Source organism: Nitrosospira sp. Nsp13 (genome assembly GCF_900101945.1).
Lineage (GTDB): Bacteria > Pseudomonadota > Gammaproteobacteria > Burkholderiales > Nitrosomonadaceae > Nitrosospira > Nitrosospira multiformis_D.
Map to the genome: position 1 here is coordinate 1 of NZ_FMVD01000005.1, position 57,336 is coordinate 57,336.

Annotated in this window: 58 protein-coding genes, 1 other RNA gene, 3 pseudogenes and 1 riboswitch (1 of these 63 only partly in view); of the genes and pseudogenes, 28 read left to right on the top strand and 34 right to left on the bottom strand. The window is 51.8% G+C overall.

Features of this window, described 5'->3' with window-relative positions; all coding sequences use genetic code 11:
- Together BLO43_RS17055 and BLO43_RS07405 are read right to left on the bottom strand one after the other, a co-directional pair.
- Window positions 1-137 (bottom strand): annotated as a pseudogene (locus BLO43_RS17055) (serine protein kinase RIO); the annotation flags it as partial.
- A gap of 454 nt (window positions 138-591) precedes the next feature.
- On the bottom strand, window positions 592-1,848 hold the full coding sequence (locus BLO43_RS07405) for a dicarboxylate/amino acid:cation symporter (RefSeq protein ID WP_090906704.1): 1,257 nt from the start codon (window positions 1,846-1,848) through the stop codon (window positions 592-594).
- 342 nt (window positions 1,849-2,190) lie between these two features.
- On the opposite strand from BLO43_RS07405, the gene BLO43_RS07410 reads away from it, so the two are divergent.
- Together BLO43_RS07410 and BLO43_RS07415 are read left to right on the top strand one after the other, a co-directional pair.
- On the top strand, window positions 2,191-3,180 hold the full coding sequence (locus tag BLO43_RS07410) for an MraY family glycosyltransferase (RefSeq protein WP_090906540.1): 990 nt from the start codon (window positions 2,191-2,193) through the stop codon (window positions 3,178-3,180).
- A 4-nt stretch (window positions 3,181-3,184) separates the two neighbouring features.
- Window positions 3,185-5,137, top strand: a complete 1,953-nt coding sequence (locus BLO43_RS07415; RefSeq protein WP_090906541.1) for a polysaccharide biosynthesis protein — start codon at window positions 3,185-3,187, stop codon at window positions 5,135-5,137.
- A gap of 250 nt (window positions 5,138-5,387) precedes the next feature.
- Here the strand turns inward: BLO43_RS07415 and msbA are convergent, their stop codons facing one another.
- Together msbA and BLO43_RS07425 are read right to left on the bottom strand one after the other, a co-directional pair.
- Window positions 5,388-7,142 carry a lipid A export permease/ATP-binding protein MsbA gene (msbA, locus tag BLO43_RS07420; RefSeq protein ID WP_090906542.1) on the bottom strand — a complete coding sequence of 585 codons (1,755 nt, stop codon included), beginning with the start codon at window positions 7,140-7,142 and terminating at the stop codon, window positions 5,388-5,390.
- Window positions 7,143-7,316: 174 nt separating this feature from the next.
- Window positions 7,317-9,110, bottom strand: a complete 1,794-nt coding sequence (locus tag BLO43_RS07425) for a TonB-dependent receptor domain-containing protein (RefSeq protein ID WP_090906543.1) — start codon at window positions 9,108-9,110, stop codon at window positions 7,317-7,319.
- Window positions 9,111-9,408: 298 nt separating this feature from the next.
- Window positions 9,409-9,649, bottom strand: a riboswitch (cobalamin riboswitch).
- Window positions 9,650-9,803: 154 nt separating this feature from the next.
- On the opposite strand from BLO43_RS07425, the gene BLO43_RS07430 reads away from it, so the two are divergent.
- From BLO43_RS07430 to BLO43_RS07445, 4 genes are all read left to right on the top strand, one after another.
- A complete protein-coding gene (locus tag BLO43_RS07430; protein WP_074631295.1) occupies window positions 9,804-10,004 on the top strand; it encodes a hypothetical protein in 201 nt (66 codons plus the stop codon).
- Window positions 10,001-10,309, top strand: a complete 309-nt coding sequence (locus BLO43_RS07435; protein WP_090906544.1) for a cell division protein ZapA — start codon at window positions 10,001-10,003, stop codon at window positions 10,307-10,309. The genes BLO43_RS07430 and BLO43_RS07435 overlap by 4 nt, the downstream gene beginning before the upstream one ends.
- A 107-nt stretch (window positions 10,310-10,416) precedes the next feature.
- Window positions 10,417-10,596, top strand: a non-coding RNA gene (ssrS, locus tag BLO43_RS07440) — 6S RNA.
- A 161-nt stretch (window positions 10,597-10,757) separates the two neighbouring features.
- Window positions 10,758-12,242, top strand: coding sequence for an amidohydrolase family protein (locus tag BLO43_RS07445; protein WP_090906545.1), 1,485 nt, complete (start codon window positions 10,758-10,760; stop codon window positions 12,240-12,242).
- Between the two features lie 107 nt (window positions 12,243-12,349).
- Here the strand turns inward: BLO43_RS07445 and BLO43_RS07450 are convergent, their stop codons facing one another.
- On the bottom strand, window positions 12,350-12,640 hold the full coding sequence (locus tag BLO43_RS07450; RefSeq protein ID WP_090906546.1) for a GIY-YIG nuclease family protein: 291 nt from the start codon (window positions 12,638-12,640) through the stop codon (window positions 12,350-12,352).
- Window positions 12,641-12,843: 203 nt separating this feature from the next.
- Complete coding sequence (locus tag BLO43_RS07455; RefSeq protein WP_254773380.1) at window positions 12,844-14,175, bottom strand: CapA family protein; 1,332 nt, start codon at window positions 14,173-14,175, stop codon at window positions 12,844-12,846.
- A gap of 216 nt (window positions 14,176-14,391) precedes the next feature.
- On the opposite strand from BLO43_RS07455, the gene BLO43_RS07460 reads away from it, so the two are divergent.
- From BLO43_RS07460 to BLO43_RS07470, 3 genes are all read left to right on the top strand, one after another.
- Window positions 14,392-15,846, top strand: coding sequence for a catalase KatE2 (locus BLO43_RS07460; protein ID WP_090906547.1), 1,455 nt, complete (start codon window positions 14,392-14,394; stop codon window positions 15,844-15,846).
- Between the two features lie 168 nt (window positions 15,847-16,014).
- Complete coding sequence (locus BLO43_RS07465; protein WP_090906548.1) at window positions 16,015-16,470, top strand: EVE domain-containing protein; 456 nt, start codon at window positions 16,015-16,017, stop codon at window positions 16,468-16,470.
- A gap of 42 nt (window positions 16,471-16,512) precedes the next feature.
- Entirely contained in the window at window positions 16,513-17,313 is an 801-nt protein-coding gene (locus BLO43_RS07470) for a sulfite exporter TauE/SafE family protein (RefSeq protein WP_090906549.1), read from the top strand.
- A gap of 33 nt (window positions 17,314-17,346) precedes the next feature.
- Here BLO43_RS07470 and BLO43_RS07475 read toward each other — a convergent pair whose 3' ends face one another.
- The 12 genes from BLO43_RS07475 to BLO43_RS07530 all read right to left on the bottom strand — a co-directional run bounded on the left by BLO43_RS07475 (window position 17,347) and on the right by BLO43_RS07530 (window position 27,998).
- Window positions 17,347-18,237: a phosphoribosylaminoimidazolesuccinocarboxamide synthase gene (locus tag BLO43_RS07475; RefSeq protein ID WP_090906550.1), complete on the bottom strand. Its 891-nt coding sequence runs from the start codon at window positions 18,235-18,237 to the stop codon at window positions 17,347-17,349.
- Complete coding sequence (locus tag BLO43_RS07480; RefSeq protein WP_175443891.1) at window positions 18,234-19,400, bottom strand: 5-(carboxyamino)imidazole ribonucleotide synthase; 1,167 nt, start codon at window positions 19,398-19,400, stop codon at window positions 18,234-18,236. Before BLO43_RS07480 ends, BLO43_RS07475 begins: the two co-directional genes overlap by 4 nt.
- Window positions 19,397-19,888 carry a 5-(carboxyamino)imidazole ribonucleotide mutase gene (gene purE / locus BLO43_RS07485; protein WP_090906551.1) on the bottom strand — a complete coding sequence of 164 codons (492 nt, stop codon included), beginning with the start codon at window positions 19,886-19,888 and terminating at the stop codon, window positions 19,397-19,399. Before purE ends, BLO43_RS07480 begins: the two co-directional genes overlap by 4 nt.
- 135 nt (window positions 19,889-20,023) lie before the next feature.
- Entirely contained in the window at window positions 20,024-20,467 is a 444-nt protein-coding gene (locus tag BLO43_RS07490) for a phosphate-starvation-inducible protein PsiE (protein ID WP_090906552.1), read from the bottom strand.
- A gap of 101 nt (window positions 20,468-20,568) precedes the next feature.
- Entirely contained in the window at window positions 20,569-21,369 is an 801-nt protein-coding gene (locus tag BLO43_RS07495) for an HAD family hydrolase (RefSeq protein ID WP_090906553.1), read from the bottom strand.
- Window positions 21,356-22,414, bottom strand: coding sequence for an L-threonylcarbamoyladenylate synthase (locus tag BLO43_RS07500; protein WP_090906554.1), 1,059 nt, complete (start codon window positions 22,412-22,414; stop codon window positions 21,356-21,358). The genes BLO43_RS07495 and BLO43_RS07500 overlap by 14 nt, the downstream gene beginning before the upstream one ends.
- Entirely contained in the window at window positions 22,411-23,163 is a 753-nt protein-coding gene (locus BLO43_RS07505) for an endonuclease/exonuclease/phosphatase family protein (RefSeq protein ID WP_090906555.1), read from the bottom strand. Before BLO43_RS07505 ends, BLO43_RS07500 begins: the two co-directional genes overlap by 4 nt.
- Before the next feature lie 279 nt (window positions 23,164-23,442).
- Window positions 23,443-24,540 carry a quinolinate synthase NadA gene (gene nadA, locus BLO43_RS07510; protein ID WP_074631265.1) on the bottom strand — a complete coding sequence of 366 codons (1,098 nt, stop codon included), beginning with the start codon at window positions 24,538-24,540 and terminating at the stop codon, window positions 23,443-23,445.
- Between the two features lie 106 nt (window positions 24,541-24,646).
- Window positions 24,647-25,096, bottom strand: coding sequence for a dihydroneopterin triphosphate diphosphatase (gene nudB, locus BLO43_RS07515; protein WP_090906556.1), 450 nt, complete (start codon window positions 25,094-25,096; stop codon window positions 24,647-24,649).
- An 88-nt stretch (window positions 25,097-25,184) separates the two neighbouring features.
- Entirely contained in the window at window positions 25,185-26,966 is a 1,782-nt protein-coding gene (gene aspS / locus BLO43_RS07520; RefSeq protein WP_090906557.1) for an aspartate--tRNA ligase, read from the bottom strand.
- Between the two features lie 31 nt (window positions 26,967-26,997).
- Window positions 26,998-27,675 (bottom strand): DUF502 domain-containing protein, encoded by a 678-nt coding sequence (locus BLO43_RS07525; protein WP_074631257.1) that lies wholly within the window; start codon window positions 27,673-27,675, stop codon window positions 26,998-27,000.
- A gap of 26 nt (window positions 27,676-27,701) precedes the next feature.
- Window positions 27,702-27,998 carry an FmdB family zinc ribbon protein gene (locus BLO43_RS07530; RefSeq protein ID WP_090906558.1) on the bottom strand — a complete coding sequence of 99 codons (297 nt, stop codon included), beginning with the start codon at window positions 27,996-27,998 and terminating at the stop codon, window positions 27,702-27,704.
- A gap of 248 nt (window positions 27,999-28,246) precedes the next feature.
- Here BLO43_RS07530 and BLO43_RS07535 point away from each other — a divergent pair.
- Window positions 28,247-28,444, top strand: a pseudogene (locus BLO43_RS07535) (transposase); the annotation flags it as partial.
- A 243-nt stretch (window positions 28,445-28,687) separates the two neighbouring features.
- On the opposite strand, the gene BLO43_RS07545 reads toward BLO43_RS07535, so the two are convergent.
- A complete protein-coding gene (locus BLO43_RS07545; protein ID WP_090906560.1) occupies window positions 28,688-29,725 on the bottom strand; it encodes a lipocalin-like domain-containing protein in 1,038 nt (345 codons plus the stop codon).
- A 145-nt stretch (window positions 29,726-29,870) separates the two neighbouring features.
- Here BLO43_RS07545 and BLO43_RS17240 point away from each other — a divergent pair, with 145 nt between their 5' ends.
- From BLO43_RS17240 to BLO43_RS07555, 3 genes are all read left to right on the top strand, one after another.
- On the top strand, window positions 29,871-29,969 hold the full coding sequence (locus BLO43_RS17240) for a multicopper oxidase domain-containing protein (RefSeq protein WP_139149256.1): 99 nt from the start codon (window positions 29,871-29,873) through the stop codon (window positions 29,967-29,969).
- Between the two features lie 126 nt (window positions 29,970-30,095).
- The gene (locus BLO43_RS07550; RefSeq protein WP_139149253.1) at window positions 30,096-31,859 is read left to right on the top strand and encodes a hypothetical protein; all 1,764 of its coding nucleotides are present in this window, start codon (window positions 30,096-30,098) and stop codon (window positions 31,857-31,859) included.
- A gap of 161 nt (window positions 31,860-32,020) precedes the next feature.
- Window positions 32,021-32,923, top strand: coding sequence for a glycosyl hydrolase family 18 protein (locus BLO43_RS07555; protein WP_090906562.1), 903 nt, complete (start codon window positions 32,021-32,023; stop codon window positions 32,921-32,923).
- A 672-nt stretch (window positions 32,924-33,595) separates the two neighbouring features.
- Here the strand turns inward: BLO43_RS07555 and BLO43_RS07565 are convergent.
- The 3 genes from BLO43_RS07565 to BLO43_RS07575 are packed head-to-tail and all read right to left on the bottom strand — an operon-like array spanning window position 33,596 to window position 35,358.
- Window positions 33,596-34,240, bottom strand: a complete 645-nt coding sequence (locus BLO43_RS07565; protein WP_090906563.1) for a DUF799 domain-containing protein — start codon at window positions 34,238-34,240, stop codon at window positions 33,596-33,598.
- Window positions 34,237-34,677 (bottom strand): DUF4810 domain-containing protein, encoded by a 441-nt coding sequence (locus BLO43_RS07570; RefSeq protein WP_217628043.1) that lies wholly within the window; start codon window positions 34,675-34,677, stop codon window positions 34,237-34,239. Before BLO43_RS07570 ends, BLO43_RS07565 begins: the two co-directional genes overlap by 4 nt.
- Complete coding sequence (locus BLO43_RS07575) at window positions 34,678-35,358, bottom strand: CsgG/HfaB family protein (RefSeq protein ID WP_090906564.1); 681 nt, start codon at window positions 35,356-35,358, stop codon at window positions 34,678-34,680.
- Window positions 35,359-36,012: 654 nt separating this feature from the next.
- Here BLO43_RS07575 and BLO43_RS07580 point away from each other — a divergent pair.
- Entirely contained in the window at window positions 36,013-36,585 is a 573-nt protein-coding gene (locus BLO43_RS07580; RefSeq protein ID WP_254773381.1) for an SRPBCC family protein, read from the top strand.
- 279 nt (window positions 36,586-36,864) lie between these two features.
- On the opposite strand, the gene BLO43_RS07585 is transcribed toward BLO43_RS07580, so the two are convergent.
- The 3 genes from BLO43_RS07585 to BLO43_RS07595 form a co-directional block, all read right to left on the bottom strand.
- Window positions 36,865-37,023: a YciI family protein gene (locus BLO43_RS07585; protein ID WP_217628044.1), complete on the bottom strand. Its 159-nt coding sequence runs from the start codon at window positions 37,021-37,023 to the stop codon at window positions 36,865-36,867.
- A gap of 24 nt (window positions 37,024-37,047) precedes the next feature.
- Entirely contained in the window at window positions 37,048-37,344 is a 297-nt protein-coding gene (locus tag BLO43_RS17245) for a TrbC/VirB2 family protein (RefSeq protein WP_090906566.1), read from the bottom strand.
- 420 nt (window positions 37,345-37,764) lie between these two features.
- Window positions 37,765-38,103, bottom strand: a complete 339-nt coding sequence (locus BLO43_RS07595; RefSeq protein ID WP_090906567.1) for a DNA polymerase Y subunit UmuC family protein — start codon at window positions 38,101-38,103, stop codon at window positions 37,765-37,767.
- A gap of 1,041 nt (window positions 38,104-39,144) precedes the next feature.
- On the opposite strand from BLO43_RS07595, the gene BLO43_RS07600 reads away from it, so the two are divergent.
- The gene (locus BLO43_RS07600; protein ID WP_090878060.1) at window positions 39,145-39,348 is read left to right on the top strand and encodes a cold-shock protein; all 204 of its coding nucleotides are present in this window, start codon (window positions 39,145-39,147) and stop codon (window positions 39,346-39,348) included.
- 174 nt (window positions 39,349-39,522) lie between these two features.
- Here BLO43_RS07600 and BLO43_RS07605 read toward each other — a convergent pair whose 3' ends face one another.
- From BLO43_RS07605 to BLO43_RS07630, 8 genes and pseudogenes are all read right to left on the bottom strand, one after another.
- Window positions 39,523-39,846 carry a hypothetical protein gene (locus tag BLO43_RS07605; protein ID WP_090906709.1) on the bottom strand — a complete coding sequence of 108 codons (324 nt, stop codon included), beginning with the start codon at window positions 39,844-39,846 and terminating at the stop codon, window positions 39,523-39,525.
- A gap of 474 nt (window positions 39,847-40,320) precedes the next feature.
- Window positions 40,321-40,674 (bottom strand): annotated as a pseudogene (locus BLO43_RS07610) (Tn3 family transposase); the annotation flags it as partial.
- A gap of 24 nt (window positions 40,675-40,698) precedes the next feature.
- Window positions 40,699-40,989, bottom strand: a complete 291-nt coding sequence (locus BLO43_RS07615) for a hypothetical protein (protein WP_175443892.1) — start codon at window positions 40,987-40,989, stop codon at window positions 40,699-40,701.
- A 732-nt stretch (window positions 40,990-41,721) separates the two neighbouring features.
- Entirely contained in the window at window positions 41,722-42,813 is a 1,092-nt protein-coding gene (locus BLO43_RS07620) for a sensor histidine kinase (protein WP_254773397.1), read from the bottom strand.
- 319 nt (window positions 42,814-43,132) lie between these two features.
- Complete coding sequence (locus BLO43_RS16750; RefSeq protein WP_175443893.1) at window positions 43,133-43,279, bottom strand: hypothetical protein; 147 nt, start codon at window positions 43,277-43,279, stop codon at window positions 43,133-43,135.
- 11 nt (window positions 43,280-43,290) lie between these two features.
- Entirely contained in the window at window positions 43,291-43,416 is a 126-nt protein-coding gene (locus tag BLO43_RS17160; protein ID WP_302847684.1) for a hypothetical protein, read from the bottom strand.
- 29 nt (window positions 43,417-43,445) lie between these two features.
- Window positions 43,446-43,742: a thermonuclease family protein gene (locus BLO43_RS17060; protein WP_368086136.1), complete on the bottom strand. Its 297-nt coding sequence runs from the start codon at window positions 43,740-43,742 to the stop codon at window positions 43,446-43,448.
- A 143-nt stretch (window positions 43,743-43,885) separates the two neighbouring features.
- A complete protein-coding gene (locus tag BLO43_RS07630; protein WP_090906569.1) occupies window positions 43,886-44,176 on the bottom strand; it encodes a hypothetical protein in 291 nt (96 codons plus the stop codon).
- Window positions 44,177-45,194: 1,018 nt separating this feature from the next.
- On the opposite strand from BLO43_RS07630, the gene BLO43_RS07635 reads away from it, so the two are divergent.
- The 5 genes from BLO43_RS07635 to nhaA all read left to right on the top strand — a co-directional run bounded on the left by BLO43_RS07635 (window position 45,195) and on the right by nhaA (window position 50,334).
- Complete coding sequence (locus BLO43_RS07635) at window positions 45,195-45,620, top strand: hypothetical protein (protein WP_139149254.1); 426 nt, start codon at window positions 45,195-45,197, stop codon at window positions 45,618-45,620.
- A 35-nt stretch (window positions 45,621-45,655) separates the two neighbouring features.
- Window positions 45,656-46,249 (top strand): cytochrome P460 family protein, encoded by a 594-nt coding sequence (locus tag BLO43_RS07640; RefSeq protein ID WP_090906571.1) that lies wholly within the window; start codon window positions 45,656-45,658, stop codon window positions 46,247-46,249.
- Window positions 46,230-46,856 carry a cytochrome P460 family protein gene (locus BLO43_RS07645; RefSeq protein WP_254773382.1) on the top strand — a complete coding sequence of 209 codons (627 nt, stop codon included), beginning with the start codon at window positions 46,230-46,232 and terminating at the stop codon, window positions 46,854-46,856. Before BLO43_RS07640 ends, BLO43_RS07645 begins: the two co-directional genes overlap by 20 nt.
- A 708-nt stretch (window positions 46,857-47,564) precedes the next feature.
- Window positions 47,565-48,521 carry a TonB-dependent receptor gene (locus tag BLO43_RS07650; protein WP_139149255.1) on the top strand — a complete coding sequence of 319 codons (957 nt, stop codon included), beginning with the start codon at window positions 47,565-47,567 and terminating at the stop codon, window positions 48,519-48,521.
- Window positions 48,522-49,068: 547 nt separating this feature from the next.
- A complete protein-coding gene (nhaA, locus tag BLO43_RS07655; protein WP_302847685.1) occupies window positions 49,069-50,334 on the top strand; it encodes a Na+/H+ antiporter NhaA in 1,266 nt (421 codons plus the stop codon).
- Between the two features lie 142 nt (window positions 50,335-50,476).
- Here the strand turns inward: nhaA and BLO43_RS07660 are convergent, their stop codons facing one another.
- Complete coding sequence (locus tag BLO43_RS07660) at window positions 50,477-51,454, bottom strand: helix-turn-helix domain-containing protein (RefSeq protein ID WP_217628046.1); 978 nt, start codon at window positions 51,452-51,454, stop codon at window positions 50,477-50,479.
- A gap of 456 nt (window positions 51,455-51,910) precedes the next feature.
- On the opposite strand from BLO43_RS07660, the gene BLO43_RS07665 reads away from it, so the two are divergent.
- The 8 genes from BLO43_RS07665 to BLO43_RS07700 all read left to right on the top strand — a co-directional run.
- Window positions 51,911-52,369, top strand: coding sequence for a RidA family protein (locus BLO43_RS07665; RefSeq protein ID WP_090906575.1), 459 nt, complete (start codon window positions 51,911-51,913; stop codon window positions 52,367-52,369).
- Between the two features lie 78 nt (window positions 52,370-52,447).
- A complete protein-coding gene (locus tag BLO43_RS07670; protein WP_090906712.1) occupies window positions 52,448-53,365 on the top strand; it encodes an NADP-dependent oxidoreductase in 918 nt (305 codons plus the stop codon).
- The gene (locus BLO43_RS07675) at window positions 53,362-54,048 is read left to right on the top strand and encodes a nitroreductase family protein (RefSeq protein WP_217628047.1); all 687 of its coding nucleotides are present in this window, start codon (window positions 53,362-53,364) and stop codon (window positions 54,046-54,048) included. Before BLO43_RS07670 ends, BLO43_RS07675 begins: the two co-directional genes overlap by 4 nt.
- A 31-nt stretch (window positions 54,049-54,079) precedes the next feature.
- Window positions 54,080-54,628, top strand: a complete 549-nt coding sequence (locus BLO43_RS07680) for a carboxymuconolactone decarboxylase family protein (protein ID WP_217628048.1) — start codon at window positions 54,080-54,082, stop codon at window positions 54,626-54,628.
- An 89-nt stretch (window positions 54,629-54,717) separates the two neighbouring features.
- A complete protein-coding gene (locus BLO43_RS07685; protein ID WP_090906578.1) occupies window positions 54,718-55,494 on the top strand; it encodes a DJ-1/PfpI family protein in 777 nt (258 codons plus the stop codon).
- Window positions 55,495-55,675: 181 nt separating this feature from the next.
- A complete protein-coding gene (locus BLO43_RS07690) occupies window positions 55,676-56,140 on the top strand; it encodes a glutathione S-transferase N-terminal domain-containing protein (RefSeq protein ID WP_254773384.1) in 465 nt (154 codons plus the stop codon).
- Window positions 56,141-56,288: 148 nt separating this feature from the next.
- The gene (locus tag BLO43_RS07695; RefSeq protein ID WP_090906579.1) at window positions 56,289-57,002 is read left to right on the top strand and encodes a hypothetical protein; all 714 of its coding nucleotides are present in this window, start codon (window positions 56,289-56,291) and stop codon (window positions 57,000-57,002) included.
- A gap of 212 nt (window positions 57,003-57,214) precedes the next feature.
- On the top strand, window positions 57,215-57,336 hold the start of the coding sequence (locus BLO43_RS07700; RefSeq protein ID WP_090906580.1) for a hypothetical protein. The gene runs 508 nt beyond the window's last position; only the first 122 of its 630 coding nucleotides appear in the window; its start codon is at window positions 57,215-57,217; its stop codon lies beyond the right edge, outside the window.

Consider the following 57,336-nt stretch of genomic DNA (forward strand, 5'->3'; position numbering starts at 1 on the left):
TATACCTTGGCGCAACAAATCGCTTCTCCGCAGCGAACCACGTAGACCATGGCTTCCTTGCCGCTCATGAGCTGGCAGATGACTTCATCGACGAGACCCTCCTCGACGAGCGGTTCAATTCTTTTCGGAATTTTCATGGGCATTTCCGAGCGTGCAGTACTTGCCGCAAGCCGCTCGTCTCCTTGTCAAATCAAATTAAATCCAAACCCAGCAGTTGATCGCTCGCCTTTCACTCATTTTTCAGTTGGGCGTCATGATCCACCGCGAGTTCTCGCACTACGATTCAAGTTAAATTGTAAGGAGGGAAGATCAGCTTGGGAATGTGACATATTGCCGCGCGACAACATGTCACACCACTTTGCACATTTCGGCGAAAACAGCCATCCAGAAATAGACTCTTGCCGAATGAGCCATCAGCGGATGCCCTGGCCGGCACTCACGTGCGGATAGCAGAAGCGCTTTCATTTCATTACGATGCAATGTAAAACACCCGCGGGTGTGCAATCTCAAAGTTGATGAGACCCTATGTTCAACTGATTTTCGTATCCGCGTGAATCAATGGCGGCAATCCATTGTCCGTGGGCGTTATGGCTAAACGACACTCTCATCATGATGCGTACTCTTGACCCACTCTTGTACCACCAGACTGCCCACCATATCTCCTTCAACGTTAACCGCCGTGCGGAATGCATCCAGTAAGCGATCAATGGGAAGGAGAATAGCGATAGCCTCCGCGGGCAGGCCAACTGATTGCAACACCAGCACCATGGTTACCATGCCGGCACTGGGAATGCCAGGCGCGCCCATCGCGCCGAGCATAGCGGTGAAAAACACGATCATCTGCTGCATGAGATTGAGTTCTATACCCACCAGATTGGCGACAAACAGCGCCGCAGCGGCCTCGTATAATGCGGTCCCATCCATGTTAAGTGTGGCACCGAGCGGTACGACGAAGCCCGCAATATCGCGTTTGACATGCAGATGCTGCTCCACACAGCGCAAGGTGACAGGCAAAGTGGCCGAACTGGAACTGGTGGCAAAAGCCGTTACCAGCGCCTCGCGCGCACCGCGCCAGAATTTGAGCGGCGCCATGCCGGTCACCAGATAAAGTATCAGCGGCAGCACCACCACACCATGCAATAGCGTGGTGCCCACCACCACCACAATAAATTTTATCAGCGTCGCAAGCAAGGCAGTATCCTGGGTGGCGACCAGTTGTAGCAACAGCGCCATGATGCCTAATGGTGCCAGCCGCATGATCCAGCCCACCAGCATCAGTATCAATTCCAGAAATTCCTGCAACAAAACGATAATATTGGCGTAGCGCTCGCCACCCACTACCAGAGCTATCCCCAGCAAAAGTGCGAAAACCACTACCGCGAGCACATCGCCCTGAGCTAATGCCGTTATGGGATTCTGAAACAGTGAATGCAGAAAATGGGCAAAGAACTCGGGTAGAGACATCTGCTTGGCCTCAAAACCCCGCATGGCATCCTGAAACATCGCAAGCTGAAGTCCCTCGCCAGGGCGAAAAAGATTGGCAGCGGTCAATCCCAGTATCACCGCAAGCGCCATGGAAAATATAAAGAAACCCAGTGTGGCTTTCCATACCTTGTGAATCTGCCGGTGCGCACGCAAGTTGGCAACCCCAACCGCGATAGAGGTGAATACCAGCGGAATCAGCACCATTTTCAACAAATCAATAAACAATGTGCCGATCAGCCTAGCGACATAGAGCCCGTTTTGCGCGACGGCTGATTCTTGTCCAAGCCCGGAAAACCCCATACCCAGCAAGATGCCAGCCAGCACACCGAATAGAATCTGCGTGTTAAGCGATATTTTCTTCAACGGTTGATTCTGTTTATGAAATACAATTTTCGGGCGAATAACTCGAAAGATACCTGTTCGCAGTAGGATCAACTAAAGGATATCAATACGAAATGTTCGAAGACCTCGCAGACTCTTGCAGGCCGCGAGACAACAATACCAGATTTCTTGATCAAAAAAAGCCGGGTGATATCAGGCCTGGTAGATAATCGAATTAATGAGGATAGATCCGCGGTTCTATTTATATACGACAACCAGTCCGCTTCTTGCTGCGTATAGCATCCAGCTTGCAAGTAAACGCATGCTGTTAACATTAACCTTGCGGAAACCGGCGCGGAATATTTTGGACAGTTATAATCCCGTATGATTGACGGTCTTTCTTTCTCGCTTGTCACCCCCCCGTTAATAGCGTTTACGGTAACGCTTATCCTGATTGGGTGGTTGATAAAGAGCAGCGTCCTTAATGTCCTGGATCATCCTAACCCCCGCTCCCTCCATACCCGGGCCGTTCGCCGCACCGGTGGGCTCGGTATGATGTTGGGTGTAGCGGCTTCGTGGGGGTCTATCCCTGCGACCCTGCCAATTTCCGTATCGCTAGGCATCGCCCTTCTGGTGCTGGTATCTTTTGCCGACGATATTTTTGGTCTGCCTGTACTGGGGCGGTTGCTGATGCATGGCGCGGTGGCCATCTGGTTCTCGGTCGCACTGCTACTCGAAGCGCACGGGTGGATGATCGTTACAATAATCACCATTTTGGTCATCTGGATGATCAATCTTTATAATTTCATGGACGGCTCGGATGGATTGGCGGGTGGTATGACGCTAATTGGTTTCACGTGCTACGGCCTGACCGCTTGGCTTGCCGGAGACGAATCATTTGCCGTGATAAACTTCTGTGTTGCCGCAGCCGCTGCCGCTTTTTTGATATTTAATTTTTATCCCGCACGTATTTTCATGGGAGACGCCGGCGCGATTCCACTGGGATTTCTAGCCGCATCACTGGGTGTGATAGGCTGGGTGAATAACTCGTGGCCACTGTGGCTACCGGTACTGGTTTTTTCTCCATTTATTGCCGATGCTTCTGTTACGCTCGTAAGACGTTGCCTGAGCGGTGAACGATTCTGGCAGGCACATCGCGCTCATTATTACCAGCGTATGGTGCGTAGCGGTCTTGGTCACCGCAATACGGCACTGCTGGGTTATATTCTGATGCTGGGCTCGGGTGTCAGCGCAATGTGGGCCATGCACCAGGATATTACCGTTCAGCTTGGCGTCGGCGTGATTTGGGGCGGAATTTATTTGAGTATGATGATTGTGTCCGAACGGTATTTGGAGCCCTCTCCCGGCGACTGACAGAATGCCTTTACCCAAGCCCAACATACGCACAGCAATCGCTTTCGTTCATGATATCGCCGCAACGGTCGTAGCGTGGGGACTCGCTTATTCGTTCCGTTTCAATTTCGAAATACCCTCTTCATACCTGAAATCTTTTTGGGAAATCCTGCCTTGGGTCATCCCGATTCATGCGGCGGCATTCCTATGGTTTGGCCTATATCGCGGGCTCTGGCACTACGCGAGCTTGCCGGACTTGCGACGTATTCTGCTTGCGGTGTTGATATCGGCGGCGGCAGTGCCGCTGGTGTTATTCATGCTGCAGATACTGGCCGGCACACCACGTACCGTGCTGCTGCTGGCTCCCATTCTGCTTCTGCTGATCATGGGAGGCAGCCGCCTGGCTTACCGCTTATGGAAGGAGCATCGACTCTATGGATTAAAAAAGATCGAGGGTAATCTCGTCCTGGTGTTGGGGGCGGGCGACGGTGCAATCGGTCTGGTAAAAGAGCTCGCCCGCAGCGTGCAATGGCGAGTAGCAGGATTGCTGGATGACGATCCCGCAAAACACGGAATGATGCTGCATGGTTTCAAGGTACTGGGTCGCATCAATGAGCTGCCTGCCGTAGCGGAAAAACTGGGTGTGGCCCACGCCATTATTGCAATGACGCCTACCGCGATCGATCGCCGAAAGATTCGCCGCTCTCAACTCGACCGCCGTCATTCCGATCGCCTTCACCGCGATCGCCGGCATGCGCTGGAAATGTGTTCAACCGCTGGAGTCAAGGCCTTAATCGTACCTTCTTATGACGATCTGATCAGCGGCAAAATCACCGTGTCGCAAATCCGAAATGTTGAGCTGGATGATTTGCTGGGACGAGATCCGGTGGTGCTGGATAACGACAGGCTGCATGACTTGCTGGCGGGAAAAACGATACTGGTTACCGGAGCCGGCGGTTCAATCGGATCGGAGTTATGCCGGCAGATTGCCAAGTTTGAGCCGTGCCGCCTGGTATTGTTTGAATTGAATGAATTCGTGCTCTATAACATCGAACAGGAGCTCAGAATCAGTTTTCCAGAAATACCGATGGCATTCATGATAGGTGATATCAAGGACCCGGCCCGGCTATCTCAGGTGTTTACGCAGTTCCAGCCCGCCGTTGTTTTTCATGCGGCTGCTTACAAGCATGTCCCGCTGATGGAGCAGGAGAATGCCTGGCAAGCCGTCCTGAACAATGTATGGGGAACTTATGTCCTGGCGCGGACGGCAATCCAGCATGGAGCGGAAAAATTCGTACTGATCTCAACCGATAAAGCCGTCAATCCCACGAACGTCATGGGTGCCAGCAAGCGGCTGGCCGAGATGATTTGCCAGGCATTGCAGCAATCCGTTTGCCTGTCGGCGGGGGAAGATCCGGGTGATGCTGTCCAAAAAACATGTTTTGTCATGGTACGTTTTGGTAACGTGCTGGGTAGCACAGGCAGTGTGATTCCAAAATTCCGCGAACAGATTGCAAAAGGGGGGCCGATTACCGTCACCCATTCCGAGGTTACACGCTACTTCATGTCCATACCTGAAGCCGCGCAGCTGGTGCTGCAAGCCGGCTTAATGGGAGGAAAAGAAGGTGGTGGAGAAATTTTCGTGCTGGATATGGGTGAGCCCATCAAGATTGCAGACCTGGCAAAGGATATGATTCGTCTATCAGGCCTCACCGAGGGAGATATCAAGATCGTCTACAATGGATTACGCCCTGGGGAAAAGCTCTACGAAGAATTATTGGCCGACGATGAAAACACTTTGCCTACACCGCATTCCAAACTGCGCATCGCCCAGGCTCGCCAGGTAGACGCACAATGGCTGGCAGATCTCGTGGCATGGCTGAATGAACACCCGGTACTCAGCGATGAGGAAGTCAAACAAGGGTTGACAAGATGGGTGCCAGAGTACAAACAGGGAATCGAGCTAGGCAATCAGTAAATAACGGGTTCAACCTAAATCCGGTAGTTGGACGGGGTGAGGTGTGCGGTTTTTGGGGTGCAGGGCAAGGCGCAACGACGCGGAATGGTCGTTCCATTCCAAGAAGTTGCAACGCGGTCTTGTGCCGCAAAAAATGTACAATTCACCCCGTAGCAGCCTCACCCGGAAGGTGAGAGTCAAATAATAAGAAATATTGTTATTAATCAGAACACTGATCTATTAAATGAGCGGTCAACTACCGGATTTAGGTTCAAACAAAAGTTCGAGCAAGCCTGGCATAAGTACCTTCTTTGGTAAGTAATTCCCGGTGATCGCCGATTTCGGCGATGCGTCCTTTTTGCAGCACTACGATACGATCCGCTCTCTCCACGGTGGATAAACGATGCGCTATGACGAGCGTGGTACGTCCGTGCATCAGGGCTTCCAATGCTGCCTGCACATGATGACTGGTTTCGAAGTCCGGCATCTGAAGCGTCTCATCCATAATCAGGACAGGCGAATCTCTCAGCAATGCCCGGGCAATGGCGACACGCAGCCGTTGTCCGCTGGAAAGTTTTACGCCTCGCTCCCCTACTAAGGTTTGCAATCCCTGCGGCATTTCCCGAATGAATTCCATTGCGTGAGCGGCCTGTGCCGCGGCAGTGATCCTGGATTCCGTTTCACGTCCCATGGCGCCATAAGCGATGTTGGCTGCTACGGTATCGTTGAATAGTGTTGCACCTTCGGAAACCAGCGCGATATTGGCGCGTAGACTGGCTAATGTGAGGCTTGCCAGATCATGGCCATCAAGCAGAACTCTCCCCGCCGTGGGACGAATGAAACGTGGCACCATATTCACGAGGGTGGCCTTATCGCACTCGGAGAGACCCACCAGCGCCAATGTCTCCCCCGGTTGTATGGTCAGCGTGATATCCAGTATTTCGCCTGCACCCGAGCTTATTCCGGAACTTACGGAGTCACGGCAAAAACTGACCTGTTCGAATCGCAGTTCCCCACGCGCACGGTCGATGGTAATTGTTCCTGTATCCGCCCCTGTATCCGGTTCAGCCGCCTGATCCAGTAACGAGAATACGCTCTCGGCAGCGGCAAACTCCTGCTGCTGGAACTCTTTTACACCGGCAATACGCTTCAACGGCGCACTCAGCATCAGCATGGCCACGACGATGGATACTAAACTGCCCACCGTGGTTTCATTGGCGAAGGCTTGCTGCGTCGCAAGATATAATATGACCACCAGCGCAACGGAGGTTGCAAGTTGCACCAGCGGGACGCTTAAAGCTGAAATGGCGATCTGCCTCATGGTAAAGTCGCGCACCCGGCTTGCTTCCTCTCCCATGCGATGGGTTTCGTATCGCCGGCCTCCGTAAAGTCTGACCACCCTATGGTTTTCAATGGACTCCTTTAATACCTGAGTGATGCTATCCGCTGTTTGCCGCGCCTCCCTCTCCACACTTTGCAGCCGCTCGCCGACGGACCGCATGATCAGCAGGATCACGGATACCATCAATAAAGCCAGTACCGAAAGCTTCCAATTAAGATAGAGCATCCACGCCAATAACCCGATAACAGTCAACGTATCGCGCACCATTACGGTTATTACGCCGATGACGGCAGAAGTGAGCTGGGTGATATCGGACGTGAGTCTGGCAACGAGACTGCCACCGGGCTGGCTGGAATAATAACAATCAGGCAGGATCAATAGCTTATTGAACATTTCCGCCCGCAAATCCACCACCAGTTTGCTGCTTACCCAGTTGATCGCATAGGTGCTGATATAGCCTGCCACACCGCGCGCCGCAAACAACACAATGATTGCCAGCAGAACCAGCTGCATCGATTCCGTGTCCTTATTGACAAAAGCGCCGTCCAGCAGCGGCACTGTCAATGCAGCTATCATTGGCGCGGTAGCCGCCATCGCAATCATACCCATCAGCGAGAATACGAACACTTCCCAATAGGGCACGATATATTTCATCAGGCGCGAGTACAACCGGCGGCTGTTCATGGCTTATGGATCTTGCGTGAATGAAAAGATAAAACCGGTAACCAGCGGACTTTAGCAGCGTGAGCGTGACTAGGCAATGTGTGGAGTTGCCGGATAATGCGATTTGGGGCTCATTTGTTTCCGTCAGTCACGGCTCCAATTGAGCTCCCTGATCACCTATGACAGCCACGACGATCAGAAAGTGTATGTGATACTTCCCCAGACCGTTCGGGGAATTCCATTAAACCCGATTGCCGGCTGGTATTTTTTATCGAGAAGATTATCAATCTGGACTCGCAAGGTTGGTCCTTGCTGAAGCTTGTAGGATGCGCTAAAGCCTACTATGACCATTGCCGGCAATTTGTGCAGATTTTCAATGTCGTCATACCTCGCACCCTCGCCTCTCGCTATGCCCTCCACCATGAAATTTTCTGTCGCGTATCTCATCGCCACGGTGCCGAACATCCTGGATCTGCGTGGAAGAATGGTATTGAGCTGCTGGTTGCGCGGATCCTGGAAGGTCATATTTGTCCGTATCGTCCAGTTCTTGCCAATGGGTTGAGTTCCACTCACTTCAAATCCGTCAATGCGGGCCTCGGAGATATTCTCCACCTGCGAGAATATGTTGTTAATCACGATGGCATCTTTGATGGTATTCATAAAATAGCCAAACCGATAACTTGCACCAGCCCCGTTATATGACACAAATGCTTCATGCATCCTGCCGCGTTCCGGCTTGAGATTAGGATTGCCGCCGAATCCGAACATCGTGGGAAAATAGAGATCATTGAATGTCGGCGCCTTGAACGACGACGAAGTCAGCCCTCCCACCCGCCAGGAATCGCCCAATTTCCGCGCCAGGGAAACTGAATAGGTGTTGTAGTCTCCGAACTGGCTATTATCATCGTGGCGAAACATGCCCTCCACCACATGCCGGCCGGTATCCAGTTGCGTTCCCGCAAATCCTGCTACATTGCTCCGGCTTGTGGAAGTAAAATTCGTTGTGCCGTCCACGCCCTGCTTTTCATGATCCATGCCGGTAAAGATCCGGCCGATATTGAGTTTCTTTTCCAGCTGCACCGACGCCTGCAGGGAATGGCTATTGAATACGGCGGGAAAAGCGCCACGCACCGTTGAATTGTCGGTGGATGCGCCATACGTGGCCATCACGTTGAAATCACGGGGAAGCGAATAGATACCTCTGACGTTGGCCATGGCGATCGATTGTATGTTCATATCGGCCGTTGTCGGCGAAGCGTCAAATGAAGTCTTGACCTGGGAGCCCAGGGCGGTGGCTTCCACCTGGAAATCCGGTGTTATCCAGCCCCCTGCCTTGGCTACAACCCCTATCCGTTTCCGGGGATCGTTATCCGGATTGTAGGCGAAAGGATTATTGCTGTTCGTTGCGGACCCTTGCCGGATAATATCCTGCACCATGCGTACCCCTGCATAATAGGAATCTCCCCGTACTCCGAAACTACCGGCAGCTCTCTCTGAGAATCTCGACCCACCCCCGCCTGAGAACATGATTCCTTTCGGTATATCGATATTTCCCCTGATCACCCCTCCCACCGCGTTAGACCCAAACGCGGCTGACGTTCCCCCCTGAATAACGTCAACAGATGATAATAAACCTGGCGCAATGGCGGCAAAGTTTGGCGCTCCGTTGGTTGCTGAATACATCTTGACGCCATCGATCATAAACAATGTTTGATTCGAGTTGGAGCCGCGCATAAATAGGGACACCGGACCGCCTGGACCGAGCTCATTGATTTGTACCTGTTCCTGCAATACCGTCTTCCAGTCGTTATCCTCAACCTTCAATTTCACCGTGTTAATCCGTAGATTGGTCAGTTCTTGATTCATGGGAATCCGATTCCCACCATAAATAGTCAGTTCCGGCAGGATCGTCTTAGGAACGTCGTTTGCCAGTGCCAATCCAGCCTGATTCACTATCAACCCAAGGATTAACATGCGACCTGATTTCATTCATTACTCCTCACGGGTATTGGTATTAACATGCCCTTCACTTCAGATCAGGACACGTGTTTCGATATTGGGTGTCGCCAAAGAGTGCTTTCGCATATTGGCACGCTCGCGTTTATCTATGCGTAGACCCAACCGGGTATATACGCACCACAAAAAGCAGCCGTTTATCTGAAATGAAATGCACGAACTCGGTGTTAAGCAGACGCCCCGTCCACTGTTTTAATAAACGGAGAATTACCGCGCAGATGTCGTGAACGAAAAAGGATCGATCAGGATACCGCCCCACGCGATAGTTCCCCATGCCGTATGCGTTTGAGGCCGGTATCCGGGCTCGCAAGTCTTGACGTATCGCCTTCCCATGAACCGGAGAATTCACAGTGGCATCAGAGAGCCTCTGAACACACAAAAAACTTGTTCAGAGTTCCCTGGTTGATACGTCCGCACTTGCTTACCGTTGCGGGGGCAGCCCAGGCATGTCACCTGGTTCCCGTTTAACTCGGCCGCACAGCGGCCAAAGCACCTTAAACGTGGCGGGAATTCTACCAGAATCAGACTGCCTGACTGAATCATTCGGATAGGTATTTTCGTCATACGGGACCCGCAAATGAAATTGGCGCGACAGACCTGGAAACAACATTTGAACAACTCCCTTATCAGTTGACTCAACAAGGATTTCCGAACTATAGTGAGCCGATGGAATCCGAACTCAGCTCCCTGGAAGAGAAAATTAATCAATTCGTGCGATTGTGCCAGCAGCTGCGATCGGAAAATATTCAGTTGCGCCAGCAATTGGCGAGCGCCGCTAGCGAAAATAAACATCTGGCGGAAAAAATAAGCGCCGCAGCTGGCCGTCTGGACGCCCTTCTGACGCAACTTCCCGAAAGCGAAGAATGAAAACCACCGCTACCATGGACGTCACGATTATGGGACGCGAATTCCGGGTCACCTGCCCTGACGAGGAACGCGAGGAATTGCTGCAAGCGGTTGCTTATCTTGATAAAAAAATGCGTGAAATCAGGGACAGCGGGAAGGTGGTGGGTTCCGAGCGCGTCGCCATCATGGCGGCGCTCAACATCGCTCATGAATTGCTCACGACAAGAAAAAGAGGAGGCTTTGACATGGAAGAATTTAAGCGTAGAATCGTTCACATGCAGGTGGCGCTTGATGCCGTAATGCCGGAACAAGACAAGCTGTTTTAATCCGTATTACGAAGCTTTCAGGTCAGCCCGGTTAGGTTTCCAGCTTGCGCTCAAGGCGGAATGTAGTAAGCGGATTATTCTGTCTGAGGGTGAGAATGGGTAAAAGTTGTTCCCTGCGGTGTTCGTTTAGACCTATATTCTTTGAACCAACTTTTTTAAGAATCGGTTACGAACCAAAGTGACGCTGTTGTGCGCATCCTATTGGAAGCGCCTGATGCGTCCGGCTAGTGACCACCTTGGACCTTAAGGTTCAAGATAAATGGTCTGACGGCATCTGCGGGGACTTTATTGCAGAAGACAAAAAAAGCGGCCATGCCGCTTTTTTTGTCTTCAATCTGTTTCGCTGCTCCAGGCATGCGGCCATATGCGATGAAACGCATGACTCGCTCGTGAAGTGAAGAGAAATTTTTTCGTCCTGTCTGTTCCATATAGAAGAGGATCTGCCTATATGAACCCATCCAGCTCCCGCATTGATCCCGATGGCACCCGCCTCCCCATCAAACTCGACACAACCTCGAACGGAGAATTCGAGCCGGTGCCGTTATCGCCCGCGAATAACGCCGCAAACCGCCTCGCTCACGAAGCTGCGACCTCCAATGCGAAGTGTTTAGCTGTTTCACGAAGAGATTTTCTCATTTCCGCGTGCGGCGCGGCCTCCACGCTTCTTGCTTTTAATGCGGCAAATGCCGCGGCTGGCAAATTAGGCGGATTTTTCGATCTACCGGCTGAAGCCGCGCTTGAGCCGTCGCTCGCGCAAGCTGCTATCGGCGGTGGCAAGGAAGAATTCATCTTCGATGTGCAAGGCCACTTCGTGGACCCGAATGGCGCCTGGCTGGGGAAACTTCCCGCCGGCAACACCCCGTTAAGCCAGATGCCCAAGGCAGGCTGTGCGCTTGCAGCAGAGCCCGGCTCGCGCAGCTACTTGCGCTGCCTCGGGCCCGAGGAATTCATCAAGGACGTATTCCTCGATTCCGATACTGACATGATGGTACTCTCTTTTGTCCCCTCGACACCCGATGCCGAGCCGCTTACCATCCAGACTGCGGATGCGATACGGAGGATCGTCGACCGGATGGAAGGCATGCATCGTCTGCTGCTCCATGGACGCGTCAATCCCAACCAGACGGGCGATCTCGACGCAATGGATGAGTTGAAAGAGCGCTGGGGTGTGTCCGCGTGGAAAACTTATACCCAGTTCGGTCCGGGCGGTAAGGGTTATTTCCTGTCGGATGATATTGGCATCCAGTTCATCGAAAAGGCACGCAAACTCGGCGTTAAGGTCATCTGTATTCACAAGGGGCTGCCCTTCGGCAAACAATCCTATGAACATAGCCAATGCAGTGACATCGGTGTTGTCGCCAAACGCTTCCCCGACGTTGCTTTCCTGATCTATCATTCGGGTTTCGTCACCAGCGTCCCCGAGCGTGCCTTCGAGGGCAGGGGCGCGGATGATGGCATCGATACCCTGATCCGCTCACTCATCGAAAATGGCGTCGCACCCAATAGTAATGTTTACGCCGAGCTCGGCAGCACCTGGCGTTACCTGATGCGCGACCCGGAGGCCGCGGCGCATGCGCTAGGCAAGCTTCTGAAGTACTGCGGCGAGAATAATGTCCTTTGGGGTACGGACTCCATATGGTACGGCTCCCCGCAGGACCAGATCCAGGCATTCCGCGCATTCCAGATCTCTGCCGAAATGCGCGCGAAGTATAATTATCCTGAAATTACGCCACAGCTACGCGCTAAAATCTTTGGACTCAACGCAGCGAGGGTATATTCGATCAGCCCGGAGGAAGTGAAACGATATACCCAGCGCGACCGAATCGCGCGCGAGCGGTTTGCCTACCTTGAGCACCCTGAGCCGCACTTTCTTACCTATGGACCGAAAACACGGCGCGAGTTTCTTAGGTTACCCGGAGCCGGGCAACCTTGATTCATCAATGAATTTAAACAAAGCTCTCCATGGAGTATCGGTCTCCATTAATTATCCGTCCGCCCCCTCTCTCCCACCGTCATTCCCGCGAAAGCGGGAATCCAGCGCTAAACAATCCCCTGCCATAAATCCCTCCAGCCAGGATTGATCTTCTCGATCAATTCAATCTTCCACAACCGGTTCCATTTTTTGAGTTGTTTCTCGCGCCGGATCGCCTCGGTCATTTCATCGTGCATTTCGAAGTAAACCAGCGTATGCACACCATATTTTTGGGCAAAGCCTTCCCCCAGGTTTTGCTTGTGCTCCCACACCCGCTTCACCAGGTTACTGGTCACACCGATATAAAGTGTGCCGTTACGCTTGCTTGCAAGGATATAGACGGCGGGACTACGTCCCATCAGTACACGTTCCAGATTGTAATTTTCATCGAATTGAAAACCCAGTCGTCATTCCCGCAAAAGCGGGAATCCAGCAGCTCCATAAAAACTGTGGATTCCCGCTTTTGCGGGAATGACGAAGAAATAATGTTAGCCGTCTGCATGTCCCTTAAATCCGTCCGCACGTCTACGTGAAACTTATTCAAAAACCGCTTCAGTCTGCATTAACTTAGTGATGCCCACCGCAGAATCAAAGAATTATCAGCATTAAGCTCCACCGAAGTCCCAGATCTTTTGCCTTCCCTGTTGAGGGTATCCCTCAGCCAGATGGCATCATTCGCAGGTGCGCGATTTAGCCTGAACTTCTTAATCTGCATGGGCGTCATGTGCAAGCTGATCAGATTGCCGGTCGAGGACTCCACCCTTGCAAAATACATCAGAGACAAATCTCCCCGGTATGCCTCGTGCCCTGAGATCCCTTCATAGTCATTCAAGAAATCGCCGCAGCCGTAAAGGATAAGCTTCTCTTTATAAACCTCGATTCCCTTTGCGTGATGGGATGAATGGCCATGAACGACATCCACATCGGCTTCATCAATTAATTGGCAAGCGAATTCCTGTTGCTCACGCGGAATCTCATAACCCCAGTTATTGCCCCAGTGAATCGAAGCAACCACAATGTCGCCAGGGAGCTTTACGGATCTGATGTTATCGTGAATGCCTCGAACCGTTTTGGAAGAAAAGTCGCGCAACAAATTGACCCCCGGTCTCTCCGCCGAAGCGGCCCAGCTCCAGGGTATGCCGCTGGTTTCAGAACCAAATGAGAATACAAGCACCCTTCCCTTTCCCCGCACGGCCGACACCGTGGGAGCCCGCGCCTGTTGAATATTCAAGCCCGCCCCCGCCACTTTGATACCAGCCATTCTCAAGGTTTTCAACGTCTCGGCAAGGCCGGCATACCCCCAATCCAGAACATGATTGTTGGCAAGCGCGCAGCAATCGATACCTGCCGCGGTAATACAGGGAATATTATCCGGATGCATCCGGTAATTGACTGCCTTGTTCTCCACCTCGTCGCTGCGGGTGATCGCAGTTTCGAGATTAATGATGCGCACGTCGGGCTTCCTTCGCTCCAATTCGGCAAGGGCATCACCCCAGATATAGGAAAAATCCACTGGCTTCGGAATTGGCCCATTCACTTCTTCGGCAAGTTCCATGTAACCAGTCGCGCTTTTCATGTACCGCTCGTAAAGAACAGGGTTGCCGGGGTGGGGCAAGACCTGGTCTATCCCCCTGCCTGTCATGACATCGCCGCATAGAAATAGCATGATGGAACCGGAACCTTGCCCTGAAGCATCCTGCTCACGATCCTCCGTAGTCCCTGCTTCACGGGTGCTGACGGTCATGCCATGGATCGTGCTTATCTGCGCCTCAATCGGGCGAGCTATCATGGCGAATCCTGTAGCAAGTGTGGAAACGAGAAATTCGCGACGCTCCAGTCGTGGGTTTGTTTGAGCTTCCTTGGTTTTTCTCATGACAATAATCAACAATCGCATGACTGTAATCTCATGTTAGACGATAAATCAGAACAAGTTCGATATCCGGGCAGATCTGGTATTAGTCCGTGATCCGTACTCCGGGAGTAGCACGGCTATCCAATGCTCAGGTGTAAGGATGTCGATCCGTGACTACGGGGGATCTGTCCAGTACACTATTCAATAAGAACGATAGCCGCTTCAAATAAACCCGATTCCCGATACAAGGAGATACCTATGAGCAATGACAAGAAATTGACCACCAATGCAGGCGCGCCTGTTGCTGACAATCAGAATGTCATGACCGCGGGGCCACGCGGCCCGGCACTCCTCCAGGACGTATGGTTCCTGGAAAAGCTCGCCCATTTCGACCGCGAAGTCATTCCTGAGCGGCGCATGCACGCCAAGGGTTCAGGCGCCTATGGCACGTTTACGGTGACGCACGATATTACCCGCTACACACGGGCAAAGATTTTTTCTCAGGTAGGCAAGAAAACCGAGTTGTTCGCCCGCTTCACGACGGTAGCGGGTGAGCGCGGTGCCGCCGATGCCGAGCGCGATATTCGCGGGTTCGCACTGAAGTTCTACACCGAGGAAGGCAACTGGGACCTGGTCGGCAATAATACACCGGTATTTTTCCTGCGTGATCCGCTCAAGTTTCCCGACTTGAATCATGCCGTCAAGCGCGACCCGCGCACCAATCTGCGCAGTCCGCGCAACAACTGGGATTTCTGGACATCCCTGCCGGAAGCGCTGCATCAGGTCACCATCGTCATGAGCGATCGCGGCATCCCCGCCAGCTACCGGCACATGCACGGGTTTGGCAGCCACACATTCAGCTTCATCAATGCCGCCAACGAACGCCACTGGGTTAAATTCCACTTCAAGACGCAGCAGGGAATACGCAATCTTACCGATGCGGAAGCCGCTGCCATCATCGGGAAAGATCGCGAAAGCCACCAGCGTGATCTGTACGAAAGTATCGAAAAAAGCGACTTCCCCAAATGGACGCTGTTTGTTCAAATCATGCCGGAAAAAGAAGCAACAACCTGTCCGTACCACCCCTTTGACTTGACCAAGATCTGGCCGCACAAGGACTACCCGCCGATTGAAGTGGGCGTGATGGAGTTGAACCGCAATCCAGAAAACTTTTTTGCCGAGGTGGAACAAGCGGCCTTCAATCCAGCCAACGTCGTGCCAGGCATCGGTTTCTCTCCCGACAAGATGCTGCAAGGCCGGCTGTTCTCATACGGCGACGCCCAGCGTTACCGTCTCGGCGTCAACCATCACCTCATTCCGGTGAATGCGGCACGTTGCCCGTTTCACAGCTACCACCGCGATGGCGCGATGCGCGTAGACGGTAATTATGGCGGCACACTTGGCTATGAACCGAACAGCTACGGCGAGTGGCAGCAGCAACCGGATTTCTCCGAACCACCATTGAGCCTGGAAGGTGCCGCCGACCACTGGAATCATCGTGTGGACGAGGATTACTACTCCCAGCCCGGCAATCTGTTCCGCCTGATGCCCCCCACACAGCAACAAGTGTTGTTTGAGAACACCGCACGGTCGATCGGCGGTGCGCCTCGGGAAATCCAGATTCGCCATATAGGAAACTGCCTGAAAGCCGACCCGGCCTATGGCAAGGGAGTGGCCGATGCACTGGGAATTCCGCTTAATGAAGTATCTTAGGTAAGGGAAGGGCTCTGGCGGACGGCATTCCAAACCTCAGGACTCCCAAATAATTGGGGCCGACTTCAGCTATTGAAGTCGCGCTGCCGTGCTGTGACGGTTCCGTTATACTATCCCGGGCGTGGCACTGGAATGAGTGACGATAATGTACCTACAGGTGAATGATATATGCGTTACTGGCTAATGAAATCAGAGCCGTCCGATGTAAGCATCGACGACCTTGCGTCGATGCCCAAGCAAACTGTCGCATGGTATGGGGTACGCAATTATCAGGCACGCAACTTCATGCGCGACCAGATGCGCGTTGGCGATCAGGTTTTTTTCTATCATTCGAGTTGCGAGCAACCGGGAATCGTGGGGATTGCCGAAGTCTGCAAGTGCGCGTATCCCGACGCCACCCAATTCGATGCTGGTAACAAATATTTTGATCCGAAAGCGACGCCGGAGAATCCACGCTGGTTCAATGTGGATGTGCAGTTTGTCAAAAAAACCCGCCTGGTTGGCATCAAGGAATTACGCAGCTACCCCGAGCTGGCCAGCCTGCGCATCCTGCAAAAAGGCAGCCGCCTGTCCATCACGCCGGTAGATCCGGCAGAATGGAAATTCATTATGGGAATTTTGTAATGACCTGCTTTCAGCTACTGAAACCGTACAGAAAAATTTGACGTGGAGTGGTGGTCGGCGTATTTGCTGTTAGGCACGATTGTCGGTTTCTTCGCCGGATTGCTGGGTATCGGCGGCGGACTAATCATGGTGCCGGTGCTCACGTTCATTTTCAACGCCCAGCATTTTCCTCCTGATCGCATCCTGCATCTTGCCCTCGGCACTACCATGGCGGCAATCATATTCACTTCCGTTTCCAGCCTGCGTACTCATCATGCTCACGGCGCGGTGAACTGGCAAGTCGTACGATATATAACGCCGGGAATCATCGTTGGCACGCTGGCGGGAGCGACGCTGGTCAGCATGCTTTCCAGCCAGTTCCTGAGTGTTATATTTGTCGTATTCATTTATTACGCTGCCACCCAGATGCTGTTAAGAATTACTCCCAGGCCTGGCCGCACGCTTCCCGGCAGGCCAGGAATGTTCGGGGCCGGCAGCATTATCGGCGCGATTTCCAGCTTTGTCGCGATCGGCGGGGGGTTGCTGACGGTGCCATTCCTTTCGTACTGCAACGTCAGGTTGCAGCATGCCATCGGCACCGCCGCAGCGGTGGGTTTCCCTATCGCGGTGGCAGGGGCCATCGGCTACATTGCCAATGGCATGGCGCAATCCCAGCCGCTGCCGGAATACAGCCTGGGATACGTTTATTTGCCGGCATTGGGATGGATCGTACTGGCCAGTACGCTGACTGCACCCTTGGGTGCAAAAACGACTCATATCGTACAGACCGCCACGCTCACGAAAATTTTTGTGGTGCTGCTTTATTTGCTGGGGACAAAGATGCTGATCGGATTGTTTGAGTGAGTTTTGGACACCGGCTGGAAAGCGTTCAGCTACTCAGCTGCGCAGGCGATGAAGGGCTTGCAGATATTTCTCCGCAGTCTTGGCGAGAATATCCGGGGGTAATGCGGGAGCGGGCGATTTTTTGTTCCAATCCTGAGTTTCCAGCCAGTCGCGCACGAACTGCTTGTCATAGCTGGGCGGATTCTTTCCCGGTGCGTATTGATCGGCTGGCCAGAAACGGGATGAATCGGGGGTAAGCGCCTCATCTATGAGGTAAAGCCCATCCGCGTCATCCAGACCGAATTCGAACTTGGTATCCGCGATAATAATGCCTTTTGTTATCGCATAATCCGCCGCTTCGACGTAAAGGGCGATGGCTTTATCGCGCACTTGCGCCGCCAAATCCCCACCCAATAGCGTTTCCACTTCGGAAAAAGAAATATTTTCGTCATGCGCACCCGCCACGGCTTTGGTGGATGGGGTAAAAATCGCTCCGCCAGGCAGTTTGGCGGCTTCCTGCAAACCGGCTGGGAGCGCGATGCCGCAAATTGCACCGGTCCTCTGGTAATCTTTCCATCCGGAACCCACGACATACCCGCGTACGATAGCTTCTACCGGCAATGATTTTAGCCGCTTGACTACAAATGCACGACCGGCTACTTGTTCGCGTTCCATTTCTGTCACCACCGATTCGGGGGCGATACCGGTCAGGTGATTGGGAATAATGTGATCAAGTTTTTCAAACCAGAAACTGGACAATGCGGTCAGCAACCTTCCCTTGCCTGGTACCGGGGTTGGCAGAATAACGTCGAACGCTGACAGCCGATCGGTCTGGACAATCAATAGCTTGTCGTTATTCACCGCATAAATGTCACGTACTTTGCCCCGATGCAGGAGAGCCAGGCTTTGTATGTTTGTTTCAAATAGTGCGATTTGATCAGTCATGATTTTTGGAGATCTACACTGGACAGTGCCTGCTTGATTTCCAGCGCAAGCTGCAATGCGGCATCGGTGGTATCGGCGAGCACGGTATAGTGGCCCATTTTTCGCCCGGGCCGGGCGGCAAGCTTGCCGTATAAATGAAGCTTGACAGACGGATGCCGCAGCACCTCTGCCCATTTCGGCTCTCCCCGTTGCCATAGATCGCCCAATAGGTTCACCATGACCGCCGCACCGTGCATGGCGGTACTCCCAAGCGGTATACCGCAAAGTATTCGCAGCTGTTGCTCGAATTGGGAGGTGATACAGGCATCAATGGTGTAGTGGCCACTATTATGGGGGCGTGGCGCAATTTCATTGACCATCAATTTGCGATGGGGGCCATCGGCGAGTACAAAAAATTCCACGCACAGCACGCCGCGATGATCAAGCTTCTCCGCGATGTCGACCGCAATCTCGCGCGCACGCTGAATAATTTCCGATGATATTCTGGCGGGAACGATACTGACGTCCAGGATACCATTGCGATGCTGATTCTCGGATACGGGAAACGTAGTCGCCGCCCCATCGAATCCGCGTGCCACAATAACCGACACTTCGCTCTCTAACGGCAACAATTGTTCCAGTACGCACGGTTCGCGGCCCAAACTGGTAAATGCGGCGTCAAGCTCCTTCACATTATTGACTCGTATCTGACCCTTGCCGTCATAACCGAAGCGGCTTACTTTGAGAAGTCCGGGAAACAATTCCGGATGCGCTTGTAACAATGCTCCGTTCGAATTGTGCGAATTCTGAATTACCGCATACGGCACGGCCTCAAAACCATTGGCCACAATAAATTTCTTTTCCAGAATACGATTCTGGGCAACGGCTATACTGCTTGCGGCGGGACTTACCACGCCATGTTCAGCCAGGGTCCTGATAGATTCGGCCGGCACGTTTTCGAATTCCGTGGTGATACCCGCGCAAGTAGATCCCAGCTTATACAGGGTATCCCCGTCGAGGTAATCGGCACGCAAATGCCGGTCAGCGACACTGCTTGAGGGGCTGTCTTTGGCGGGATCAAGTACCGTGACACGGTAGCCCATGCTGTGCGCCGCCATGATGAACATGCGCCCGAGCTGTCCGCCACCCAGGAGCCCCAGCATCGCGCCCGGCATGATGCTCATAACTTGGGCAATGTCATGGCCGCAACCACCGCAGCCTGAGTTTTGCGAAACTCCACAAGAAGCGTGGCAAGCCTGATGTCTTCCACTGCTAACAGTGCCGCCGCGAACAGGCCCGCGTTGAATGCTCCCGCCTCACCAATGGCGAAAGTGGCGACGGGGATGCCTCGCGGCATTTGCACGATGGAAAGAAGCGAGTCCATTCCCAGAAGCTGTTTGGATGGAATGGGCACCCCCAACACCGGCAGAATAGTTTTGGCGGCAACCATACCGGGAAGATGCGCCGCGCCACCGGCGCCAGCGATAATGCATTTTAGCCCGCGCTCGACCGCAGTTTCAGCATACTCGAACATGCGGTCCGGTGTGCGATGGGCGGAAATCACCTCGGCCTCGTAAGGCACATTAAGATCCTTTAATATGCCCACCGCATGTTTCATCACTTCCCAGTCGCTATCGCTACCCATGATCACGCCAACTAAGGATTGTTTCATTAATCTAAATCCGGTAGTTGAATGGACTCACCCAGAAGATGAGAATCAGGTAACACAAAAAAAATTTACGAATCATATTGCGGGTTGGTAAACGAGCGGTCAACTACCAGGTTCAAGTTTAATGCCTTTCGGGTATCAGTCGCGCAAATTGTTTTTTTTGGAGGTAGCATCCGCTAGGTCGTCCAGATCCTCAAGGTAGGGATAACGCACATGCCCGTAACGAATCACCAGCACCGCCACAGCAACAAGCACTATCGATGCGGATACGCCCAACAACCGTATATTGTCCATCTCCTTGATATCCACGATCACATAGCGCGCCATGGCCACCATCGCAATATAAAGGGGAAATCGTACCGGTAGCTTACCGGACTCGAAATATAACCCCACCATGGTCAGGATTTCCAGATAAAGAAACATCAGCAACAAATCCGCCAGGGTGACTCTGGCATTGTTGATCATCAACATGGTTTCCTGATAACCCGCATATATCGTGGCAAGCGCGATAACAACCAGCCCGGCACTTTCAAAGAGATATAGAGTTCGACGGGAATAGATGGCGGCGCGAGGGTGCAGCATATTTTCTTGTCAGAGATTGTTAGGGTAAGAACATGCCAATACTACCTTTTCCATATGACGATTCCAATTGCAATTTGCAACTGATGAATCGATTGAGCGTATTACTCCGCGAGTACCCCACGCTGAGCTTTCAGCTTTGCCAGCAGCTCCGTATCCACCCATCCGCCACTATCGACATTTCCCTCGAATACAGTAAATGGCTGCGTTGGTTCGCCCAGATCCGACAACACTACCGCTGCGCCCGTGAAATCCTGCAGGCGGGTATACTCATTGACCGTAACCACGGTATCCAGGCCTGCTGCAAGTGATGCTCTCAGTCCGTTTTCAGAATCCTCCACTGCGATACATTGCTCTGCCGGCAGCCCCAGCCGTTCCAATACCCAGTGGTAGATATCCGGCTCAGGTTTTTTCCCGGGAACGATATCGCCCGCGCCGATGACGTCAAACCAGCCGGGAGAATCTTCTCCCAAGGTGGATTTTAACAAGGATGTTACGTTTTCCGGCGTAGTAGTGGTGGCAATGGCAATTTTTATTTTGGCTTCACGCAACTGGTGGATCAAGCGGGCGACACCCGGGCGCAATGGTGTCTCCCCGCGTTCAAGCAAGGCCACATAGTGTCTCGTTTTAGCTTTGTGCAAACCGGCAATCCAGCTATCCAGTTCAGCCCTGTTCAATTCGGCAGGCGCATATTTCTCCAAATAATGACGAATACGCTCTTTGCCGCCGGTGATGGCCAGCAACTCTCCATAAAGCGCCACATCCCATTCCCAGTCAAGACCCAGTTCTTGAAACGCGGCATTGAAAGCGAGGCGATGACCATCCCGCTCAGTATCAGCCAGCGTACCATCAACGTCAAACAGTACCGCGCGAATGGGGTTATTTCCCTCTCTATACGACTTCATTTATATTCCTGTCCTCTTGCGATGGAGCGCAATCATCAATTTTAACCTCAGAATCCGGAATGCAACTCGCAGCACGCTGCAACCGATCCGCAATAGCTATCCAGGCAGGGTCATCGGGAGGCGTTTCGATCAATAAGCGATCGAAATGCTCATGATCTAATCGGCGCAAGGTTGCATACAACCGGCTACCGTAAACTTGAGGTTCCGCGGGCATGGCTAAATGGGTCCAATTTTTTCTTTCCGGCTGCTCAGGATTCTGACCTGACCATGTCATTATTGCCATGCGCAATCCTTCCGCCTCCAATTCGATGGCACGCCGCCATAAGGACTCCGTGGGCCAAAGCTCGAGCGGCGTATCCGGGGCATAGTGGGAGGCGAGGGAGCCCGGTACACGCACGGCTTGCTTCTTCCTTCCAGTCGCGACAACCTTGCTGCCCAACACTTCCTCCAACGCTTCCAGGGAAATGCCTCCCGGCCGCAATACGAGGGCGGTTTGATTGTTAAAGCCGACAATTGTACTTTCCAGGCCAACCTTGCATGCCCCACCGTCCAGAACCATATCGACAGCGTCACCCAGCTCCTCGCGCACATGGGCTGCCGTGGTGGGACTCAACCGCCCAAAACGATTGGCTGAAGGAGCGGCAAGGGCTCCTTCCGGTCCCAATGCATTCAACAAGGCCAGCGCGACGGGATGATCCGGCACCCGGAGTCCAACGGTGTCCTGGCCCCCTGTTACATTTTCAGACACGTGGCGACTGCGAGGCAATATCAATGTCAGGGGTCCCGGCCAAAAGTATTCAGCCAGTTGCCAAGCCTGTTCCGGTATCTCGCGCGCCCAGTGGTGCAATCGGGATGAATCGGCAAAATGAACGATCAGCGGATGATCGACAGGCCTTTTTTTGATTTCAAATACCCGTCGTACTGCGGAAAGATTAGAAGCATCTGCGCCAAGCCCGTAGACCGTTTCCGTCGGGAAAGCCACTATCCCGCCGGCCCTTAGCAGAGCGGCGGCAACAACAATCTGATCATGATCGTTCGGTGTCATCTACGAATCATCCGTGCCGATAGAATTGCGTGATCGGAGATTTTGGACCAGGGGCGGCCTCGATGCACCTGCGCGTGCTCTACGTGAAAACCGCGCACATAGATACGATCGAGACGAAACAAAGGCAAAACGGAGGGGAAGCTGCGCGCCGCTCTCCCTCCCATCATCTCGAAGGCTTCGCTCAGGTGCAGCCGTTTAACCAGAATCCGGCTCGCCATTTCACGCCAATCATTGAAGTCTCCGGCGATGATTAGCGGCGCCTGCTGGGGCACCACCTCTTCAATATGCTGTTCCAATGCCTGTAATTGTTTTGATTGCCCGCGCTTGAATAGCCCCAGATGCACACATATGCAATGCAGATTCTCCGGCCAGCCTGGAATACCCATTTCGCAATGAAGCAAACCACGGCTCTCGAAACGATGCGCGGAAACGTCCATGTTATCCCAACTCATGATCGGGTAACGGCTTAGAATCGCATTGCCGTGATGCCCTTCATCGTATACCGCATTTTTTCCATAGGCAAAATCTGACCAGACCGAATCGGCCAGAAACTCATGCTGGGGACCGCACGGCCAGTTCTCGAAACGGGCCGCATGCCCTGTATGCTGACCGACCACTTCCTGCAGAAAAATGATATCGGCATCGAGAGCCCGCAAATTCTCGCGCAGTTGGTGCACCGTCATGTGCCGCTTGAAATGCGAGAAACCTTTATGAATATTATAAGTGGCGATATGCAGCTTATCGGGCATGTGATGAACGACAGGCTTAGCTCGGAAGATTGTCCGGGGGTTTAGTATCGGTGTCGCGCGGAAACACTTGCTTCCCGTCAACCAGTGAAAAATGACGCTTTCTCATCCCAGATAATCCATCAGGACGCGAAATAATGGCGAGGCAGGTTGCGAGAAATCCATAGTTGGGTCCGTGAGCGCCGCGCAGTGATAAAAACGGCGGAGAAATGGCCGCAAACTGACTGCCCGCACTCGCGTAGGCTTGGAGAACCGCCTGATAGACTATCCGAGTCCATTTCTCTATGAAGCCTCCAGCATCCGTTCCAATGCAAGCTTCGCAAGTGCTGCTTCGGCCATCGGTACTTTGATCTGATTCACCACTTTTCCTGCCACAAGATTTTCCAGCGTCCAGGCCAGATGCTGTGGATCGATGCGAGCCATGGTGGAGCACATGCATATCGTCGGCGCCATGAACTGCACTATTTTTCCTTCTGGCTTGAATTCCTCGGCGATGCGGCCAACCAGATTCAGCTCCGTACCAACCAGCCAACGAGTTCCCTTTTCCGCATCGCGGATGGTATTAATAATGTACTCGGTGGAGCCGACGAAATCAGAATTCTTGCATACCTCAAAACTGCATTCCGGATGTGAGATGACTTTTCCATCGGGGTACTGGTTGCGAAAGCGCAGTATGTGCTGCGGCTGGAACATCTGGTGTACCGAGCAATGTCCCTTCCATAACAGGATCTTGGCTTTCCTGATTTGTTCCGGGGTTAGTCCCCCCATCGGCTCGTCAAAATCCCATACCAGCATTTCGTCAAGCGGAATCCCCAGCTTGTGACCGCTCCAACGTCCCAAATGCTGGTCCGGAAAAAATAGCACCTTCTCGCGCCGGGAAAAAGACCACTGCAAAATCTTGACAGCGTTGCTGGAGGTGCAAACGATACCGCCATGCTCGCCACAGAAGGCCTTCAGGTCGGCGGCGGAATTGATATATGTCACAGGCGTGATTGTCTCATCAGGCTCAAGCACTTCCATCAATTCGCGCCACGCTCTTTCCACCTTGGAAAGGTTAGCCATATCAGCCATTGAACAACCGGCAGCCAGGTCGGGAAGGATGGCGATCTGCTCCGGCTTGGACAGAATATCGGCTACCTCAGCCATGAAATGCACACCGCAGAACACCAGGTAGTCCGCATCCGTTGCGGCAGCGAGGCGTGAAAGCTTCAGGGAATCACCGGTGAGATCGGCATGCTTGTATACATCCGCCCGCTGATAATGGTGCGCAAGTATGACCGACCGCTTTCCCAGCGCGGCTTTGGCCTCAATGATGCGTTGCTCGCAATCATCGTCCTGCAAGGTGTCATAACGTTCAAAAGCAATGGCTTCTGCTTGCATGGCTACTCCCATTTTTTCTTTACCCATCGGAAATACATCGAACCCTATAAGACCGGCATATTGGCTATCGGTTCTACCGGATTCCTGTTTCCCTCTCTTTCTCTTCCTAACCTTTCCCGCCGCATCTATCCGCGGCCAGCTTTCGTATCGCCTCCGCATTACTGGAAGAAAAAACCTTCTCCGCCGCCTCTCGCCAAGGTAGCCATACAAAATTCAAATGCTCTCGTGCAGCCACCGAGACGGGAATGGGTTCGGGCAGTAACAAGGCGAAAACATGCTCGGTGTTGCGCGTCACTTCCGGTGCGTAACGCCAGCGCCATTCCTCATAAATTTCATATTCATTCTGAATGTTGCAATCGGCTAACGGGTAGCGGGTTGCATCCAGTCCCGTCTCTTCAGCCACTTCCCGCACTGCCGTTTGCACAAGTGTCTCACCCGGATTCCGGCTACCCGTCACTGACTGCCAATACCCCGGATGATCGGCTCGCTCCAGCAGCAGTATCTGCATATCGGGCGTATGGATCACCACCAGAACGGAAATCGGGATTTTATACATTTTCACCCCGGAAGCAGAGATTCAAGCATACTCCGGCAGGATAGCTCCTGCTGTCCGGATGCCACAGTTTAACCTTTACCCTTAGCTCCTAACTTTTTAGCGCTTCCACGTGCCGCAACTTGATATGCAGTTCCCGCAACTGCTTCTCACCCACCCCGCTGGGTGCGTGGGTCAGCAGACATTGGGCGCGCTGCGTCTTGGGAAAGGCTATCACATCACGGATCGACTCTTCACCCGTCATCATGGTAACGACACGGTCAAGACCGAATGCGATACCACCATGGGGCGGTGCGCCATATTGCAATGCTTCCAGCAGAAAACCGAATTTTTCATGCGCCTCTTCGGCTCCAATATTCAAGGCACGAAATACCTTCGATTGCACTTCCTGGCGATGAATACGCACCGAGCCGCCACCAATCTCCGATCCATTCAACACCATGTCATATGCCTTGGATAACGCTTTTCCAGGATCGGTTTCCAGCAAGTCTTCGTGACCATCGGCGGGCGAAGTAAAGGGGTGGTGCAGGGCTTTCCAGCGATTTTCTTCGTCATCATGCTCGAACATGGGGAAATCGATTACCCACAAGGGTTTCCATCCAGCTTCCGCAAGCCCCCGGTCGTGCCCGGCCTTGGCCCGCAACGCACCCAGCGCCTCATTCACCACATGGGCCTTGTCCGCGCCAAAGAATATGAGATCGCCATCTTTTGCATCCGTACGCTCCAGGATGACTTTTATCACCGTCTCCGGCAGGAATTTAAGTATCGGTGATTGCAGGCCTTCAAGGCCTTTCTCCAGCGTATTAACTTTAACGTAGGCAAGCCCTTTCGCACCATATATCGCCACAAAACTGGTGTAGTCGTCTATCTCCTTGCGCGACAATTCCCCACCGGCTGGTACCCGCAGTGCCGCCACACGCCCGCCCGGTTTTTGTGCCGCTTCGCGAAAGACTTTGAATTCCACATCCTTCATTACGTCGGTGAGCTCGGTCAGAACCAGCGGCACGCGCAGATCGGGCTTATCGGAGCCGTACCGGGACATGGCCTCAGCGTATGTCAAGCGCGGAAAAGGGTTCGGAAGATCAATATTCATTACGCTTTTGAACAAACCACAAATCATCTCTTCCATCAGTACCATGATTTGAGTTTCATTCAAAAAAGAGGTTTCGATATCAATCTGCGTGAACTCAGGCTGGCGATCCGCGCGCAAATCTTCGTCACGAAAACATTTGGTGATCTGATAATAACGATCGAACCCCGCAATCATCAGTAATTGTTTGAATAGTTGCGGCGACTGCGGCAACGCAAAGAAATGCCCGATATTGACGCGCGAGGGCACAAGATAGTCGCGCGCACCCTCCGGTGTCGATTTTGTCAGCATCGGCGTCTCGATATCGATAAAACCGTGCTGGTCGAGAAATACACGAACCGCCATTGCCACCTTGTAGCGCAAACGCAAATTTGCCTGCATCTGAGGGCGCCGCAGATCGAGATAGCGGTGTTCCAGACGCACAGCTTCGCTGAGATTCTCATCGTCCATCAGGAACGGTGGCGTCAGTGAAGCGTTGAGGATCTCGATGGACTGTACCAGCACTTCAATTTCACCACTGACGAGATTAGGATTAGCCGTACCAGCAGGGCGATGCCGCACCGTGCCGGTAATCTTCAGCACGAACTCATTACGAATCTTTTCCGCACTTTGGAAAGCCGTCACATTGTCCGGGTCACACACCACTTGCACCAGACCCTCGCGATCACGCATATCAATAAAAATAACACCACCGTGATCGCGGCGACGATGCACCCAGCCGTAAAGAGTGACCATCTGGTTCAGATATTTGGAATCAATGAGGCCGCAGTAGTTGGTGCGCATAACGTGTCGGAAGATCAGAGAAAAATAGGAATCAGGATTTGTCGCTTGCTGTGGAGCTGGCGGGACTGGCGGAGCTGTTGCCATGCAGCAATACGGCTTGTGACTGGCCGGGTTTTTTGCCGTTGCTAGGTATTACGACACCCATGGAAATAATGTATTTGAGCGCCGTATCCACGCTCATATCGAGTTCTATCACATCGCTTTTGGGCATCATCAGGAAAAATCCGGAAGTGGGATTGGGCGTGGTCGGCACATATACGCTCACATACTCCCCCTTGAGGTGATTGACCACATCACCGCCTGGGGAGCCGGTCATGAACGCGATGGTCCATGAACCCTCACGTGGATATTGCACCAGTAGTGCCTTACGGAAAGCCTCACCCTGACTTGAAAATAACGTGTCACTGACTTGCTTGACACCATAATAAATCGATTTCACCACCGGGATGCGCCATAACACGCCTTCCCAGAATAACACCAGTCGCTGGCCGATAATATTGGTCGTCAACAAGCCAGTGATAAATACCACCAGCAACGTCAGCACCGTGCCGACACCGGGAATATGAAAACCCACCAGGGCTTCGGGATGAAGCCTGCTCGGTAATAGAAGCAACGACTGATCCATGGTGCCAATCAGAAAATTCAACGCCCAGGCGGTGATGCCGAGAGGTACCCAGATAAGGAGTCCGGTGACGAAATAACGTTTCATTATTGGGAGATATCTGCGCCTGGGATTCAATCAGTGGCGCAAGCCGGACTCGCAGCGCCGGCGGCAGGTGCGGTTGTACTGGTGGTTTCGCTCTTTGTAGCCGCAGCAGTTTCTGCATCGGGTTTGGGTTTTGGCTTCGCTCCATTCTTGAAATCGGTCGCATACCAGCCACTGCCCTTCAACTGAAAACCCGCGGCGGAAATAAGTTTCGTATAAACATTGCTGCCGCACGCGGGACAAACCGCAACCGGCGCGTCGTTCACTTTCTGCAGATATTCTTTTTCAAATCCACAAGACCCACAGCGGTATTCATAAATCGGCATGGCAACCTCCAGCAAAGCGGAATTTGAAAGAAACAGGATTATACCTCAACCACTTGGTTTTACCGGATATATGGACTGCAATTGAGATTACAAGGGGAAGTATGGCTACGACGGCGTATTAAAATCATAGGCATGAGAGCATAGCGGATGGGGAGTTTATAATCCGAATCAAACCGGCTCCCCACGGTTGGCTTACCAGAATCCTTCGAAATCAAACGAAAGCTGACGGCAATGACGGATCGCTAGCAGGTAGACCGTGATTCCAGGATGAGTGCCTGAATGACCATTGGTTCTCAACCTTACATGAAGCCCGCGTTCTGATCGAGGCATGGCGAAAGGATTACAATTCAACAAGACCGCATAGCTCGCTTGGCAATAACACGCCAGCCGAATTTGCGGCCCAACACCCATTTGCAAACCAGGATTCTACCATGCTGTGTAGCTAATTATGAGGAGCAGGTCAGGTAAGCACTTCGGAGAGGATTTAGCTCTTCAGTTCAATGCCTTTGCGAAAGAAGGCTCCAAAAAAGTCAAACATGATCGCTTTACTTAACCTCGGTAGCGGAACGGTGATGCTGTTGCTGTACCGGGGTCCGGGTTGCTGAAAGGGATTGATGTAGATGATCACATAAATAGCGCCGCGCAAGCCCCGATTTTTCCCGCGCACCAGGCCGGACCTCCCTAATGGCCTACAAAGGCTTTCCAAGACCAAGACTTTGTTCAATCCAAGCTGTGCCTGAGACTACAGTGTGGTTAAACTCGCCCTCGCAGCTTGCGACACCCTCATATACGTCCGATCCGGCGGGGTCTATAAATAATTGGTCCGGCATCAAGCTCGTCACCACAAATGATGCTTTCAACTCGGGGTTACTGATCTCAACTTGAAATTGTAAGTAATACTCAACGTTTTTCTGGCTTATAAAAGGCGAGCCGAGTGGTGTGGTGACAGTGTCTACATATATGCTTTTCCCGTCAGGCCACAATAGAGTAGCAGTTGAGTCCATCTTTACGTTTTCTACAGGCTTGATGCCGACATTTGTAAAATTCGATAGGTGTACACCATTGCTCAATTGCATATCCTGTAACACCCATATTACGGGCGCACCTTTAGGAAAGAAGCCGTACTCGTGATCCATCCAAGTGAGTCCCGTGACCGCAAATTTCTCCGCTCCGATCGTAAGGAAGCCTGAGGCTTTAAGCCGAGTGAGGGAATAGTAGTAGTTATTCCTTGTGAGCGGTGTCGTGCCATCTGGTTTGACCTCTCTGCAGCCTGTTCCCCAGACAAGAAGGGGAGGGCCTTCCTGGCAAAGTTGGAGATTAAGTTCGCACGGTGTATGGGTTGCAGCATCTACAAAAGTTGTCTCAACATTCATATTCAGTGGATTGCTATCGATGGCCTGCATCGATATAGCGCCATCTTCCCGCTTCTCGATAGATCCGCCGAGGTTCACGTACCAACGTTTTGTAATATCCGATTCTGCCCAGTCGGGAGGCAACGCTGCAACAAAGTTGACTTTCTGATAGTGAAACTGGCTCTCCACATCGGTGATTTCTATCTGGGTGAAGCCATAGGGTGTTTCGCCGGTCGCATTGATCTCGAAACCAAATTTGCGCCCATCCTCGGCGAGGAGAGAGCCGGTGTGCCACCACCACTCCGTGGGTGCGCCCTCGTGAGCATACTGATCTTTAGGAAGTGAGATTTCCGCGTCGTCCGATGTTGATGGCATTATTCTTATGCTCCGATTTAATTATGCTGCACTAGATTGCAGTCAGGACCGAATAAATATTACGCGCTTATTCAAGCTCAACAACCTGTAAGTTCTTACAGCTATTTTTCCATCAATATATCTCCGACAATACCCAATATGAGCAATATATCGGGTTTTAGTTCTTCATTGTCATATCCTCGGTCATGAGGACCAAGGCATGATGTATGAATATCCGAATTATTCCGAAGGGCGGGTTATTTAAAAGGTAACCCAGTTTCGCTCAAGCCGAGGGAAGCCAACCTATTAGTGATTTATTTTCTTAATGAAAAGTTAAGTTTGATATTTACTATTCTCTTTTGAGTGAAACAAGAAAAATAGGAAAAACACTATGATCGCCGGTTTTAGGTTAATGTCTCGTGCCCTAATCTGTATTATCTTAAGCGCGCCGCTGCTAGCTGCGCATGCGGATGAAAAACTCGATCCTGCTATAGATCGGATCTCATATTTTCAGGCCACCATTAAAGATGCTGAATACTGTTCAATGACTGTTGCGAACGGAGATCTGGTTCCCATCAACAGCCGTACCGGCAAGGCATTGAGTAACGCTGCTATGCTCTGTCCAGATATGTTCTCATGGAAACTATTTGCTGAGGCGATCCTAGGTAAATTCTGGTCAAACTGGGCTGACGAAACAAACAACTGGCCAGACCAGCCTTATGCACTATGTAAAACTGACCAATCACCCGATAAAGATGGCTGTTGCAGACCCGGATCAGCTAACAACGACCTGGATCATTGTCCAGTATACCCAGGTACTCAGTACGCTACTAAACTCAAGAGCCTTACTGATGCACTGACCGAAGATGCACATAAGTTAGCTCGTGATCCCGCTCTGCGACGTAATACCCGTTTGCCATTCCACGACTCGCTTACTCCTCTTAGCCGCTTTGTTAAACTCAAATCTATGAAGGAGCCAGCTACTGAGACTCTTGCGTGCTCAATGAATCAGGTAGCAGAAATTATTAAGAAATTTAACCCAACCGATGCGGAAAGTATTGGCAGAGTCATCCGTCAGACCAATGCTGAGTTGACGGTTCGTAACCGAGAATTTCATGATTACCTCTTCGCGAACAATTTATACAACGCCGATGGTGTGTTAGAAGTGTTCGCCGCTAACCAGAAAAATCTGCAGGAGGAAGCACCCTATCGTCGTGCTAATCAATCATCCAAGAATGGGAAACCAGGCTCACTTTACCGCGTGGATTTACCACCTGATGCAGTGATGATCAAGAGTAACTGGTTGCACCAAAATCTTGCCAAAGCTTTGGGATTTCCGAATGACCCCAACTTGTACATTAGCAAACAATTACAAACAGATATTAATCTGACAGCGCTCGGCATCAGCCCCCAAAAAGACAACGAAGATTTACACTGCAATTTTGAGGGCATCCATCACTTGGTGGCATTCCACATTTCCTCTAAAGACATTCCCAATTGGGTGTGGACCACCTTTGAGCACATAAACTTGCCAGGTCGTTGTGACATCACCGGCTGCAATGACGCTTACGGGTATGCGAGTGGTGACGAAAAACGCCCGGCGGGTACCTCAGCCAATTATGTCAAACCAAATCAACGTTCCGATCGGTTGAATGCCGACAGTACGGTGTTCGATTCTGGAAAAACTTATCCTCCGGAGAAGATCCGCCCGGAATGGAATGAACTGCTTGTTAAATTGAGTATCGGTAGCGGCGGCAGCACCAGTCAGGTTGAGCCTGATTCTGAGGATAAAGCTTGGCGTAATTACCGCCTCAAGGGGTCTCAGGTCGAGTTTGTCAACTCAATTGGCCAATCGACGCTATTGGGTAATTCGGTTACCGAGGCGGGTTTTATGGATGGCTCTAGCTGTATCAGTTGTCACTCAAGGGCAGGTGCGGCGGCGGAAACAGTTAATAGTCCTCCTCCACTCTCAGTATTCGAACGCAGTATGACCAGCTTTGGTTATCGGCGCAGTCATCATGGCATTCCTAATCAGTTCTGGTTTTACAACGATATCAACGGTGGACCAAAAATGCTGGTCATGCAAACAGACTTTGTTTGGGGTTTCCTCAATGCGAAGCGCATCCGAAACAAAGAAACTAAAAGAGCTCCTTAGGGAAAAGGTAAGGCGGAGTTATATCTCATTATGCGATTAGTTTGTGTATGACAGGTATTCTTGGGTTCTTCCAGAATCATCAACCTTATGCAAGTCGGGAATCCTTAGCGGGGCAGTAGGTTTCTACACTGACTCCAATTAACTCATTACAGAGATTTTCAATGCAAAAATCCGACCAGCCGCCCTTCGCATCCAAGCTTCCCCCCATGAACAGCGCTTGGATTTTCCTCAACGAGGATCAGCCTTCTGGCACAAATTATAATGACCCCTCAAGCCAGTTTCAGCGCATGATCAAAAAAGACATTTATCAGTGCTCAGATATGATCAGCCTTTGCTTCGTGGATATTGTACCCACTAGCGCTAATACCATTCCAGCCGGTGACGGCAGCAGCTACACGATGTTTCTTGACAAGGTCACCCATCCAGCTAGCCCAGATGGCAGCGTACCTACTAATCAGGACTATATGGAATGGATTGTTCGTGACGCAAAGAAGGCCAACCCGAAGGTCAGGGTCTTGTTGACGTTACTTTACGGAAAACAGCGCCTGATTGCGCAAATATATTCCGACCCAGCAAATCCTGACCAAACCTCAGCAAAGGCATTCGCCAAGAACGTCGTGACCTATCTGAAGCACTACAACCTTGACGGTTTCGACATCGATTGGGAATGGGATTATTTGAGCACCGACACCACGCAAGCCCAGTTCAAGGCAACATTTTCCGCCGTCGGCCCGGCACTGAAAGCCGAGGGAATGTTGCTGACAATGGGTCCCGCGACCCAGGACAATCTGGACCCAGAAACTGTAAACAATCATTTCGATATCATCGCGTTTCAGATGTATTCCAGCACTTTTCTGCCCAGCGCATTTATTGACTTCGGCATCAAGCCTGATGCTTTCGCCTATGGCGCTAAGCTCGAGGCAGGCTTTCAGACAGCCGATAATGCCCATCAACAAATGCAACAGTACGGGTTTAAGGCCGTGACTACGTGGCGGCTGAACTCAGAGAACTACGTTTATGAGCAAGACCAATATTTGACCCTTGCGAAACTGGTTTTCGGCTGAGTTTTCCTGCTTAAAATAGTTGGATCACTATTGCCTGGACGCGTCCCGAAGGCTGGCTCCATCCAATTGCTTAGGTCTCCACTCCAAGAGTGGGCCGATATCCAGCAGAAAGAAACCACACAGCTAGTGTCCAGGAATACAAAGTCACGCAAAAAACGCGGCTGGTCGCAGGAACAGCTCGCTCTTGAGAGTGAACTGGCCCGCAGCTAACTAGGCGGGATTGAGCGCGGGCAGCGAAATATCGCATTGCTCAATATTTGTCGGTTGGCCGAAACTCTTGATGTACCGGCGTCAGAGCTGATAAATTCCGAAAACATGCTGTAGGCGTCCTAGCCTGTCAAAGTTTGGGTACCCAAGCCATCTGCTGGGTATTATGGAACGCGTCTGGAATTACGTCAGGCAATGTAATAGCTGCCACACTCAATCATCGGTTTTTAAGGCGCCTCTCTCCATCAGTCGTCAAGGAAGTAATGAACATGACCTTCCTCGGTAAATCCATGCTTCGTTGCACTGAACAACATATATCCAAATGAAGCGGCTAGAATTACGCGACTGATGGCGACACCATTTGAGCGAATCTGTCATTAATGCCTGCTAGCAGGTGTAGACATTGGGCCTGTGACCCAGCCGAATTCCCCTTCCCAGAGTTGGCGTTACCAAGGTTCTTCTCATCTAAAATTTGTCCTGATCTCTTCCATACTCCTCATGATAGGGGCCCGCCGGTAATCCTTTAGGGGGTAGGAATACTTGATTGTTTGCCTGTCGCGCCAGTGGCTGATAGTCCGTAACCATCGCGTTCATTGCCGCAGCAACGGCCATTCCTATCAATCCCACTCCGGCAGCAGCGCCGGAACCCTGGGACACCTCCTCAGTCGCCTGCCACAATGTCGTGCCGGTTCGGGTATCCTTCAGTACATAGTCCATCTCGACAGTGACTGTCGAGGCAATCACAATATACTTGCTGCTCCAGTCCTTGATGGTAACGAATAGCGCTGCGTCCGCGCCAAATAGTTCATATAAACGTCGAGTATCGAGTTGATGAATATGCCCGGCTTCGACTAATCCGAAATCTCGCAGGACGAGTTCAGTCAAATAAACAGGAAAAACATAATAACCGCGCTCGGCTAAAGGCCGGGTGATGGTCGAGATAAAAACCGGCGAAGCGCTAATCTCGGTGGTGTCGTTGAGTACCGGCACGACCAGTATCGAGCGGGGCTTGTAAGTATGAATTGCTGCCAAGTCGGGTTTTGCGGATTGTACCGCGCAACCTGAAAGCAGGCCGAAGATGCACACTGCCGCGATTACGCTGCTTCTCATGGCTGGGCTCCTCCCGCATTGTCTTGGGGTTTGCCTTTTTCCTTGGTCTCAGCATCCTTTTGTTTGACGCGTTCGATCAACTTGGTCATGAAGGCGCTGGATTCGGGAAAGAGCCTTTTTTCTTTCTCGAAGTAGGCGATGGCTCCCTCCCGATCACCCCGTTTAAATAGCAGAAAACCATAATCAGCATAGGCGCCGGGCGGAACTCTTAAGTTCTGTTGCTCTGCGGTCCTAATGGTTTCAAACAGGTAGACGTCGGCTTGTGCCTGGTCCTGGGTGATGTAACGCTCATGGAGACCGTCTTCAAAATTTCCCCAATAGTAAATCGATGGCGTGGCGCAACCCACCATCATGCATGCAAGCACACTCATGAAGCAGTTGAGAAACGCCTGCCTCGCCGTGGCCGTGAGGCGAGGCTGCCTGATCTCCATGGCCATCTATTGTTTGACGTTGCGGCGCGAGTCCAGTGTCGTCATGACGCTGTGCATCATGTTAACAATTGCGGCATCGATGGCTTTGCCTTCCAGCGTCGAGTCGAACCCGGTGGCACCCCCAAACCCGAACGTACTGCTGGATGACAAGTCAGCTTCTCCCGAACCTTCCTGTGTATAAAACACCTGGCCCGTCTTGGGATCAACCAGTCTCAGGACCACACGCGCACGGGCGCGCTGGGTTTTGCTCTTGCCGAGAAGCCAGGTATTGCCAGTCGTATCTCGTCCCAGTTCGGCAACGGATCCCATGATCAGGGCATCCACGCCCTTGAGATTCTCTTTGAACTGTTCTTTGCTCAAACCCATGAGATCCGCTTCGGCTGCGAGCTTTCCGATATCCTGCCGCTCGACCACATTGAAACGCTGGGTTGCCATCAGGTGCCGTGCCAGAAGATCGGCTGCCTGCTTGCCGATACGATCACCAGACGCATCCGTAAAGAGGCCGCTGCCATAAATCGATTCATTGGTGAAGCGGGCAATTCCTAGCGTCATTCTTTCAGATTCCGGCAAGGGATTCGCCACCACGCGGGGGCCCGGATCTTTGACACCTTCCTGGACAGTGCGGCTGGGACTGGCGCAGGCGGCTAATATGAGTGTTGCGCAGAGAATCAATATTGCTTTGTTCATATGAGGACTCTAGGTGATTGAGCAGCGGATTGTTCAAATGATGTAAAAAGGTAATGACTTCTTTGAAGTCGGAATTTCTCTTAGTGCCACATTCCTATTATGAAAAGAGGTCCAAGTATCCTATCAGCCAACAGCTCCGGACCTTCCAGGAATGTTAATTTCCAGCGTTCAACCTCGCACCGATCCCGTTTGGAAACCTATTCGTGTTATCTAAGGAGTTGTAACGGACATTCCTTCGACTGCTCATAACTTACAGAATCTTACACGAATGACTATTGCACTGCGGTACATCTCTTAAGAGGTTATGGATGTTATCGTTTGGCCATGGTCGTTGATGGTTGCGGGCAGATGTGTCTGCCGCATATAATCGGATCGTCACGGGCCGCCTTAGTTTAGGGCCGGCGCGTATTATTCGCGCCCTGTCCATAAGCCAAGCACGGCCTTTGCATTTTGATAGTTGCCCCTCCCCTCCCACATAGAACGATCTATTCCCTGCACTAGCCAACCACGGCAGCTCGTTCCAGTCACCCGCATAATTTGGACTTTTAAAACTGCGGCGCATAGACCAGAGGATCTGTTTATAATTTTATAGCAGACTCAGTTTTTCTTTCCATTCCACAATAAGTAAGCCGGATACAGCTTTTGAGTGTGCCAATGAGAAACGCTTCCTTCTTGCTATTCGTGTGGTCAACGCTGTTTACGGCATGGTCGTCAGCGGATGCGCTGGAGGGTCGGGATATTGAAGTTCGGGTAAACATGTCCGGAGAAAACATTATCATTGACCTTAATTTTGCTGTTCGAGCAACCCGGCAGGAGGTCTGGGACGTACTCATCGACTTCAACCGTATGGCTGATTTTGTCTCCAACTTGAAGGAAAGCAGGGTGGTCGGTACTTCTGCAGACTCATTCACGATTTTCCAGCGCGGCGCTGCTACGTACGGTCCTGTTAACTTTCCATTCGAATCAACAAGGGAAGTAAGATTGATCCCTTACCATAAAATACGGACGAGTCTGATCAGTGGCAACATGCGCAAATTGGAAGGGACCACCCATCTGATTGAGGACGGCGGACAAACTCGCGTGATTCATCGTACTGATGCCATCCCGAAGATCTGGATTCCTGAGATAGTGGGAAAAGTGTTCATCGAACATGAAATGCGGGAGCAATTCAACGAAATGCGAAATGAAATAATCAGGAGGAAGAGGGATTCGCTTCTTCCACACTAGCCGATCGTGGATTTAGTACGTAATGCCATACCTTCTATTATCGCGAACCGGACACCTGTCAGGCCTTGTTTACCTTGCTTATTATGCGGCGATGGTTTCGTGGCGGGTATCAATGGATGCTGGCAACCCACAACCGCGATCTCAAACCTGAGGAAATAGAAAAGGCGCTTAAGCCGCCATGGCTCCTCGTAAAAGCGAAGGGACGTTTCTGCCTTTCTGCTTTGCTGAAGATTGCTAGTGCGAAAAACAGTAAAGCAGCTACGTCCTCTATTACGCCCGCTAATTATACCGGCCCTGACCGGCTTGCTGAACCTCGGCCGGGATGTCTGACATTTCAAATACCTGGTCGATGGCGTCCTGTTTGGACTTCACTTCGATCATCCAGTAGCCGCCGACCACTTCTTTCGACTCGATGAAAGGATCATCGGTGACGGCCAATCTGTCACCCAGTAGTCGCTTAGGTTAGAGGAATAAACAGGTAATCATGTTAGCCAACGCAAGTCCGCAAGCTCCGATTGTGACAAAGCGGATACGCCGAGAGGTTACACTGTCAAATATCAAGGTAAAGCCACTAATTACGACACCCATCAAAAGAATCCAACCCGACCAGAAGGAGGTGACTTGGCACCAATTTTCATTCGGAGTTTCCCATGGCGTACCGGCAGTCGATGCAGCAAGCACCGGACCAGCAACCAGAGTTAAGCAAGAAATTGTCAGAACAATCATGGCAAGGCGTACAGAATCATGTTTGACTATCATTTGTCCCCCGATAATAAGTATGTATGATTGCCCCTCATTATTATTCCTTATTTGGCTCTGTTGCAGAAAAGAACAAAACCAGAAACCATGCGTTTAGTCTGATTAATTATGTCCTGAAGATGGGCAGAGGTCATCTTGCCGTGAAACCAGATTAACCGAGTGCTACATAAGGAGATCTGAAATGTCCGACGCCGTCGTTCAGGAACGTGCTTCCATCATGGGTGCCTTTGTTGGCGGCGCCTCGGGAGTTGGGCGTCACTGATACTATGACCTGGGGAGCTTCACGCGACTATGACGATGGGATCACAACGCATACCGATCCTAAGCCCGGCCGCTACCATACAGGCTATAAGGCGGGTCAATTGTCGCAACCTCGCTTTATCTCAAGCTTATGCTCTACTCACTCTTCGATCAAGGTGGTTATGACGAAGCGGATTTCTGCGGCGAATGGACGAAGAGCTCGTTCCCTCGCTGGACGATACTCTGGCGAACGGCGGCTACACCAGCCAATCCATCCGAATTGGCTGCATGATAACTGATCGCTTCTCGCAGTTGCACCAGGCTTTCCACCCGCTCCCCAAAAGACAGGGAACTCATCACTTGCCGGGCCATGGGTGTTTCCTCATCCAGTTCCAACCACGCCTTACCATTAAGCTCCTGCACCGTGCGTTGTATGGTGATGCCGAAGCGTTCGCAAATTCTCTTCCTCCCGCGCTTCCGCAAGTGTAAAGCGCCGACCACCGCGACGAGCTTGATCAACGCGGATGTATGGAGGCTAGAAAACCTGACCTTTTCAAGATATATGGGAATTTCGTTGTTCGTTGAGGTGCGGAGCAATCCACAAGACGTTAAACCGGAAAAGCTGTTTAGGAACCGCTTATTTACTAGACTTTATTAATTTCGTCTCTATTCCGTACCCGGTTTTATACCCGGTTTCGAAATTCCTTATTGTCGGCTGTGCGGCCTTTTCTAACCCGATATTTCGACTTCCACTGGCAGTTTGGCATCCGCGATGCCTTGCGTCTGGCAAAGATCCTTCACCTCGGCCTGTTTCCCACCGCCTACAATATCCATAATCTGACTTTCGCTAAACCGCCTTTGCGGAGGGTGTCCTTCACATTAAGGTCTAAAATTAGCTCTCCGTCTAGACATAAGCGCTGTCTATTTACCCAGTTACCACGTTTATTACCACGGCTTTTACTTCGATACCCCGCTATTAGGGGTTTTGTACAACCCAAAACCCGCCATTTAAGTTATCTCGCTTACTTGAGGAGGATTCGTCCAGTCGGGATTTAGCGACGCAATAAATTAGAAAACCATTCTGATCCCGTTACCTCCTGCCCACGAGCCAGACCGTTTCGTATCTGAAGTTACTGTCGCGGAAATTCGAACGGTTCGCCATTTCGCGAGACATCTTACATGTGTAGGTGCAATGAAGTAAATGTACTCCCACAGCAAATCTCCGCTTTGTCATTGATTCCCTACAGCTACTAAGGTAACAACTATTAACACAACGGAAAGCAAAACTTTGGAATATAGCGGATTATGGACTCTTAATTCGTAGGTCGAGCGTTCGATCCGCTCACGACCCACCAATGGATCCTAGAAGGTACAGAGGCAAGCAATCGCCCGGAAGACTACGCAAGTCTCCCCTCCTCTGTGGAGGGACTTATGGGGGGTAAACATGAATTTTTCGTAGGTACGGTAGCGAACATACTTCTCGCGTAAAGATTGTCAAAATGTGCTCATCTCTGAAAACCGGGGGTCTCTTTTTTTAACTGATATGTATAGGAAGCGAAAATGGCAATTGGTACAGTAAAATGGTTCAATGATTCAAAAGGCTTTGGCTTCATTACCCCTGATGACGGCAGTGAGGATTTATTCGCGCACTTCTCGGCAATCGGGATGTCCGGATTCAAGACGCTCAAAGAAGGTCAAAAAGTAACGTTTGAGGTTACGCAAGGTCCGAAGGGCAAGCAAGCATCAAACATTCAATCTGCGTAAGATTTCATGCTGGGGCGGACAAACCGGCCCAGCGTGTAGTCCGTTCCCAGGTACTTCCCTTTTACCCTCGATATTTTATCGATAGCTTGATCCGATCAAGCATAACGCACGGTGTTGACTTGAGAGCATCAGCTTCCAAAATGGAAGGGCTCCCGATCGCCATATTCCACTAAATTATAGATTAGATACCTGTGCTCGGAATTCAGCAGCTTGCTGAAAGACAAATTGCTCTGCATGGTTTTGCGGTCTTCCTGTTTTGGAGAAATTTTCGCCAGCTTTATAACCATTTTTCCAAGCCGCATTGCATATAGGGTCGCCGAAAATCTTTCCTCTTTGTGCAATATTTCGCGCTAGCTCACTTAAAAATTTATCGCCTGATCCGGAAAAATATCCACCTAATGTGCAGAGCGGATAGTCCTTTCCAGAAGCAATACTTGGATTCGAAAAAGCAATAAATGATATCAATGAAAAAAATAAGGCTGTAAAAATATTTCTCATGGCAGTCCTTTTCTGGTTGGGTAACTCGAATTGGCATGCCTCATGCATGTTATAAATAATAGCACGTCAATGTTGCTTTGTATACTTATGTATGCCAAAAGTGTTAAAAGTAGATCGTTTGCAATCATGCGTTTTGAATGATGCGCCGCTTAACTCTGACATAACGATTAGCGGCGTCTGGAGAATGCTTTGGCATCTTCCTTGCTCAAAGAATACTAGCCCCTACCATCCCGACAATGGTAGCAGGGACGGGAGTTGAGCTATTCGACAAAAAATTATAAGGATATTAAAGGATTGGATAAGGAAGTACGCAGAAGAGCATCGATAAGTCGCCATGGTCTTGCGCCCCGGCCCGATGAGTACACCGCTGCCGAACTCCATGCCGCGGCTCGCCCGACCTCGGGATTTACGATAAAACAGCTCATAGAGGGCAAGACACGTTGGAGCCATCAATTGCTCGGCGTCCCAGTGGCAGTCACCCGTCAGATTTATATGTTCCCAGCCCAGCGGTGACAGGTGCACGAGGTCAGTGGGTTCCAAATTCTTGCTTTTGGAGGTGATCGATGCGCGCTGCAGGTACACGGTATTCCACAGGATGATGGCGGCAACCAGCAGATTTAGACCGCTCGCCCGATAACGCTGGTTTTTATAAGAGCGGTCACGGATTTCTCCGAGGCGGTTGAAAAACACGGAGCAGCGTGGGGAATTTTGCTGTTCGCCTTTGTTGAGCCCCACGTGACTGCGACGCCCTAGATCGGGGTCCTGAAGCCAGTCGAGCGTGAAAATCGTGCGCTCCAGTTTCCCGTGTTCGCGCAGGGCATGCGCAAGTTGAACCGCGTTATACAATTAATTTTACACTTCGGGGCTCATTGCTTCGCTAGCTTGCGCAGGCGCTTGTCCTTCCAGGCTCACTTTTAGTCCTGCAAACCGGTGATCAATCTGTGGTGCCAGCGGACTGGCCGCGAGCCAGGGAAATTTTGCTTGGCTCAGGAAGAGGCTTCTCGCGTAAAGGGAATTGAAACCATCTTCACCGACGATCGAAATAATCTGGATCGCCATCCGCTCCCACGCGTGAATCGCTCTATCCGCAACTTTCTCGGTCGGCTGTGCCAGGAGATCTTTAATTATCTGGTGTCGCAGCAATTCATAGGATTCCAAAAAAGTTTATTAATAGTGTTTAGTGACACTGCTATTTAATTCACAATATTAATTACGGGACTATTACATCATTTAGTTAGGTCTTTGAATAGCTGTAGAATTTTACAGGTACGTCTTGATGTAGCAACAATCCTCGTTATGGCACACGGGGCCTCGCAGCGCCGACAAACAATTTAATTGTGCTTGGCGCGCTACTGCACAGATGATGAGCCAATATCCTGACGGTCACTAAGCTCATATTGTCTCATTACACAGGAATTGCTGTTGCCAGCGCTGCCGAGGGGTTAGTACAGAGGAAGAAGAACAGCCTCAATATTATTTATGGATAGCTACCAATTCATGCAGAAATTAAGAAAATTGCTAATCCATCAAGTGGCAAATCCCTGCTATCGCCATGACCGCTTTTAATCGACGGCGCCATATAGGCCTGTCACCGCTGGGCAAGGCCCCACCTGGAACATTCATTTTCCTTTTTCATAGTTGGCAACGTTCAATGCTGGCGGTGGACACGTTCGGCCACGTCCTCTTTCTCCGCAAGTAGCACTAATTCTGCTGAAGTCTGGTCAAGTGGTATCCGGTTTTTGCTGCCTTGGACCGCCCCTTTACTTGATGCCGTGATGGTGCCGCAACGCTCCAGACCATGTGGATCAATTCAGCGGGCTGGGAGCTGGTGCATCTTTGAGTTCCTAGCGCGCTAGTGCCTATGTTAATTCGTACTCAATGGTTTCGCGGCAATCTCACCGCGAATACCGTTTCGGTCACGTCTGACCGGGCTTCGATAGATCCGCCATGGCCTTTGGCAATTTCTCGCGCGATATACAGTCCAAGCCCGAGACTCCTATCTGCGTCGTATTTGTTCTCCTTATCGGGGCCCCGCTTTAAAGGATTAAATATCTGGTCGAGGTCCGATGGCTCGATGACAGGCCCGCTATTCCTGACTTCGAGGACAACACCCGCGGCATCCCCATTTAGGCCCACATACACTGGCGCACTTGGCGCTCCGTACTTAATCGCATTACGCACCAAGTTGCCGAGTAACTGTTGTAAACGTAGGCTATCCCAGCTACCGAAAGTATCACCGTGCACTTCCAGATCGATCCTCCGACCTGGATTTGCTGCACGCAACTGGTCCAATTCGCTAGCAACCAATTGGCTGAGGTCAACATCCCTGGGAGTGATATTGATACCTAAACCGAGCTTCGTACGGTTGAAATCAAGCAGATCGTCCAGTAGCGCATGCATATGACGGCCGCTGTTGATTAAACGGCCCGCAGCTTCCGATACTTTGTCACCAGCATTGAGTGCGGTCAGATAGGATGCCGTCATTTGGATAGTCTGTAGCGGATTTCGTAGGTCATGTCCAAGCATCCCAAGAAATAAATTACGGGCCTGATCGACTTCCGCGCTAAAAAAAGCTACGGATTCCGCAAGCGCTTGGTCAATCGCCTCATTGAAGCGAATGATGTCGTTCAGATGCGTGCTTTCCGGCTGAGAGTCGTCGCCCCATAGACGAAGAACGCTGGCGCGAAGGGCGCGGTACTCCGCAGCCAGTTGGTTGATGTCAAAGCCGCTTTGTGCGCGTAGGAGGGCATGCGTTTGCGCAGCGGTCTCGGGCGCGCCAATTAGGAGTGGCGCCTGGCCCAGTGATTTCGCAGTTTGAGCTTCCCTACTCTGTGAAGTGGAAAGATCCTTTGCCACGGCTTCCAGAATTTGGCGTGCATGATCACGCAAAGCGAGCGACTTCATGTGGCTGGCGGCGGGCAGTTGAACGGAGGCAAATGCCTCCCAACCCGCGAGAATAGGCTCCATATCACGCAAGATAAAATCTGCTAATCGCATTCGTGCCTTTTGAAGATTGGAAAACATTGTGTGGAAAACTTAAATGTACCACCGTGCACTCTGGGTGCACATACCTACAATGGCGTGCGGGCTTGCAATAGCCGAGTTCGCCGAACTTGTAATGGCGCTGATGACTCGCCAGTGATGGTTGGCATAGGAACCTCGGTGCTCGATTTGTGGGCTTTCTTACGCCAGTAGTAGTTCTGATTTAATCGGACAATATGCCTGCCAAAGGGTGGGGTTACCCGGTTTGATAGAGGTCCAGATTGTTCAAAGCGGCCAAACATTATTAATGCTCAATCTTATCGTCCAGGCCTTGGATTACGCTGCCCAACACTCCGACCATGGTCTCCATACCCTTGGTGACCAACTCATTCTGCTGATCATTGAGTTCATCCGCCGCATAGGTCATCACCAAGCGGTGTTGTAATGGCATTTCGCCATACTTCATTCATAGTGTGCAACGTTCATGGCCAGCAGTTTGGCGCATTCCGCCAGATCGTCTTTGTCGGCAATCTGAACAAGCCTTTCGACTAACACCATGTACTGCTCGAGCTCGGTCAGATTACGCATATCACATTACTGGAGTGGAAGCATGACGCTCAATTTACGGAATTCCCAGGGTGTGATAGGGGAACTGTCAATCCACAGCCACGTCTTTCTACCTTAGCTTTGTGCTCCAGGAGGTTGAGAGTATGATCTTTCGCATACTGCCGATAAACCCATGCCATGCCGCGTTTCACCTGCTCGGCGTTAGCGTCCACTCCGTCACACTTGATCCTCGCCACGGTGCCTTCGTAGCGGTCTTTGACTTGCGGGATAATTTCGGCTTGTTTGCCAAAACACAGATTGGATAGCGACTGTTTGGTTAGGAACAGGAACCGAATGCCTGATGAGATTCTGGCGCATCTATTTCGGCCAGCCTGATTTTGACCTGCTGCTCATCCTTGTTCAGGACGGTGAGGGTGTCTCCATCGGAAATGCCAATGACTGTAGCGAGGAATAAAGCTGATAACATGAAAAGGCTAAATTAGTGGGCTAATCACGTCTTTATTTTTAACATGATATCTGTGCTATCGGATACCTCATCATAATTAACCACTGGCTCCAGGGGCTTATCTAATTCCTCCTTGGAAGCTGTGTCCCATGCGACCCCTGAACTTGGTCGAGTAACAATCTTTACCAGCTTCACATATTTCGTACTGTCGCCCGAACTAACATCCAGCGTTTTGACTTCTATCCCATCAACAATGAAACCGCTATCCTTTTCTAATTGCGACAGTATTTGTGTAATCTGCTCTTCTGCGTCACGCACCAACTCTTCAGTACTCATACCACTAACTCCTATCTCAAATCGATCAGTGTATCAATTAAATTGCCCAGCATGGAATAGGGAGTTTTCCGGGGCAGTGTCTCAGTTCGATTTTACAGAACTCAGCAGTATTTACCATTGTACCGAGGTACATCCGAAAATCAGTGGAGTCATTGCACAAAAAATCGCCATTTGTTATTCACGGAAACGGTCGTTTTCTGGAGATCATGATCGGATAGAAAAAACACGTTGTTTAAGCTACTTTTACCTCTCTCAATACTATTTCTTGAAAACCACTCGCCTTAAAATATTATTTAGATGAGTTCTAGGAGGGCAACAACTACTTATAACTACTTATAGAGGGGAAAGGAAAATTTGGCTACGCGCGGGCAAGCGCAGAATTTGGTTTTACCGCTTGACGGCCCGACTAAAGGAGGCTTCGAAAAATTTGAGACTAAGGTCTCTTAATCCGTAGGTCGAGCATTCGAGCTGCTCACGACCCACCAATAAAACAAGCGGTTAGATTAATATCTAACCGCTTGTTTATTTCATTGCTACCATATTGCTACTTTGTAAACGACGCGGTTTGTTTGAAACTAATTTGCGCGTTATTTGAGATTGCCTTTCCTGAAGCCGCGCGAGTTATTTGACGCCGACAAATAAGATTTTTGCAGGAAGCGTCATATACGCTTCTCGCAAGCAGGCTTGCGAGAGCACGAGCATGATCTAGCTTCATAGATACTCCCTCTTTTATAGGTATTTATTGCTGATTATTCGTAATATTGGCCGGATCAAGCCTTCCCCCTGATTCGCCACATTCCCAACGGCAGGCGACACCGCCCATAGCTGCATCAGATCCGGCGCAAAGGGTTTTAGCAGGGGCAGTAGCATCCTTCACTTTGTAATTTCCCGTATTTAACCGAAATAGAAAAGTCACCGCGCTGTATCTTGGACTTTAGGACCTATTTTTTGGACTAAAAGACATTTCACACCTATTAAACTGTTAACAGCAATATTGCTGGATGAATAAGGAACAGGCGTGAACATCTTATCTATTTCAACCGCCCGGTCGGCGGTAGTTGCATTAGTTGTTTCCAGTATCGCGTTTTTAGGAATCTCTGGTATGACATATGCTCAAGGGCAGAGTGGCTATAAAAAGGAGGATCCGGGCGACTATTCCGACAAGAACGACCCCATTCAGGGCCATACAGGGGAAGGCTATGGCAACTCCACTGAGAAGAGCGTAGCTACGAAAAAACAGAGCCAGCAGGGAGGGTCGGGCCGCTATGACAAGGAGGACCCGGGCGACTATTCCGACAAGAACGACCCGATCCAGGGCCATACAGGCGAACCTTATTCTGAAAAGGGTTCATCCATAAAGGGGAAGGAGAGTTCAGAAAGCGAAATACCAAGAATCAGTAAATTGCTTTACGAAGGGTCGCCGAAAATAGCTGCAAAGGCTTGAATCCACTAAATCTTATAATCGATAGGAGAATTGAAATGAGAATTGACAAATATTTAACCGGTTTATTGATCCTGGCTGCCTTGGGACCTTCTTTAATGTCTGGCAGCGTTTCTGCCAAAGAATACTTTACTGTCAAAAATAACGTGCTGGAACGCCCGACGGGATTTCGCGAGTGGATTTACGTAGGCACGCCTCTCACCCCAAATGATATGAATAATGGAAAGGCCAACTTCCAAGAATTTCATACCGTTTACATTGACCCGGAGAGCTGGGAGCACTGGAAAAAGACAGGTAAATTTCGGGACGGCACCATAATAATTAAGGAGATGACCAGTGTCGGCAGCAAGGTTGCAGCAAGCGGGAAGGGTTATTTCATGGGTGATTTCATTGGCTTGGAAGCGACAATAAAAAGCAAGCGCGAATTTCCCAATGAACCTGGCAACTGGGCTTATTTCAGCTTTACTAACGAAGACCACAAATCCATAAAAAAGACTGCGAACTTGGAACCAACGGCGAATTGCAATGGCTGTCACGAGGCGTCCGCACATGATGACTTTGTATTCACGCAATATTATCCTGTTCTCCGTGCCGGAAAGGCGAATGCGGAGAATGCAGTCGGAGGAAGATAAAATGAACCGCTTGAAAGAGAATACATATCCGTATCGAAACGAACACATCGCTGTTTTGTTGCCCGCAGTTTTGTTTACGATGGCGTTGCTCACACATGCTGGAACAGCAATAGCCGACAAGGGGGATTTTTCCCTATATGTCGACAAGTCAGGCAACATCCGTCTGCCCGACGATTTTCGGCTGTCAATGACCCATTTGGGTTCCTGGTTTGTGCCAGAAGGAGAGGCAAGTGGTTTTCACGATGTCTATACAGAACCGGAAACGGCGAAGATTTATCGCAAAACCGGGAAATTCCCGGACGGCGCAACCCTGGTCAAGGAATTGCGTTCGTCAACTGCAGGCACATACACTACGGGCAACAATGTCAGCCATGCGACAGGTGACGTCAAGCAGTGGTTTGTAATGATCAAGGATACCAAAGCCCGTTTTCCCAGCAATCCTGTCTGGGGCGATGGATGGGGTTGGGCACTGATTAAAACCGACAGCTCAAATCGAAACGTTGCCACTAATTATCGTACTGAGTGTCTCCCCTGTCATATGCCAGCAAAAAATACCGACTGGATTTACGTCGAAGGCTACCCAACGCTAAGCAAACCTGATCGGTAATATTCCTTTGCTTATGGAAGAATGCGGTCGGCATTGTGCGATCCTTGGGTTTCCAGCTTATGGATGAAAACCTAAGAAACCAGGAATCAACCTTCAGCCGAACGCATTAGACGAAGGCATCGAAGCAGAGAGTGTTAATGGGGGGCCACACCGTGAGTAATATCTAGGTTTCGTGCACTGACTATTGGCACACAATCAAACAACTTTTTTGATGCTGATACTTTCTAGGAAAAAACTTTTTTGCTTTGATGGCCTTCTACAGACAGCCATGTGATCCCCTGACCGGACCATTCGTCACGACATTCCTGTCAATTATTCGAACACTGAGAACAGTGCAGCCAGGCGGCGGGAGGCCGTAGCGGCCTCAACTTGCATTACTTCATGGGAACCAGACCGAGTTGCTGCAGCGCAGTCAATGCCTTTTCCTGGCCAAGTTCTTCAGCGACCTTACCATTTCTGATGCGAAAGACGCTAGTTTTGGAAAAGACGATTTCTTTAGAATTATCCCGCCGTAAGAAAGAAATTGCGGCGTAGACAATCTAATGGGGGCTACAGAGGGGTTCAGTCCATAAACCATCGGCTTTGCTGGTGGTAATTTTTCCGGAAACCCCCTCCATGGAGGCAGTTTTCTGAACTTCCCGGAAGAAAGGATTTTGTTGTGTGAGGTGGCGTCGCTCGAAATGGTTCTGCTACCTGGCTGGGATGATCATGCTATGCAATACTGTGCTTGCCGCATCCGCCGAGTGGTCCGTCAACTCCACAGGCAACCTGCACTATACTAACGATGCAGCATTATTCTCGGCGACTCGGCGCCTCAATCTGCACGGAGACCCGACCCAACCGGCATTGGATTCGAGCCTGGCCGGCAACGGTTCGGACATGGTCTTCGAGCCGGATTTGAATGTAATGCGTCCCGTCACCTCAAGATGGGGGCGCACGGAGATCTCCGCTCGCGCTCAGGCGTTTGTCTATACGCTCAATTCACGCTTCAATCATGGGAGCTTCGGCATACAGGCGTTACATGAGATTACACCGGGGACGAAAATTCGCGTCCGTTTTTACTCGACGCCGGACCTCTTGCTGGGAGACAATGAAAGCAAGCGTACGGATTCCATTACGGAGGAACGGGTGACCAGCTATATTGGATCGGCGCGATTGGAGCAGCGTCTGTCGGATGATTGGGAAGTACGATTGCTGACCCGCTATGGTGCCCGATTGTACAACGATCCCTTCGCGCAGAGAGATGCCACGTTCTGGACAATTGGTCCACACCTCGTATGGCATGCTACGAAACGTATTAACTTCACGCTAGGCTACCACTATGAGAAGGGGTTGGCAGATGGCCGTAACCAGCCGACGCTGCGGGACGATACCTCCTATAGCAACCATTATGTGGCGTTTGGATTGGAGTCCGAGATCACGGAACGCCTCGGACTCGAACTGGGCCTCCATTATGAACGCAACAATTGGATCAGTAGCATCGTGGGAGACGAACGGAAAGGCGGTCATGAAACTGTGATCGTGGGAGAGTTCAACGCCAGGTATCGTCTTTCCGAACGATGCCGCTTGCGGGCCGGCTTTCAGCGGTCACCGCGGAAGCAAAGCTCCGAAGAAGATGTTGTGTACAACACCAATGTCTCGGTGGGTGTTTCGTATTTGTTTTAAAACCTGCGGCGGTTAATCTAACCAGAAACCAAGCCGGGATCAGATGCAAAATCCGCTTTTCCCGAAAGGGGTGTGACTCAACCGGCTAGAATGCCGCGGCCTTGCGGAAGGGAAAAAAGCCGACTCCGTTGGGTAAAACTACTCTAGTTAATAAGGTTACATGAAAAACATGCGAGGTTGTCAGCGTCGCCATTATTAATCGGTCTCGGCGACAGAATTTGCAAACCTTGATCTGGCGTTCCTCTCACCATTGCCCCCCTCCAGTGTTTATTCTGGAACTTAGCCCCCATGAAATCGAGTTTGAAGCCAAACTTATTACTGTCCTCGACGGGTGCGCCCGAGCTTTATTTAAATGAGCAATAGCATGAGCCAAGTATATGAACGACCATGCAAATAACATATCACCTACCATTCGATCGAGACTTTAGAATACAAATCTTGGACGATCTGTCGATGTTGCAAATTCTCTCGCCAACTACTTTGTAGTAAGGTTGGTAATGCAAGGGCGAATTACTAGTAATGCTACATACTGGTACTAGCAATTTTATTGCTTCTTGCGACGATTATCGAGGTAAGGTTGACCAATTCGCCGGTCGGTCCGGCCTTCGCCGCTTTCTGGTACCAGGAGGTCGGCTTCACCGTTGGCGACGCCGCCTTTCGGATGTCCCTCCAGCACTGGATCAACGACGCTCCGCTCAGGATTTTCTTTCTCGTCGTTGGTCTCGAAATAAAACGCGAATTGACTATTGGGCACCTTGCGAGTTGGCGGTCCGCGACCTTACCAATCGCGGCTGCCGTGGGAGGGATGGTGGCGCCGGCCCTTCTGTTCCTGCTCGTCATTCTTTCCGGGTCGTGGTCGCAGGGCTGGGGTGTCCCGATGGCGACCGACACGGCTTTCGCGATCGCGCTGCTCGTCGCGATGGGACCATGCGTGCCGGTAGAGCTGCGCATTTTCCTCACCGCGACTGCCATCGTTGATGACATTGGCATCAATGTCGTGATGGCCTCATTTTATTCCGGCGATATCCACGTCGTATATCTCCTCGCAGCTCTCGCAATTCTAGAATGCTTCTCCCTGCTGAACTGGTCGAGGATCTACGTGCTCACGCCGTATCTCCTTCTCGGGATAGTTCTTTGGGCACTGGTCTATGCAGGTGGCCTCCACGCCACGCTAGCGGGAGTCGTGCTTGCCCTGTTCATACCGACTCGCCCGCCCGCGAACTTGGCGGCTCTTATGACACAGGCAAACACGATCATCATGGCGGAAGCGCAGCACGAGGGCCAGACCCTTAGGCACAACGCTTCTGCGCCAGCGCTCCGCGCGCTCGACGCCATCCACGACCGCATCGAGTCCCCTGCGGACAGATTGTTGCGCCGCGCCGGCGCAAGGTCGAGCTACCTAGTTTTGCCGCTCTTCGCATTGGCGAACGCCGGCGTGGCGATTTCTATCGATGTACTTTCGGGGCATGAATGGCTTATGGCAGCGATTATCGTGGGGCTCGTTGTCGGCAAGCCCGTTGGCATATTACTCGCAGCGAGCCTGGCAGTATGGGTGGGTATTGCCGTGAAGCCGACGGAATATTCCTGGCGGCAATTGGCCGGTGCCGGTGCCATGGCTGGGATTGGGTTCACTATGTCCCTCTTCATCGCCGGCCAGGCCTTCCTTGGGGCGAGTGACTTCTCGGCTGCGAAGATCGCCGTGTTCGCGGCGTCGATCATTTCGGCGTTAGTGGGAACGATTCTGCTATGGGGAGCCCCGAGCGCAGCTGCCGCGTACACGGGAGTTCAGGACACCCGGATGCAGGGCACTTAGGTAGAGAAGCTGGCTCGAAGTGCCAGGTCCCTTTCTAGTTAGGCCAAATATCAAAACCGCAAGTCCATTTGAACACTCCCTTGAAAGCGCGAATCGGTCTTCACCTCTACAGAAGACCCTGGAGGGGCCTCGAACCTTAGAACTACGATGCTGACGAGTCGGGCAGTTCGCTCGCTTCGGCTCCTTCTGTCCTGCCCGACGGATTCTTCTTCTGCGCTTCCGCGCGGTATTCGGTAGGACCGTTACCGTAGGCCTTCCTAAATGCGCGCACAAAACTGCTCCGGCTCCCGTAACCACTATTACTTGCGATTTGCTCGATGGTCAATTTTGTCGCCGTGAGCTGTTGAGCGGCTTGACGTAGCCGTAAGTCTCTCAATATATCCATTGGAGACCGTCCGATTAGCTCAGTAAACCGGGCAAAGAATGCAGACCGGCTCATGCAGGCGGTTTGCGCCAAGCTGTTGGACGTATGGTTGGCACCAGGGCGTGCAGCCATGTCTGCAAAAGCGCGTGTAATTTTTGGATCGCTCAATATTGAGAATCGTTCAACCCAGAGATTAAGTGAGCTCAGTGATCGGCGCAACAATGCGACGATAACTTGCTTCAACAAAGCAGCGCTCATGGCCTTAGCGCCTACCTCCTGCGCGACAAGCTCTTTTAACGCCATTTCCAAACGCGTATCCAACATGTCAGCTGAATCGAATTGCTCGACGATTGGTCCAGCTAGGTTCGCGAAGAGATCTGTTGCACTGCCATAGGAAGTGCGAAAGACGCCACAGATCAGCAGAACCTCGGGCGACTCCTCGTCGCCTGCAACAAATCGCCTGATTGTTCCACCTGAAATCGTTTGTCCTTTTGCTTGCGCACGACCATCTACAGTAATGAGGGGGAGGGATGGATTCTCTCCGGCTACTTCGATTCGAAACGACGACATCAGTGGAACGATAATTAATGTGTGTGGGACGATATCGATTGGCGGCTCATTGCCGACGATAAATTGCCCTTTTCCGGATAAGTTGTAATGAATGCCTGGCACGTTGATCCCGCCCATGTCCAGGCGATACCCCGAACTCACTAAACATTCTGTCAAAGTGACGAAACTAACGTCCAAGGCACTCATCAGACTGTCGAGATCTGATGAGGAGATTCGCATTAAAGGCCGGTTACGCACAGCGACCATGCTTGGAAAAACAATATCGGCTCAAAAGCATCATTTATCACAATAGAGGTGGAATTGACATTCCGGTGCCCGAAGTTTGCACTGGCAGAAGTATCATAGTACATCCTTCACTTTGTAATTCCCGTATTTAACCGAAATAGAAAAGTCACCGGCTGTATCTTGGACTTTAGGACCTATTTTTCGGACTAAAAGACATTTCACACCTATTAAACTGTTAACAGCAATATTGCTGGATGCGTTTACATTGACCCGGAGAGCCGGGAGCACTGGAAAAAAACAGGTAAATTTCGGGACGGCACCATACTAACTAAGGAGATGAGCAGTGTCGTCAACGTTCAGAAGTCATGAGTGGACAAATGGCTCGGACACCTGGGCCGACCTTACAGGAGATAAGATATGACGAACGCGACCGCAGCAAATGGCAAAGAGGCAGCCTATCACGGTTTTCCGGCCGAAGATGACTACGGCTATGCACAGGCCATCAAGATTGGAAACACGATCCACGTGTCCGGCCAGCTCAGCCAGGACGACAAGGGGAACATGATCGCGCCTGCGGCACTCGATGAATCCGGCAAGCCGGCCGACTTCTCGACGATGGCAGAGCAGATGCGAGTGACCTATGCCAACGCTGCGAAGATTCTGGCGCGTTTCGGGGCGACTCTCGATCACGTGGTGGAAGAGACGCTCTATGTCCTCGATGTCGATACGGCGTTTACGGTAGCGGGCAAGGTGCGCAAAGAAGCCTATGCTACGGCGCGGCCTCGGTGCGCCAGCAATCTGATCGGCGTAGCGAGGCTGGCCTTTCCTGAGCAGCTTGTCGAAATCGTCTTCAAGGCAGTGCTGCCTCCAGCATAGACGGACACGGATCGATATCCGCTGGAACCGAGTAACAGCATTTCCACCAAAGAGACAATGACCGAGGAGACAATTCCCATGAAGGCAATCGTGGTAAAGGACCAGGCTGCGGGAACGGCCGGGATGAAGCTGATGGAGCGACCCGAGCCACAGGCAGCGATAAATGACGTTATCGTTCAGATTCATGCGTCGGGATTCGTCGGGACTGAGTTGGCGTGGCCCTCGACCTGGACCGATCGCCGCGACCGTGATCGAACACCGTCGATCCCCGGCCACGAGCTGGCCGGAGTGGTCACCGCCCTCGGATATGGCACGACGGGTCTGTCGGCGGGACAGCGAGTGTTCGGCCTCGCGGACTGGTATCGCGACGGCACCCTGGCCGAGTATGTGGCGATCGAGGCGCGCAACCTCGCGCCGCTGCCGGGCGACGTTGACTTCACAGTGGGCACGAGCCTGCCAATCTCGGGCCTCACCGCGTGGCAGGGACTGTTCGAGCACGGCCGCCTTCGGGCGGGGCAAAGCGTAATCGCGCACGGCGCGGCCGGCGCAGTCGGGTCGATGGTGACGCAACTCGCACGATTGGCTGGCGCCCACGTCATCGGCACCGGACGTGCCGCCGACCGTCAAAAGGCGCACGACTTCGGCGCGCAGGAGTTTGTCGACCTCGACAGCGACACGCTGGAAGACGTAGGCAGAGTCGATCTTGTGTTCGATGTCATCGGCGGCGACATCGGGAAGCGGTCCGCGCGCCTGATTCGAGCCGGGGGAACGCTGGTGTCCATCGTCGGGCCGTCTGAGGCGCGGGCCGTTGATGGCCTTGTGATCGACTTCGTTGTCGAGTCCGATCGCGCCCAACTGAGTGAGATCGTCCAGCGGGTGCGGGACGGACGACTGCGGACGAACATCGGCAACGTCTCGACCCTCGACGAAGCTGTCGCCGCCTTCAACCCGACCGAGCGACGCCCGGGGAAGACGGTCATCCGTGTTCGTCCGTGAGGACTCGGGAGGGTGAGCGGTTCTGGCCTCAACCTAATCCTTCACCGATAGGAATAACGATAACCATGACCAACACCGTCATCGAATGTATCTTGAGCCGCACCGCCGCCAAGTATTACGACCCTGCCGCCACCTTGAGCGACGACCAAATCCGCGAGCTGGTGCGAATCGGCACCACCGCGCCGACATCCTTCCACTTGCAGAACTGGCGCTTCATCGCCGCGCGCACGTGTGAAGCCAAGGCTCGGCTGAGTCCGATCGCCTGGAATCAACCCGCGATCACGGATGCAGCCGTTACCTTCATCGTCGTCGGACAGTTGGCCGATTCCAGCGTAATACCAGAACGCCTGGCTCCATTGGTTGAAGCGGGCGTCATGCCGGTAACGATGGTGCCGGAATGGGAAATCCTCGCACGTGATCTGTACATGGAGTACCCACAGCGCCAGCGCGACGAGGCAGTACGCACCGGCACTTTCGGCGCGGCGGCGATGATCTATGCGGCCCGCTCGCTGGGCCTGGGTTCGACGCCGATGATCGGTTTCAATGCCGAAGCGGTGCACCGCGAGTTCGGACTGGCCGAGGACGAAGTACCGGTCATGCTGTTGTCCATAGGGGCGGAGCGTCCGGGAAACTGGGCGCAGAAGCCGCGCCGTCCGGTGGCCGATGTGTTGGATTTGGTGTAATTATTAGTGAAATCATTAACTTAAGGAAACTATGATGCCTAGAACTTCATTGCCAAAGCCGGAACAGGTGCCGGCCGATTCGAAACTGACTCTCGATACGTTCACCAAGAACATCGGGTTCACCCCAAATATGATGGCAACCTTCGCGCAGAGCCCGATCGCGTTCAACGCATGGGCCACCCTGCTCGGCTCCTTGAGCAAGGCGCTTGACGTGAAGACGCGTGACAGCATCGGCCTCGCTGTCTCCGAAGTGAATGGCTGCAACTACTGCCTGACGGTTCACAGCTTTACGGCCAAGCATATGGCCAAGCTGCCGGCCGATGAAATCATTCTCGCTCGGAAGGGCCATGCCAGCGACCCGAAGCGGGACGCCGCCGTCCAGTTTGCGCGTAAAGTCATCCAGACCCGCGGCGAGATCAGTGACGCCGATCTGAAAGCTGTCCGCGATGCCGGCTATACGGATGCGAACGTCATGGAGATCGTCGCGCTGGTGGCCATGTACTCCCTGACGAACTTTTTCAATAACGTATTCGATCCCGAGAAGGACTTTCCCGACGTTACGCCGGCTGGCTCGATCTGAACTTTCCACTAACGATAATCAGCAGGCCGGCAAGGCCGGGAGGAAAGATGAAGAACAAGGACCAACCTATGGGCAGAAGGAGGAAGCACATGAAGATCCGAACCATCATCGCCACCACCTGCGCCGCCCTCGTCTTCTCGATGGCCGGCCCCGTCTACGCCCTTGATGTCGCCGTGATCGTCTATGACGGGGTACTGACCAGCGATATCACTGCTCCACTGGAAGTCTTCGGGAACGCCGCCAGGAAACCCTGGCCGCAAAAAATCAATGTCGAGACCGTTGCCGCGGACGGCGATCTCGATATCCTTACCGAGGAAGGCATTAAGCTAAAGGCCGACAGACTTCTCGCTGAAGCGCCCAGCTATGACGTGATCATCGTTCCAAGCCGCTATGACATGGACACCGTGCTTGGCAACCGGGCGCTCATCGACTTTATACGGGATCAGTCAAAAACGGCTGACTGGATGGCGAGCAATTGTTCAGGCGCGTTGGTGTTGGCTGAAGCGGGCGTTCTCGATGGAAAACGGGCAACGACCTGGGCAGGCGGCGAAGCATCGTTTCAAAAGAAGTACCCGGCCGTGTTTGTGCAACACGACATCAACGTCGTTATTGATGACGGCGTCCTGACATCCAACGGCAGCATCGTTTCCTACGAAGCGGCGATCGCCTTGCTTGCAAAGCTGACGAGCGACGAATTCGCTGCGGAAGTCGCCAATGATCTCCAGTTCAAACGTGTCGCAAATGCTGTTCTGCCGCCGCGGCTGCACTGGAAACTTGCCTTCGTCGTCGCTGTGGCTGCTTTCCTGTTCGGTGCGTTCATTGCGGGTCTCACATTATTGATACGGACCAAGAGAACAAAACGGTGACATGCGTTTCAGGAGCGATCGGTCGGTGGGCTTGATCCGGGCGATTTGGCCCCGGCCGTCAAGTGCCGGTCATGCTATTGTCCGTGGGCGCGGTGCTTCCCGAGAACTGGCCACAGAAGCCGCTCCGACCGCTGAATATGCGGTCCACGCTATCTGACTCTCATTTCATAAGTTGAAGGAAGTGACGCTCGATCATCCGATTTTCACGCGCTGGCCGGCGCAGTACCCCGATCGGCTGCAACTCTTTTCCGCCCCGACACCCAATGGGGTGAAGGTCGGCATCATGCTTGAGGAAACGAGCCTCGCCTACGAGCAGCACCGGATCGACATCATGGCGGACGAAAGCCACGCCCCGGCCTTTCTCGCGCTCAACCCCAATGGCAAAATTCCCGCAATCTACGACCCCGATGGGCCCAACGGCACGTCGCTCGCGCTGTTCGAATCAGGCGCTATCCTCCTCTATCTTGCCGACAAGACGGGACAATTTATCTCGGCAGAGCTATCTCTTGAAACTGTCCTTCCTGGAAGCTTTGGTTACGATGAGTTTTGGGCGACACTCTACGGATTTCCCTATGCTTCGTCGCCAAACCTTACAGTTACAACCAAAGCTCAACAACTATTAATTTTTCTCCTCGCAACCCTATGACTTTTATAGCTTCTGCTCCAACCAGTCTGTTGGCACAATCGATGTCTACTGCTGTGGCGTCAAAAGAAACAGAAAAATGAAAAACAGAGCGGTGAATTAACCGGTGAGTTTTATTGATAAGATACGAAATCTTAATAAAACTTAACTTATGGATAATTCCGAGCAGCTTGTTGAACAGTACTTGATAGGATTAAATCGAGGCGCTGTTATATTTGAGCCAAATGGAAACATCCCCCCGGATTTTTCTCTTGAAAGCACCATCGGCGTCGAAGTTCGCCGCCTCAACCAGAATTACGAGTATTCAGATGGGTCAGCCAAAGGTTTGGAAACTCTCGCTATCCCATTATGGCAGCGACTCCACAGATTACTTCCTTCAATCGGCCCATCCATCGACGGAGAGAGTTGGTTTGTTGGAACGGATTTCCGACGCCCTATCGGACGCTGGGCCCCACTTTGGACGAGGATCAGGCGAGAACTCGTTTCCTTCATGGTTGCGCCCAATCGAAAGCAATGCACGCTCCCGGTTACAGTCAACTTCCAGCTGGATTTAATTCGCGCGAGTAAAGACCATGGGAGCTTCTTTCTCCTCGGGGCTAGCAGCGACGGCGACTCCGGTGGCTGGGTGATGGGTGAAGTCGGGAAGAACCTTCAGCTATGCATCGCAGAGAAAGAAAAGAAAATCGCGCCTTACCGTGCCAAATACAGCGAATGGTGGTTGATCCTGCCAGATCATATCGACTTTGGGGTTGATCCGGAAGACCATGAGCGATATAGGACATGGCTAATGCCCAACTTGCGCCACAGCTTCGCCAAGATTGTCCTGCTCGACCCACGCAACCATCATCGCTGGTTTGAGCTCTGAGCATTCGTTTCAACCACTTAGTTGGGCTGATTGAAATGTTGAGCTTTCGCTTAACTTGGTGAGCCAGTTATTGATCATTTTTTGGACCCGGTGTTGCGAATCTCGCCATGGGAAGGGGGCTTTCGATTAGGGGATTAGCCATTCTAATCGGTAGTTAGCTTGCCACGTTTACTTGCGCCGCAATAAAGTACGTCATTGATGAGAGATTGAGAATGGCTGAGAATTGGAGTGACGATGAGCTTACTGCTGCGGTTGAGGCATACAGAGAAATGTATGGGTTAGAGGCTGCAGGGAAATCCTATTCCAAACTCGATTTTTATCGCGCTTTGGCAAG

Bases quoted from the DNA above. Each gene is read 5' to 3' on its own strand.
- BLO43_RS17245 (WP_090906566.1), bottom strand. From the start codon at position 37,344: ATGATAGTCAAACATGATTCTGTACGCCTTGCCATGATTGTTCTGACA.
- nudB (WP_090906556.1), bottom strand. From the start codon at position 25,096: ATGTATAAAATCCCGATTTCCGTTCTGGTGGTGATCCATACGCCCGAT.
- BLO43_RS07475 (WP_090906550.1), bottom strand. From the start codon at position 18,237: ATGACTGATCAAATCGCACTATTTGAAACAAACATACAAAGCCTGGCT.
- BLO43_RS07580 (WP_254773381.1), top strand. From the start codon at position 36,013: ATGAGAAACGCTTCCTTCTTGCTATTCGTGTGGTCAACGCTGTTTACG.
- BLO43_RS07495 (WP_090906553.1), bottom strand. From the start codon at position 21,369: ATGAAGTCGTATAGAGAGGGAAATAACCCCATTCGCGCGGTACTGTTT.
- BLO43_RS16750 (WP_175443893.1), bottom strand. From the start codon at position 43,279: ATGCCATTACAACACCGCTTGGTGATGACCTATGCGGCGGATGAACTC.
- BLO43_RS07505 (WP_090906555.1), bottom strand. From the start codon at position 23,163: ATGCCCGATAAGCTGCATATCGCCACTTATAATATTCATAAAGGTTTC.
- BLO43_RS07455 (WP_254773380.1), bottom strand. From the start codon at position 14,175: ATGCGATTGTTGATTATTGTCATGAGAAAAACCAAGGAAGCTCAAACA.
- BLO43_RS07575 (WP_090906564.1), bottom strand. From the start codon at position 35,358: ATGAACAAAGCAATATTGATTCTCTGCGCAACACTCATATTAGCCGCC.
- BLO43_RS07555 (WP_090906562.1), top strand. From the start codon at position 32,021: ATGCAAAAATCCGACCAGCCGCCCTTCGCATCCAAGCTTCCCCCCATG.
- BLO43_RS07665 (WP_090906575.1), top strand. From the start codon at position 51,911: ATGACGAACGCGACCGCAGCAAATGGCAAAGAGGCAGCCTATCACGGT.
- BLO43_RS07605 (WP_090906709.1), bottom strand. From the start codon at position 39,846: ATGAGAAATATTTTTACAGCCTTATTTTTTTCATTGATATCATTTATT.
- BLO43_RS07670 (WP_090906712.1), top strand. From the start codon at position 52,448: ATGAAGGCAATCGTGGTAAAGGACCAGGCTGCGGGAACGGCCGGGATG.
- BLO43_RS07465 (WP_090906548.1), top strand. From the start codon at position 16,015: ATGCGTTACTGGCTAATGAAATCAGAGCCGTCCGATGTAAGCATCGAC.
- BLO43_RS07550 (WP_139149253.1), top strand. From the start codon at position 30,096: ATGATCGCCGGTTTTAGGTTAATGTCTCGTGCCCTAATCTGTATTATC.
- BLO43_RS07650 (WP_139149255.1), top strand. From the start codon at position 47,565: ATGCTATGCAATACTGTGCTTGCCGCATCCGCCGAGTGGTCCGTCAAC.
- BLO43_RS07525 (WP_074631257.1), bottom strand. From the start codon at position 27,675: ATGAAACGTTATTTCGTCACCGGACTCCTTATCTGGGTACCTCTCGGC.
- BLO43_RS07630 (WP_090906569.1), bottom strand. From the start codon at position 44,176: ATGAGTACTGAAGAGTTGGTGCGTGACGCAGAAGAGCAGATTACACAA.
- BLO43_RS07645 (WP_254773382.1), top strand. From the start codon at position 46,230: ATGCAGTCGGAGGAAGATAAAATGAACCGCTTGAAAGAGAATACATAT.
- nadA (WP_074631265.1), bottom strand. From the start codon at position 24,540: ATGCAAGCAGAAGCCATTGCTTTTGAACGTTATGACACCTTGCAGGAC.
- BLO43_RS07415 (WP_090906541.1), top strand. From the start codon at position 3,185: ATGCCTTTACCCAAGCCCAACATACGCACAGCAATCGCTTTCGTTCAT.
- BLO43_RS07425 (WP_090906543.1), bottom strand. From the start codon at position 9,110: ATGAAATCAGGTCGCATGTTAATCCTTGGGTTGATAGTGAATCAGGCT.
- BLO43_RS07430 (WP_074631295.1), top strand. From the start codon at position 9,804: ATGGAATCCGAACTCAGCTCCCTGGAAGAGAAAATTAATCAATTCGTG.
- BLO43_RS07450 (WP_090906546.1), bottom strand. From the start codon at position 12,640: ATGGGACGTAGTCCCGCCGTCTATATCCTTGCAAGCAAGCGTAACGGC.
- BLO43_RS07490 (WP_090906552.1), bottom strand. From the start codon at position 20,467: ATGCTGCACCCTCGCGCCGCCATCTATTCCCGTCGAACTCTATATCTC.
- BLO43_RS07545 (WP_090906560.1), bottom strand. From the start codon at position 29,725: ATGCCATCAACATCGGACGACGCGGAAATCTCACTTCCTAAAGATCAG.
- BLO43_RS07480 (WP_175443891.1), bottom strand. From the start codon at position 19,400: ATGAGCATCATGCCGGGCGCGATGCTGGGGCTCCTGGGTGGCGGACAG.
- BLO43_RS07500 (WP_090906554.1), bottom strand. From the start codon at position 22,414: ATGACACCGAACGATCATGATCAGATTGTTGTTGCCGCCGCTCTGCTA.
- purE (WP_090906551.1), bottom strand. From the start codon at position 19,888: ATGAAACAATCCTTAGTTGGCGTGATCATGGGTAGCGATAGCGACTGG.
- aspS (WP_090906557.1), bottom strand. From the start codon at position 26,966: ATGCGCACCAACTACTGCGGCCTCATTGATTCCAAATATCTGAACCAG.
- BLO43_RS07410 (WP_090906540.1), top strand. From the start codon at position 2,191: ATGATTGACGGTCTTTCTTTCTCGCTTGTCACCCCCCCGTTAATAGCG.
- BLO43_RS07570 (WP_217628043.1), bottom strand. From the start codon at position 34,677: ATGGCCATGGAGATCAGGCAGCCTCGCCTCACGGCCACGGCGAGGCAG.
- BLO43_RS07695 (WP_090906579.1), top strand. From the start codon at position 56,289: ATGGATAATTCCGAGCAGCTTGTTGAACAGTACTTGATAGGATTAAAT.
- BLO43_RS07565 (WP_090906563.1), bottom strand. From the start codon at position 34,240: ATGAGAAGCAGCGTAATCGCGGCAGTGTGCATCTTCGGCCTGCTTTCA.
- BLO43_RS07640 (WP_090906571.1), top strand. From the start codon at position 45,656: ATGAGAATTGACAAATATTTAACCGGTTTATTGATCCTGGCTGCCTTG.
- BLO43_RS07445 (WP_090906545.1), top strand. From the start codon at position 10,758: ATGAACCCATCCAGCTCCCGCATTGATCCCGATGGCACCCGCCTCCCC.
- BLO43_RS07620 (WP_254773397.1), bottom strand. From the start codon at position 42,813: ATGGAGCCTATTCTCGCGGGTTGGGAGGCATTTGCCTCCGTTCAACTG.
- BLO43_RS07660 (WP_217628046.1), bottom strand. From the start codon at position 51,454: ATGAGTGCCTTGGACGTTAGTTTCGTCACTTTGACAGAATGTTTAGTG.
- BLO43_RS07530 (WP_090906558.1), bottom strand. From the start codon at position 27,998: ATGCCGATTTATGAATACCGCTGTGGGTCTTGTGGATTTGAAAAAGAA.
- BLO43_RS07460 (WP_090906547.1), top strand. From the start codon at position 14,392: ATGAGCAATGACAAGAAATTGACCACCAATGCAGGCGCGCCTGTTGCT.
- BLO43_RS07600 (WP_090878060.1), top strand. From the start codon at position 39,145: ATGGCAATTGGTACAGTAAAATGGTTCAATGATTCAAAAGGCTTTGGC.
- BLO43_RS07680 (WP_217628048.1), top strand. From the start codon at position 54,080: ATGATGCCTAGAACTTCATTGCCAAAGCCGGAACAGGTGCCGGCCGAT.
- BLO43_RS17160 (WP_302847684.1), bottom strand. From the start codon at position 43,416: ATGCGTAATCTGACCGAGCTCGAGCAGTACATGGTGTTAGTCGAAAGG.
- BLO43_RS07685 (WP_090906578.1), top strand. From the start codon at position 54,718: ATGAAGATCCGAACCATCATCGCCACCACCTGCGCCGCCCTCGTCTTC.
- msbA (WP_090906542.1), bottom strand. From the start codon at position 7,142: ATGAACAGCCGCCGGTTGTACTCGCGCCTGATGAAATATATCGTGCCC.
- BLO43_RS07435 (WP_090906544.1), top strand. From the start codon at position 10,001: ATGAAAACCACCGCTACCATGGACGTCACGATTATGGGACGCGAATTC.